Consider the following 57,671-nt stretch of genomic DNA (forward strand, 5'->3'; position numbering starts at 1 on the left):
CGTCCGCGGCGCCGACGGGGGCCTGGTCGGCGTCGAACTCCGTGCCCGTCTGCATGGGCTCCCGGTCGAGCAGGTCCAGGCCCATCAGGTCGGCGTCCGGGAGGCGCAGCACAATGCCGTCGTCGGCGTGCATCACCTGGGCGTCCATGCCGTACCGCTCGGAGAGCTTGGCGCCGAGCGCCAGCGCCCAGGGGGCGTGCACCTGGGCGCCGAAGGGGGAGTGCACGACGACCCGCCAGTCGCCGAGCTCGTCGCGGAAGCGCTCGACGACGATGGTGCGGTCGTCGGGGATGTGGCCGCAGGCCTCACGCTGTTCGTCCAGGTAGGACAGGACATTGTCGGCGGCCCAGGCGTCCAGGCCCGCCGCCAGGAGGCGCAGCCGGGCGTCCTCCTTGGTGAGCGAGCCGACCTCGCGCAGGAACGCGCCCACCGCGCGGCCCAGTTCGAGCGGGCGGCCCAGCTGGTCGCCCTTCCAGAAGGGGAGCCGGCCGGGGACGCCCGGCGCGGGGGAGACCAGGACACGGTCACGGGTGATGTCCTCGATGCGCCAGGAGCTGGTGCCGAGGGTGAAGACATCGCCCACGCGTGACTCGTAGACCATCTCCTCGTCGAGCTCGCCGACCCGGCCCCCGCCCTTCTTGGGGTCGGATCCGGCGAGGAACACCCCGAACAGACCGCGGTCGGGGATGGTGCCGCCGGAGGTGACGGCGAGGCGCTGGGCGCCGGGGCGGCCCGTGATCGTGCCGGCGACGCGGTCCCACACCACGCGCGGGCGCAGTTCGGCGAAGGCGTCCGAGGGGTAGCGCCCGGCGAGCATGTCGAGGACGGCAGTGAACGCGGACTCGGGCAGCGAGGCGAAGGGGGCGGCCCGGCGGGCCATTGCGAGGAGGTCGTCGAACTGCCAGGTGTCCATCGACGTCATGGCGACGAGCTGCTGGGCCAGCACGTCCAGGGGGTTGGCCGGGACGCGGAGCGACTCGATCGCGCCGGTGCGCATCCGCTCGGTGACCACGGCCGCCTGGACCAGGTCGCCGCGGTACTTCGGGAAGACCACGCCGGTCGAGACCGCGCCCACCTGGTGCCCCGCGCGGCCCACGCGCTGGAGGCCGGAGGCCACGGACGGCGGGGACTCCACCTGGACGACCAGGTCGACCGCGCCCATGTCGATGCCCAGTTCGAGGCTGGAGGTGGCCACAACGGCGGGGAGCCGGCCCGCCTTGAGGTCCTCCTCGACGAGGGAGCGCTGCTCCTTGGAGACCGAGCCGTGGTGGGCGCGGGCGATGACGGGCGGGGCGCCCTGGGCGGCCCCGGAGCCGCCCATCAGCTCGGCAGGGGCGTGGTGCTCGTCAAGAGGCTCGCCCGTGGCTCGCTCGTACGCGATCTCGTTCAGGCGGTTGCACAGGCGCTCCGCCAGGCGGCGGGAGTTGGCGAAGACGATGGTGGAGCGGTGGGACTGGACGAGGTCGGCGATGCGCTCCTCGACATGCGGCCAGATCGACGGGCGCTCCCCGCCCTCATTGCCGTCGGCCACCGGGGAGCCGCCCAGCTCGCCCAGGTCCTCGACCGGGACCACCACCGAGAGGTCGAACTCCTTGCCGGACTTCGGCTGAACGATCTCCACCTTGCGGCGCGGGGAGAGATAGCGGGCGACCTCGTCGACCGGCCGGACCGTGGCGGACAGGCCGATGCGGCGGGCGGGCCTGGGCAGGAGCTCGTCCAGACGCTCCAGGGAGAGCGCGAGATGGGCGCCGCGCTTGGTGCCCGCGACCGCGTGCACCTCGTCCAGGATCACCGTCTCGATGCCGGTCAGCGCCTCGCGGGTGGCCGAGGTCAGCATCAGGAACAGGGACTCGGGCGTGGTGATCAGAATGTCCGGGGGACGGGTGGCCAGGGCGCGGCGCTCGGCGGCGGGGGTGTCGCCGGAGCGGATGCCGACCTTGACCTCCGGCTCGGGCAGTCCCAGGCGGACGGACTCCTGCCGGATGCCGGTCAGTGGACTGCGGAGGTTGCGCTCGACGTCCACCGCCAGAGCCTTCAGCGGGGAGACGTACAGAACGCGGCAGCGCTTCTTGGGGTCGGCGGGCGGGGGTGTGGAGGCCAGCTGGTCCAGGGCGGCGAGGAACGCGGCCAGCGTCTTGCCGGACCCGGTGGGCGCCACCACCAGGACGTCCGAACCTTCGCCGATGGCCCGCCACGCGCCCGCCTGGGCCGCGGTGGGCGCGGAGAAGGCCCCCGTGAACCAGCCGCGGGTCGCGGGGGAGAAGCCGTCCAGAGCTCGGTGTGCGGAGCTGACCATGCGTCCATCCTGCACCCGGCTACTGACAATCACGCTGACCTGCGGGAACGTGATCCGCGGCGGGTGCGGTGAGAATGGGGGCATGGCGGGATCGAGCGAGCGGGCGAGGCACTGGCGGTACGCGGAGCTGCCCGGCGTCGACCTGCTGCGGGCCCGGTACGTCCGCAAGACGTTCGTCCGGCACACCCACGAGCACTTCGTGATCGCCGCCATCGCCGACGGCGTGGAGGTCTTCCACCATCGCGGCTCCGATCAGTACGCGGGGGCGGGAGCGCTCGCGCTGGTCAATCCCGACACTCCGCACACCGGGCGGGCCGGGGTGCCGGAGGGCTGGAGGTACGGGGCGGTGTATCCGTCGCCCGAGGTCGTGGCGGAGATCGCGGCCGAGACCACGGCGATCCGCGGCACACCCGGATTCGTCTCCCCGGTCCTCGACGACCCCTACGCGGTGTCCCTGGTCCATCAGGTGCTGCGCGCCGCCGACGAGGGCAACGCCCTGGCCGCCGACACACTGCTGCGGGTCGCCGTGACCCGGCTGCTGCGGCTGAACGGCGGGGCGCTGCCGCAGCGCGAGGTGCGCACCGCGGGAGCCGGGATCGCGGCACGCGCGCGTGGCGTGCTCCAGGAACGGATGGCCGAGCCGCCGACCCTGGAGAAGCTGGCCGGTGAACTGGGGACCAGCCCCTTCGCGCTGCTGCGCGCCTTCCGGGACGCCTATGGGATGCCGCCGCACACCTGGCTCACGGACGCCCGGGTACGGCAGGCGCGTCGGCTGCTGGACACGGGTGTGGCGCCCGCCGAGGCCGCCGTCGCCGTGGGCTTCGCCGACCAGCCGCATCTGAACCGGCACTTCACCCGGATCGTGGGCGTGCCCCCGGGCGCGTACCAGCGTGAGCGCAAGAACGTACAAGACCCGAAGGGGCGGCTGCTCCTACCGTCCGAGGCGTGGCAGACACAACACTCACAGACATACGCGACGGCAGAGGAAAGCCGGACGCCGCCGTCGTACGGGACGGGCTCGGGGTCGGAGTCGCCGTAGGGCTGTCCGGGTTCGCGTTCGGGGTGACCTCCGCCGGCAGCGGGCTCACGCTCTGGCAGACCTGTGCGCTCAGCCTTCTGGTGTTCACCGGCGCATCCCAGTTCGCGCTGGTCGGGGCGCTGGCGGCGGGCGGCGGGCCGATCGCGGCGGCCGCGGGGGCGTTCTTCCTCGGGATCCGCAACGCCTTCTACGGGCTGCGTCTGTCGCAGGTGCTCGCCCTCCCGCGCGCGGTGCGGCCCTTCGCCGCCCAATGGGTCATCGACGAGACGGCCGCCGTCGCGCTGGCGCAGCCCACGCGGCGCGCGGCGCGGATCGGTTTCGTGGTGACCGGGCTCAGCCTGTACGTGCTGTGGAACCTCACCACCCTGGCCGGGGCGCTCGGCGCCGAGGCCATCGGGGACACCGACGCGTGGGGCCTCGACGCGGCCGGGCCCGCCGTGTTCCTGGCGCTGCTCGCGCCGATGCTGACGAGCACGACCGAGCGCGCCGTCGCCGGGGCCGCGGTCGTGCTGGGGCTAGGGCTGCTGCCCGTCCTGCCGGCCGGTGTGCCGGTGCTGGTGGCCGCGCTCGCGGCACCTGCCGTGCTGTGGGCCCAGGGGCGGCGTGCGGCAGGGGAGGGGGACCGTTGAACATCTGGATCGCCGTCGCGCTGACCGTCCTTGGTTGTTACGCCGTCAAGCTCGCCGGGCTCCTGGTGCCCGCGGGGGTACTGGAGCGGCCTCTCGTCAGGCGGCTCGCCGCGCTGCTGCCCGTCGCGCTCCTCGCCGCCCTCACGGCCCAGCAGACCTTCGCCGACGGGCGGACGCTGGTGCTGGACGCGAGGGCGGCCGGGCTCGCTGCGGCGGCCGTGGCGTTGGTGCTGCGGGCACCGTTCCTGCTCGTGGTGGGGGCGGCCGTGGTGGTGACCGCGGGGGTGCGGGCGCTGGGCGGATGACCCGCAGAGGTCACCCGATGGCCCGACCGTACGCCCGCAGCGTGCGCAAGGCCTCGATCGTCACCATGGGACGGGCCTCCAGAACCGGGGCCGGGGCCCAGCGGCGCCAGCGGACCGGCCAGCCGCCGTCCTCCTGCTGCTCGGCGGCGAGGAAGTCAAGCGAGCGGGCCATCTCGTCGTCGGTGAACCACGCGCGTGCCAGCGAACGCGGAGTCTTCGCGTAGTCGTGCGGGAAGTGGTGCTCGGCCGGGGCGTAGCCGGGTGCCACCGGGTAGGCGTCGAGGTTGTCCGGGTCCAGGGCCGCGAGCCGGTGCTCGCGCACCAGACGGCCGAGCCGGTCCGCGGCCGCCTCCGCGCGCGGGCGGTCCGGCGCGGAGTCCAGGAAGGCGACGGCGGCCTCGATCTCGTACGGATGGGACTTCTCCAGGGACTCCACCGCCTGCCAGCAGAAGTCCGTCGCCCGGAACAGCCAGGCGTGCCACACCTCGTTGCGGTGCAGCACCCCCACCACCGGCCCGGTGGCCAGGAGCTCGCTCGGCGGGTCGTCCACGATCGGGATGAACGGCGCCGCCGGGTAGCCGCGCTGGCTGGGATGGATCGCCGGCAGGGCGCCCTCCGCGGTGGAGACCGAGGTCAGATAACGGCACACGCGCTCCACACGCTGTCCGCCGCAGCGTCCGACCGCGTCCAGCACATGCAGCGCGTGCGCGCTGTGCAGCGGCTGGCTGACCGGGCCGCGCAGATCGGGTTCCAGCGCGTGACCGTAACCGCCGTCGTCGTTGCGGTAGGCGTCCAGCGCGGTCTCCACCGGGTCGGCGGCGCCGTGCAGGAAGTGGTGCGCGAAGAGGCGTTGCTCCAGCACGCGCGCGGTGAGCCACACGAACTGCTCGGCGCGGAAGAGCGGGGAGTGCGCCGGGGGCGTCGGGGGGAGTGGGGAAGCTCCAGTTTCGGCCATGCGTCAGACCGTAGGCCGGAATGCGGTTTCGGCGAGGGGTCCCGGCTCGGGCCCACCCTCAGGGGCGGGATACTGATGTCATGAGGTTGACGGTCTTCTGGGAGCGGATGGCGGAGCACTTCGGTACGGCGGGATACGCCGAGACCTTCGCGCGCGATCACGTGATGTCGGAGCTCGGCGGACGCACCGTGCACGAGGCGCTGGACGCCGGCTGGGAGGCCAAGGACGTGTGGCGGATCGTCTGCCACGTCATGAACGTGCCACAGGAACAGCGCTGACAGGTCACGAAGATCGCAGGACGGCATCCGATTGTCGGTGGCGTGGGCCAGACTTGCTCCGTGGCACCCACTGACGACACCGGGCAGCTCGCCCCGCACACCTCTCCGTTCGGTACGACGCCGCCGACCAGGCCCCCGGCCGACGGCGCCGCCGCGCAGCCGAATGCGCGCATGCCGCGCTGGCTGCCGCGCGCCATGGTGCTCGCGCTCGCGCTCGTCGGTGCCTTCCAGCTCGGCAGCTGGGCCTTCCACCAGCTCACCGGGCTGCTGATCAACATCCTGATCGCCTTCTTCCTGGCCCTCGCCATCGAGCCCGCGGTCAGCTGGATGGCCGCCCGCGGAATGCGCCGGGGGCTGGCCACCGCACTGGTGTTCCTCGGCGTGATGGTGGTGTCCGCCGGCTTCGTCACCCTGCTCGGCTCGATGCTCGCAGGCCAGATCATCACGATGGTCGAGGGGTTCCCGGACTACCTCGACTCCGTGATCAACTGGATCAACACCCACTTCCAGACCGATCTGAAGCGGGTGGACATCCAGGAGGGCCTGCTGCGCTCCGACTGGTTGCGCAACTACGTGCAGAACAGCGCCACAGGCGTCCTCGATGTGTCCACCCAGGTCATCGGCGGTCTGTTCCAGCTGCTGACGATCACGCTGTTCTCGTTCTACTTCGCCGCGGACGGCCCGCGCCTGCGCCGCGCCCTGTGCTCCGTCCTGCCGCCCGCCAAGCAGGCCGAGGTGCTGCGCGCGTGGGAGATCGCGGTGAACAAGACCGGCGGCTATCTGTACTCACGCGGACTGATGGCGCTGATCTCCGGGATAGCGCACTACATCCTGCTGGAGTTCCTGGACGTGCCGTACGCGCCCGTGCTCGCCGTCTGGGTGGGCCTGGTCTCGCAGTTCATCCCCACCATCGGTACCTATCTCGCGGGCGCGCTGCCCATGCTGATCGCCTTCACGGTCGATCCCTGGTACGCGCTGTGGGTGCTGATCTTCGTCGTGGTCTACCAGCAGTTCGAGAACTATGTGCTCCAGCCCAAGCTGACCGCGAAGACCGTCGATGTGCACCCCGCGGTCGCCTTCGGTTCCGTCATCGCCGGCACCGCCCTTCTCGGCGCGGTGGGCGCGCTGATCGCGATCCCGGCGGTCGCCACACTCCAGGCCTTCCTGGGGGCGTACGTGAAGCGGTACGACGTCACCGACGACCCCCGGGTGCACGGGCACCGGGGGCGTGGGCCGGGGCCCGGGCTGCGCACGCGCGCGCGGGAGATATGGGCCCGGCGGCCCGCAGAGGCCGCCCCGGAGACCGAGAAGGGCTGAGCCCTCAGCGCAGGTCGAGCCGCATCAGGATGCGGGGGTGGCCGGCCAGCACCGAGGTGGTGTCAGCGGCGTGGACGAATCCGGCCCGCTCGAAGTTCTTGCGGAGACCGGCGTACGCCATCGTCAGATCGACCTTGGCGTCGCCGTTGTCGAGGGGGTACGCCTCGACGACCGGTGCGCCCTGGGAGCGGGCGAACTCCACCGCGCCCTCGATGAGGGCGTGCGAGATCCCCTGCTTGCGGTGGCCGGGGCGGACCCGGATGCACCACAGCGACCAGACCGGCAGATCGTCGACGTGCGGGATCTTGCGGTTGCGGGCGAAGGAGGTCTCCGCGCGCGGGGCCACGGCGGCCCAGCCGACCGGTTCGTCGCCGTCGTAGGCGATCACCCCGGGAGGTGGGTCGGCCCGGCACAGCTCGGCGACGTACTCGCCACGGGCCGGGCCGCGCAGCTCGTTGTTGAGCTTGGAAGGGATCCGGTAGCTCAGACACCAGCAGACGTTGGCTCCGGGCGACTTCGGGCCGAGCGCGGCCCTGACGTCCTCGAAGACCGACGCCGGGCGAACCTTGATGGTCATGACTGCACCATAGACGTCATGGAAACCGACCTGCTGTCCTGCCTGGAGACGGACGCCATCGGTGGCACCGACGCGATGAGCGAGGAGATCGCCGCCGCTCAGGAGCGGGTGGGGCGGGACATGGGCTGGTAGGGGCGGTCCGGTGGTTCCGCGATGCCGACGACAAGTCCGCCCAGAGGCCGGACGCGGGCCGTCCACCCCTGTGCGGTGAGGTCGTCGGTGAGGGTCCGGGCGTCGTGGAAGACCTTGACGACGCGGTACCGGCTGCCGTCCGCCAGCCTGCGCAGGACCGTGGGAACAGCCCCCTCCGCGACGCCCTCCTCGCCCGCTGTCGCGCCCGGGCCGTCATCGACGAAGACCGCCCTGCCGCCCGGCGTGAGCATGGCGGCGACGGTGTTCCAGAAGCCGGGCAGCCGTGCCGGTGGGACATGGGAGAGCCAGAAGGCGAAGAACACCGTGTCGTAGCGCCGCGCCGGCCGCCAGTGGAAGACATCGGCCTGGAGGAAGCGGACGTGGGGCAGCGGGGCTCGCGCGCGGGCGATGTCCAGCACCTCGGCGGCCACATCGACAGCCGTCACGGAACGCGCCCGGGTGGCGAGCAAGGGAGTCCACTGGCCCGTTCCGCAGGCCAGCTCCAGCACATCCCCGCCGATCGGGAGCTCGTCGACCAGGGCCGGCAATCGCCGCAGCTCCTCGTGCTCCGCATAGGGCCGGTCGTATTCGGCCGCCCCCGCGCGGTAGTAGGCGATCTGCTCGGCCAGAAGGGCATCGTCGTCATCGCTCATGGCGAGGAGGATCAGGCCTGCCCCTGCGGGAAGGTCAACTGTGGTGAACCGAGGATGTAGAGAGCGGCCGATCGGCTCCGTCCCAGGGGCATACGCGGCCGCCAGGGCCGTACCGAGCCTAGGAGGCCCGGCATGACGCTCCACCGGATGGACAACGTCCTCGTCGTCGTCGACGACCTTGAGGCCGCTATTGCGTTCTTCGTCGAACTCGGCATGGAGCTGGAGGGCAAGGGGCCGCTCGAAGGGCGCTGGGCGGAGCGGGTCATCGGGCTCGACGACGTCCGGCAGGACATCGCGATGCTGCGGATCCCGGACGGCCACGGGCGGGTGGAGCTGGCGAAGTTCCACCGGCCGAGGGCCATCAGGGCCGAGCCGACGGACGCGCCGGCGAACACCCTTGGCATTCGGCGCATCATGTTCGCCGTCGACGACATCGAGGACGTCGTTGCCCGTCTGCGGGCCCACGGCGGTGAGCTCGTCGGCGAGATCGTGCAGTACGAGGACAGCTACCGGCTGTGTTACGTCCGCGGCCCCGAGGGCATCGTCGTCGCACTGGCCGAGCAGCTCGGCTGAGGCCTGCGTGGTGCGCTTGACACGAAAATCGAACATCCATTCTTATGGAATCTCCGGCGGGGCTCTCGGCGGGTGGTTTGCCCTGGTTTTCATGGGGAAGTGCCCGAGTTATCCACAGGCCGGACGGGCGTCGGGGCGCATTGTCAGTGGCAGGCGTTAGCGTCTTTGACGTGAAGCGATCGACTCAAGCAAATCGGGTGGAACCCATGGCAGGTACCGACCGCGAGAAGGCCCTGGACGCCGCGCTCGCACAGATTGAACGGCAGTTCGGCAAGGGCGCGGTGATGCGCCTGGGCGAGCGGCCGAACGAGCCCATCGAGGTCATCCCCACCGGGTCGACCGCGCTCGACGTCGCCCTCGGCGTCGGCGGCCTGCCGCGCGGCCGCGTGGTGGAGGTGTACGGACCGGAGTCCTCCGGTAAGACCACGCTGACCCTGCACGCGGTGGCGAATGCCCAGAAGGCGGGCGGCCAGGTCGCGTTCGTGGACGCGGAGCACGCCCTCGACCCCGAGTACGCGAAGAAGCTCGGCGTCGACATCGACAACCTGATCCTGTCCCAGCCGGACAACGGCGAGCAGGCTCTGGAGATCGTGGACATGCTGGTCCGCTCCGGCGCCCTCGACCTCATCGTCATCGACTCCGTCGCCGCGCTCGTCCCGCGCGCGGAGATCGAGGGCGAGATGGGCGACAGCCACGTCGGTCTGCAGGCCCGTCTGATGAGCCAGGCGCTGCGGAAGATCACCAGCGCGCTCAACCAGTCGAAGACCACGGCGATCTTCATCAACCAGCTCCGCGAGAAGATCGGCGTGATGTTCGGCTCCCCGGAGACCACGACCGGTGGCCGGGCGCTGAAGTTCTACGCCTCGGTGCGGCTCGACATCCGTCGCATCGAGACCCTGAAGGACGGCACCGACGCGGTCGGCAACCGCACTCGCGTCAAGGTCGTCAAGAACAAGGTCGCGCCGCCCTTCAAGCAGGCCGAGTTCGACATCCTCTACGGCCAGGGCATCAGCCGCGAGGGCGGTCTGATCGACATGGGCGTGGAGCACGGCTTCGTCCGCAAGGCCGGCGCCTGGTACACGTACGAGGGCGACCAGCTCGGCCAGGGCAAGGAGAACGCGCGCAACTTCCTGAAGGACAACCCCGACCTGGCCAACGAGATCGAGAAGAAGATCAAGGAGAAGCTGGGCGTCGGCGTGCGTCCGGAGGAGCCGGCCGCCGAGCCGGGTGCGGACGCCGCGGGTGCCGCCGCCGCGGACGACGCCGCCAAGACGGTGCCTGCTCCGGCCGCGGCCAAGGCTGCCAAGACCAAGGCCGCCACCGCCAAGAGCTGACCCGTGACACGACGAACCGACTGGGCCGAGTACGCCGATCCGGAACCGCCGAAGGAGCGGGGCCGGAAGGGCGTCGGAGGTGCGGCAGGGGCAGGCGGCGACGAGCACGGCGATGACGCGTGGGGCGCCGAGGGGGCGTACGGCGACGGCGGCGGCCGGGGGATCGGCAGGCGGCGCGGTGACGATGGGGGCCAGGGCGGCGGATGGCCGTACGCCGATGATGGTGCCCGTGGGGGCGGCGGGTCGTACGGCGGCGGCGATGACCACGACGGCGGTTGGCCGTACGACGAAGACGGTGCCGCTGGCATGGACGGACCGTACGGCGGTGGGCGCCGGGTAAGTGGTGGCCCGGCGTCGGAGGTTGATGAGCTCGCCGGCGGTGCGCGTCGGAGGGCCGGCGGGGCTGGTGGCGCGGGCGGCGCCCGGGGGCGTCGTCGGCGCGGTCGCGAAGAGCCGTCCGGTGAGGACGGAGGCACCTCTGCCTCGTCGAGGGCCGAGAAGGGGGAGCCCCCGGGGGACCCGGTGGAGCGGGCACGGGCGATCTGCCTGCGCCTGCTCACCGGGACTCCGCGCACCCGCAAGCAACTCGCCGACGCCCTGCGCAAGCGGGAGATCCCGGACGAGGCCGCGGAGGAGGTGCTGTCGCGGTTCGAGGAGGTCGGACTGATCAACGACAGTGCGTTCGCGGACGCCTGGGTGGAGTCCCGGCACCACGGGCGGGGGCTGGCCCGGCGGGCGCTCGCCCAGGAGCTGCGGACCAAGGGCGTCGACTCCTCGCTGATCGACGCGGCCGTCGGTCAACTCGACTCCGAGCAGGAGGAGGCGACCGCGCGCGAACTCGTCGACCGCAAGCTCCGGTCCACCCGGGGCCTCGACCGCGACAAGCGGCTGCGCCGTCTCGCCGGGATGCTGGCCCGCAAGGGGTATCCCGAGGGGATGGCGTTGCGGGTGGTCCGGCAGGCGCTGGAGGCGGAGGGGGAGGAGACGGAGTTTCTGGAGGGCGAGGGGTACTGACGCGGGGCAACAGGAGCCTCGTGGAATGCGTGTGACGCAGCCTTACCCTTGCGTTCCCGGGAGGGTTGAGCGGGCTCTCGGTGGCTGTACGTCCTCGGGCCGCGCTTCCGGTCAACGCCGATGTCGTCGCGAACCGGTCCGGCATGTTCGACCCCGGCAAGCCCCGAGAGGTCGCCGACGACATGATCCGGGGCAGTCAGGATCGTCACGGTCAACGGCACGGACGGGGGCCGACCGTGCTCAAGGACGACAGGTTTGCGGCGACCGTCGCCAACTCGGCGGCGGACACCGGCGAACTGGCGGTGACGGACGCCATCGCCCTGCTGCGCGACTCGGACGCGGAGAAGATCGCCCACACCCCGGTCCGCCTGGTGACGAAGAGCAACGCGGACACGGCGCCGCTCTACTGCCCGCCGGGCGTCCTCTGACGCGCGCCCCGCCCGGGACCCGTGACCGGCAACCCCGCCGCCCGCCAGGCCTGGAACCCCCCGGTCAGATCCGTCGCCCGATGCAACCCCAGCCGATGCAGCGACTCGGCGGCCAAGCTGGACGCGTACCCCTCGTTGCAGAACAGCACCACCCGCAGGTCATGACTGCCGGCCTCGGGAACCCGATGGCTGCCCCGCGGATCCAGCCGCCACTCCAGCTCGTTGCGCTCGACCACCAGCGCGCCCGGGATCAGCCCGTCCCGCTCCCGCAGCGCCGCATACCGGATGTCCACCAGCAGCACCTCGCCGGACTGAGCGGCGTCGAAGGCCTCGTGGGGCTCGACGCGCACGTAGGTCGCACGGACCCGCTCCAGCAACTCATCGATCCCGACGGGCCGTTCGCCTCGGCCGCTACCGACGGGCTGCTCGCCCGCGCCGTTGCCGCCCGGCCGCTCAACCGAGCCGCTCCCGACCGCCCGCTCACCCAAGCCGCCGCCCACTACCGCTTCCCCCCGACCGCCGCCGCCCGCCCGCGCACCCAGCCCGCTCACTGCCAATCCTCCGGCCGCTCCACCTGCTCCAGTCGCAGAACCGCCCCGCTCCGGCTGTACCGGCGGATCCGGGGCAGCGGTGGGTAATAGGCGTGGACGGAGATCGCGTGCCGATCGGGGGAGTCGTTCAGGACCTCATGGACGTGATGGTGGCCGAAGGACCGGCCCTTGCCCGCAGGCAACCTGCGTTCTCGGTCCACGTCCTCGCTCAGCTCAAGGGTTTTCCAACCGTCGGTGGGCAGCCGCGCGGCAAGCGAGTTCTCCCGCAGCTCACCCGCCGCCGTCAGGAACGCGCCGACCGAGTCCGCGTGGTCGTGCCAGCCGGTGCCCGAGCCCGGCGGCCAGCCGATCAGCCAGGCCTCGCTTCCGGCGGGCCCTTCCAGACGCACCCAGGTGCGGCCCTCGGGGTCGAGCGGGAGCGAGGCGATCAGCTCGGCGTCGGCGGCGGTGCGCCGTACGAAATCGAGGAGGTCCGCCTGCGTCGGAGCGGTGGCGGTGACAGTGGCAGTGGCAGTGGCAGTGGAAACAGAAGCAGAACCAGCAGGGGAGACAGACACTTCGACCGTCCTGATGAGTGTTCGCGAGGAGCGCGCGAGGGCACAGGGGCCGCGCGCGGAAAGGGGGAGATCTGCGAATTCAGCAGGACCGGGTACACATGCAGCCCGCGTAGCGGACGAGGTCCACATGGACCTTCCGCCACAGGTGCACACAGGTGTCCGTCACGATCCGGAGTACACCATGGAGGTGCGGACCGGTCAACTCACCGTCAGCATGTGGACGGTGGGCCCGCGGAGCCTGACGGCACGAAACCCGCGGACCCGTGGGGGCCGCTCAGCGCGACCCCGCCGTAGCCTCCGCCCCCGACTCCACGGGACCGCCCAGCGTCGCCTCGGCGGCCGCGTAGAGGTCGGCGGGACGCACCCCGCCGAGCGCCGTGACGAGATGGCCGTCGGGCCTGACGAGCAGGACTGTGTGCGCGGCGGCGCCCGGATAGCTCTCGGCGACCAGCAGCTCCGCGGGATGCGGCAGCGCCGTCACGGCCGCCGCGAGCCGGGGCATGATCCCTGCGGTCACCCAGTGCTTGCGGTCCCACACACCCGTGCCCGGCGCGATCAGCAGCACCAGCAGCGCCCCTCGACCGAGCCGCTCCCGCAGCCGTACGAACGAGCCGTCCTCCGCGGTCACCCGTACATCCGCGACCGGCGCGCCCACCGGCGTGTCGACGGTCACCTCGCCCTCCAGATGCCGGGGCGCGAGCGGCGATTCGGCGTACGCCCCCGGCCCGCCCAGCGCCCCGCGCCCCAAGTGGCCCTCCGCGAGCAGCGCGTCATGGCCCCGGGCCGATCCCGGGACGTACGCGCGCAGGCCCCCGCCCCCGCGCAGCAGCGGCAGCGCCTGGTCGGCGGCGCGCAGCCGGGCGGCGACGACCGCCCGCCGCTCCGTCTGGTAGCTGTCGAGCAGCGCCTCGTGCGGCCCGTGATGCCAGGCGAGCGCCAGTTTCCAGGCGAGGTTGTCGGCGTCCCGGAGTCCCTCGTCGAGCCCCTGGGTGCCGAGCGCCCCGAGCAGATGCGCCGCGTCCCCGGCGAGAAACACCCGCCCGGCCCGCCAGCGCCGCGCCAGCCGGTGGTGCACCGTATGGACTCCGGTGTCGAGGAGCTCGTACGGCGGTGTCGAGCCGCCCGTCCAGCCCGCGAGGGTCTCCCGGACGCGGGCCACCAGCAGCTCCGGGGTGACCAGGTCCTTGCCGGGCGGGAGCAGCCAGTCAAGACGCCAGGCGCCGTCCGGCAGCGGGCGTCCGACCACCTCCCCGCCCGAGGGGCCCGACGTCCGCCACGGCGGCATCCGATGGAGCAACGCCTCGTCGGACCACGGAAGTTCCGCGCGCAGCGCGGCGACGGCGTATCGCTCCACCGCCGTACGGCCGGGGAAGCGGATGTCCTGGAGCTTGCGCACGGTGGAGCGCGGGCCGTCGCAGCCGACCAGGTAACTCCCACGCCACCAGGTGCCCTTGGGGCCGCGGGTGTGGGCGGTGACCCCGGAGGACTCCTGCTCGATGCCGTCGAGTCGGCTGTCCACGGCGATCTTCACCAGCCGCTCACCGGCCAGCGCCGCACGCAGGGCGCCGGTCAGGACGTGCTGGGCGATGTGCACGGGAGCGGCGGAGTCGTAGGAGGACCCCTCACGAGCCAAGCCGTAAGCGCCGTAAGAGGTCCCCTCGTGAACCGAGCCGTAAGGGGTCCCCTCGTGGCCCGCGCCGTCGAAGGACCCCTCCCCGGCCGCGTCCTCGAAAGACACCTCCCGCATCACCTGCTTGCGCCGCATCGACCGCCATCCGGCCCAGCGGCAGCCGGCCTCCGCGATCGGAAGTCCGGTCAGCCGCTCCATCAGCGCGGCGGTGTCCTCGCGCAGCACGAGGGTGCGCGCGAGGCGGGGTTCGTCCTTGCCTGGCCCCTCGTCGAGGACGACCGACGGCACCTCCTGACGGGCCAGTGCCAGGGCGAGCGTGAGCCCGACGGGCCCCGCTCCGACGATGATCACCGGGTCCACGGCGTGGCGCCCCCTGCCCGCAGCGGTGCCCCGAGGGACGTGTGTGAACAGGAGGTTGGAGCAGGGTGCACGATCACAGAACGTATGCAACCCATTGCCGGTGCTTGCGTCAAGTGACGGAAGGCAGTGGCGATCATGCCACTGCCTCCGTGTCGTTCACGCCATGCTTCGCGTGTCACTCAGGTCACTTGACCATGATGGGTCGGGTCACTTGACCGTGCGTCAGGTCATTTCTTGGGCGGATATGTGAAGCCACCGAAGCCGCCCGGCCCGCCACCCTCGCCGCCGGTCCCGAAGGAGCCGCCGACCGCCGCCGGGTTGAGCTCCTCCATGTCCTCGGCACCGAGCACCGCGCCGGTGGAGCGCTTGCTGCGCCGCAGCCTGCCCTCCAGCCAGCTGGCGAAGCTGGTCAGGATGAAGTTGACGATGATGTAGATGACCGCCACGACGATGAAGCTCGGGATGACATTGGCGTAGTTGGCCGCGAGCGTGCCGCGCGCGTTCAGCAGCTCGGTGAAGCCGAGCATCACGCCGCCCAGCGCGGTGTCCTTCACGATGACGACCAGCTGGCTGACGATGGCCGGGAGCATCGCCGTGACCGCCTGCGGCAGCAGGACGCTCGTCATCGTCTGGCCCTTGCGCAGACCGATCGCCTTGGCGGCCTCCGTCTGGCCCTTGGGCAGCGCGAGGATGCCGGCCTTGACGATCTCGGCGAGGACCGAGGCGTTGTACAGCACCAGGCCGGTGATGACCGCGTACATGGGCCGCTCGGCGCTGCTGACGTCCGTGGACCGGGCGAAGAACTCGTTCGCGAACAGCATCAGCAGCAGCACCGGGATGGCGCGGAAGAACTCCACCACGGCACCGGCCGGGATCCGCACCCAGCGGTGGTCGGACATCCGGGCGATGCCGAAGACCGCGCCCAGCGGCAGCGCGATGATCATGGCCAGCGCCGCGGCCTTCAGGGTGTCCGCGAGACCGGGCAGCAGATACGTCGTCCAGGCCTCGGACTCGGTGAAGAACGGCTCCCACAGGGCCCACTCCAGCTGGCCCTTGTCGTCCATCACCGTCCAGACCCACCAGCCCAGCAGGGCCAGCAGGACGAAGAAGACGATCGAGAAGATCACATTGCGCCGCTTGGCCTTGGGGCCGGGGGCGTCGTACAGAACCGAGGTCACCGCTTCACCGCCAGTCGCTTGCTCAGCCAGCCGAGGATCAGGCCGGTGGGCAGGGTCAGTACCACGAAACCGAAGGCGAAGATCGCGCCGATGAGCAGCGTCTGAGCCTCGTTCTCGATCATTTCCTTCATCAGGAGGGCCGCTTCCGCCACGCCGATCGTGGCCGCCACCGTGGTGTTCTTGGTGAGCGCGATCAGGACGTTGGCGAGCGGACCGATGACCGAGCGGAACGCCTGCGGCAGGACGATGAGGCTGAGCACCTGTCGGAAGCTCAGTCCGAGCGCGCGGGCCGCCTCGGCCTGGCCGACCGGCACGGTGTTGATGCCGGAGCGCAGCGCCTCGCAGACGAAGGCGGCGGTGTAGCCGACCAGACCGAGGATCGCGAGGCGGAAGCCCTGGGCCTCGAAGTCGTCGGGCGCGCCCATCGTCATCCCGAAGATGTCGGCGAGGCCGAGCGAGGTGAAGACGATGATGACGGTCAGGGGGATGTTCCGGACGATGTTCACGTAGGCGGTGCCGAAGCCGCGCATCAGAGGAACCGGGCTGACCCGCATCGCCGCCAGCAGGGTGCCCCAGACCAGGGAACCGATGGCCGAGAAGAAGGTGAGCTGCAGCGTCACCCAGAAGGCGCCGAGCAGGCTCGGGTCGTCATAGTCAGAAAGAAAGTCGAACACGATCTCCCGCGCTTCCGGGTGTGTGGCGTACGTGGTGTACGGGCGGTTGTGTCAGGCCGCCGCCGTACTGACGTGCCGCGCCGCCGCCGTGAGGTCGGGCCGACGGCGGCGGCGCGTGAGCGGAATCCGCGTTACTGAACGATGTTCCCGATCTTCGGGGCGGGCTCGTTCTTGTAGTCGGCCGGGCCGAAGTTGTCCGTGACGGCCTTCTCCCAGGCGCCGTCGCCGAACATCTTCTCCAGCGCGTCGTTGATCTTGTTCACGGTCTCGGTGTCGCCCTTCTTGACGCCGACGCCGTAGTTCTCGTTGCTCAGCTTCAGGCCGGCGAGCTTGAACTGGCCCTTGTACTGGTCCTGCGCGGCGAAGCCGGCGAGGATCGAGTCGTCGGTGGTCACGGCGTCGACGGCGCCGCTCTGCAGACCGGCGATGCACTCGGAGTACGTGCCGTACTCCTTCAGCTGGGCCTTCGGGGCGATCTCGTCCTTGACGTTCTGCGCCGAGGTCGAGCCGGTGACCGAGCAGAGCTTCTTGCCGTTGAGGTCCGTGGCCTCGGTGATGTCGGAGTCAGCCTTGACCAGCAGGTCCTGGTGGGCCAGCAGGTACGGGCCGGCGAAGTCGACCTTCTCCTTGCGCTCGTCGGTGATCGAGTAGGTGGCGGCGATGAAGTCGACGTCACCACGGGCGAGCGCGTTCTCGCGGTCGGCGCTCTTGGTCTCGATGAACTCGATCTGGTTCGGCTCGTAGCCGAGCTCCCCCGCCACGTACGTGGCGACGTCCACGTCGAAGCCGGAGAAGGAACCGTCGGGCTCCTTCAGGCCCAGACCGGGCTGGTCGTACTTGATGCCGACCTTGATCTTGTCGCCGCCCCCGGAGCCGGTGTCGGCGCTGTCGCTGCCGTTGTCGTCGCCACCACAGGCGGTCGCGGTGAGGGAGAGGACGAACGCAGCGGCCGCCGCGGCGGTGACCTTGCGGAGCTTCATGGTGAACATCCTTTGTCTGGTGAAGAGATGCGAGCCGTCAGTGCGGGTGACGCAGGGGCGTGCGAGGCGTCGGTGCGTCGTCAGTGATGCAGGATCTTGGACAGGAAGTCCTTGGCGCGGTCGCTGCGAGGGTTGCTGAAGAACTGGTCCGGCACAGCCTCTTCGACGATTCGCCCGTCCGCCATGAACACCACTCGATTGGCGGCCGAACGAGCGAAGCCCATCTCATGGGTCACGACGATCATGGTCATGCCGTCCCGGGCGAGCTGCTGCATGACCTCCAGCACCTCATTGATCATTTCCGGGTCGAGGGCCGAGGTCGGCTCGTCGAAGAGCATGACCTTGGGGTCCATCGCCAGGGCGCGTGCGATGGCCACGCGCTGTTGCTGGCCGCCGGAGAGCTGAGCGGGGTACTTGTCCGCCTGGTTGGCCACACCCACCCGGTCGAGCAGTTTGCGGGCCTTCTCCTCGGCCTTCTTCTTGTCGGTCTTGCGGACCTTGATCTGGCCCAGCATGACGTTTTCGAGCACGGTCTTGTGCGCGAAGAGATTGAACGACTGGAAGACCATGCCGACGTCGGCGCGCAGCCGGGCCAGCTCCTTGCCCTCGTCGGGCAGTGGTTTGCCGTCGATGACGATCGTCCCCGAGTCGATCGTCTCCAGGCGGTTGATGGCGCGGCACAGGGTGGACTTCCCGGACCCGGAGGGCCCGATGACCACGACGACCTCGCCGCGCGCGATCGTCAGGTCGATCTCCTGGAGCACGTGCAACGCGCCGAAATGCTTGTTGACACTCTTCAGGACGACCAGGTCGCCGGTCGCGGCCACATCTTCCTTGGCCACCGATACTTCGGTCATCGCTCTCAGGCTCCGTCCTCCTCGGTTTCGGAGGACACTAATAACCGTATCCGACCTGCGTCATTAGTCCTGAGGGGAATTTGAGCATCACGATCCGGTAGCAATCAGACACGTGTCGTAGCACTTGCGAGCTGGGCGCGTACCGGCTGGGTAACGACAAGCCCCGCACAACCGGAACCCACTTGACGGCGTCGGCATCCATCGGCGTGACTTCAGTGCGTGCACGCGCGCGTGCACGCATTGTGTGTACTTGGGTCACCCATACGGCCGATGAACAGGAGGGGGACGGGATGAGACTGCTCCTCGTCGAGGACGACAACCATGTCGCCGCCGCCCTGTCAGCGGTGTTGGCGCGACACGGCTTCGACGTCACGCATGCCCGCAGCGGCGAGGAGGCCCTGCAGGCGCTCGTCCCGGAGGGTCCCGGCTTCGGTGTCGTCCTGCTCGACCTGGGCCTGCCCGACCAGGACGGCTACGAGGTCTGCGGCAAGATCCGCAAGCGCACCAGCACCCCGGTGATCATGGTCACCGCCCGCTCCGACGTACGCTCCCGCATCCACGGGCTCAACCTCGGCGCCGACGACTATGTGGTCAAGCCGTACGACACCGGCGAGCTGCTCGCCCGGATCCATGCCGTCAGCCGGCGCTCTGTCCACGAGGACGACGCCGGGGCCGGCGGCGACACCGTGCTGCGGCTCGGCTCCGTGCACATCGAACTGCCCACCCGGCAGGTCAGCGTGGACGGCTCGGTCGTCCAGCTGACCCGCAAGGAGTTCGATCTGCTGGCCCTGCTCGCCCAGCGGCCCGGCGTGGTCTTCCGCCGGGAGCAGATCATCAGCGAGGTGTGGCGGACCAGCTGGGAGGGGACCGGACGCACCCTGGAGGTCCATGTGGCCTCCCTCAGGGCCAAGCTGCGGATGCCGGCCCTGATCGAGACCGTGCGTGGGGTCGGCTACCGGCTCGTCGCCCCGGCCGCCTAGCGGGTACGGGTGCGCACTCGACTCCTCCCGCTGCTCATCGTCCTGATGGCGGCCGTACTGCTGGCGCTCGGGGTGCCGCTCGCCGTCAGCCTGGCCGCCGCCCAGCAGCAGAAGGTGGTCGTCGACCGGATCGACGACACGGCGTACTTCGCGGCCATGGCCCGGTCCGTCATGGACACCCCCGAGGGACCGCGCGACGAGGGCCGCACCCTGAGCCGGGAGCTGGAGAGCTACTACGGCGTCTACGGCATCCGGGCGGGCGTCTTCCTGCCGGGCGACACGCCGCTGGCCAACGCGCCGCAGACCTGGTTCCTGCCCGAGTCGGGCGAGGTGCGCGACGCCTTCGAGGAGGCCCTGCTCAGCCGGCGCAGCCACGATCCGCAGCAGGTGTGGCCCTGGCAGCGGAACCGTCTCGTCGTCGCCTCACCGGTCGTCCGGGACGGCGATGTCGTCGCGGTCGTCGTCACCGACTCGCCCACCGGGGAGATGCGCTCGCGGATCCTGTACGGCTGGATGGTCATCGCCGCCGGTGAGGTCGCCGCGATGCTGCTCGCCGTCGGCGCCGCGCTGCGGCTCACCGGCTGGGTGCTCCGTCCCGTACGTGTCCTGGACGCCACCACCCACGCCATCGCGAGCGGCGCCCTGAAGTCCCGGGTCGCGGCGGCCGGGGGACCACCGGAACTCAGACGCCTGGCCCGGTCGTTCAACGAGATGGCGGACAACGTGGAGGACGTGCTGGAGCAGCAGCGCGCCTTCGTCGCCGACGCCTCCCACCAGCTGCGCAACCCGCTCTCCGCGTTGCTGCTGCGCATCGAACTGCTCGCCCTCGAACTGCCGGAGGGCAACGAGGAGATCGCCTCGGTCCAGGCCGAGGGCAAGCGTCTGGCCGAGGTCCTGGACGACCTGCTGGACCTGGCGCTCGCCGAGCACACCGCGGCCGATCTGCGGCTCACCGACATCGGGGCGCTGACCGCCGAGCGGGTCGCCGCCTGGTCGCCGACGGCCGAGGCGAAGGGCGTCGAGCTGACCGGGGACTGCCCGGCCACGACCGCGTGGGTCGACCCGGTGGCGCTGTCGTCCGCGCTGGACGCGGTGATCGACAACGCGGTGAAGTTCACCCCGGAGGGCGAGCGGGTCGAGGTGGCGGTCGCGTCCAACGGCGGCACCGCGACCGTCGTGGTCGCCGACCAGGGGCCCGGCCTCACCGACGAGGAACTGGCCCGCGTCGGCGACCGCTTCTGGCGCAGCGGCCGCCATCAGAACGTCAAGGGGTCCGGCCTCGGCCTGTCCATCTCCCGGGCGCTGCTCTCGGCGGGCGGCGGGTCGATCGCGTACGCGCATCAGGAGCCGCACGGTCTGCGGGTGACGGTGCGGGTGCCCAGGAGCGGGCCTACGGCTTGACCGAGCGGTAGTAGCGCCGGGCGCCCTCGTGCAGCGGGAGGGGGTCGGTGTAGATCGCGGTGCGGACGTCGACCAGTTGGGCGGAGTGGACGTGGGCGCCGATGCCGTCACGGCTGTCGAGCACGGTCCGGGTCAGCCACTCGGTGAGCCGGGGGTCGAGGTCCTTGCGGGTCACGAGCAGGTTGGACACGGCCATCGTGGCGACCGTGGAGCCGTTCTGGATGGTCTTGTAGGCCGATTCCGGCATGTTGGTGGCCCGGTAGTAGCGGGTGGCGCCGCCCTGGGCGTGCACCTTGGCGACCAGATCCGTGTTGATCGGCACGAACCGGAAGGTGGAGGTCTCGGCGATCTCCCGCAGCCCGCGCGTGGGCAGTCCGCCCGACCAGAAGAACGCGTCGAGGTCCCGCCCCAGGAGCTTCGGGCCGGTGTCGATGCCGTCCGAGCGGGGCGTGATGTCCTTCTCCGGGTCGATACCGGCCGCCTCCAGGACCCGGTTGGCGATCAGCCGTACACCTGAGTCGGGCAGCCCTATGGCCACCCGCTTGCCCCGCAGATCCGCGACCGACTCGATGTCGGAGTCCGGCGGGACGACGAGCTGCACATAGTCGTCGTACAGCCGCGCGACCCCGCGCAGCCGGTCGGAGCCGGGCCTGCCGGACAGCTCGTACGTCTCCACCGCGTCGGCCGCTGCGATGGTGAAGTCGGCCTGGCCGGTCGCCACCCGCTGGACGTTCTGCTGCGATCCGGCGCTGGTCAGCAGCTCCACGTCGAGATCCGGCATGTCCTTGGCGAGCTCGGCGCGCAGCCGTTCGCCGTACTCGTGGTAGACGCCGGCCCGGGTGCCCGTGCTGAAGGTGATCGTTCCGCTCGGTGGCTCCTCGCCCAGCGGCAGCAGCCACCACAGCAGCAGCCCGAGCGCGACAAAGCCGGCCACCGCCCCCTGGAGGGCACGGCGCCTGTCGACAGGCGGGAAGAGCGTGGGCATGCGGGCGATACTGCCAGGCGCTTCGCCTCCCTGACCAGGGGCGGCGCCTCTCGCCCGCCCCTACAGGTCGGCCACCGGAGCCTCCGCTTCCTCGTACGGCCGGGATTCCTCCCGCTTCTGGGCCGCCGTCCGCCGACCCAGCCACCACATCGCCACCGGCTCCGTGAACCGTGCCGTGAGCGGGCCGACGATGACCAGGATGAGGACGTAGGCCGTGGCCAGGGGGCCCAGGGACGCCGGTTCTATGCCCGCGCTGACCGCGAGGCCCGCGATGACGATCGAGAACTCGCCGCGGGCCACGAGGGCGCCGCCCGCGCGCCAGCGGCCCTTCACGGAGATGCCGGCCCGTCGCGCCGCCCAGTAGCCGGTCGCGATCTTCGTGGCCGCTGTGACGACTGCCAGGGCGAGCGCGGGCAGCAGGACCGGCGGGATGCTCGCCGGGTTGGTGTGCAGTCCGAAGAAGACGAAGAACACCGCGGCGAACAGGTCCCTAAGAGGGCTGAGCAGGGTGTGCGCACCCTCCGCCACCTCCCCGGACAGGGCGATGCCCACCAGGAACGCCCCCACCGCCGCGGACACCTGGAGCTGCTGCGCGACGCCCGCGACCAGGATGGTCAGGCCCAGCACCACCAGCAGCAGCTTCTCCGGGTCGTCGCTGGAGACGAAACGGGAGATGACACGGCCGTAGCGGACCGCGACGAACAGGACGAGGCCCGCAGCGCCCAGCGCGACGGCCAGGGTGACGCTGCCCGCCAGCAGGCCCGCCCCGGCGACCAGCGCGGTGACGATGGGCAGGTACACCGCCATCGCCAGGTCCTCCAGGACCAGGACGCTGAGGATGACCGGGGTCTCGCGGTTGCCCACCCGGCCCAGGTCGCCCAGCACCTTCGCGATGACACCGGAGGACGAGATCCAGGTGACGCCGGCCAGGACGACGGCCGCCACCGGACCCCAGCCGAGCAGCAGCGCCGTCGCCGCGCCCGGGAGGGCGTTGAGCGCGCCGTCGACGAGGCCTGCGGGGTAGTGGGCCTTGAGGTTGGTGACCAGATCGCCGGCCGTGTACTCGAGGCCCAGCATCAGCAGGAGCAGGATGACGCCGATCTCCGCGCCCGCCGCGATGAACTCCTCACTCGCCCCGAGCGGCAGCAGCCCGCCCTCGCCGAAGGCGAGACCGGCGAGCAGATACAGCGGGATCGGGGAGAGCCGGAAGCGGGCGGCGGCCCGGCCGAGCAGACCGAGGCCCAGGATGATCGAACCGAACTCGATCAGCAGGATGCCGGAGTGCACCGGTTCACTCCCGCCCGAGTATCGACGCGGCGGCGTCCACGCCTTCGCGGGTGCCGATGACGATCAGGGTGTCACCGCCCACCAGCCGGAAGTCCGGAGCCGGGGACGGGATGGCCTCGGCCCGGCGCAGCACCGCCACCACGGAGGCACCCGTCTCGGTGCGCATCCGGGTGTCGCCCAGCAGCCGTCCGTTCCAGCGCGAGGTCGCGGCCACCTCGATCCGCTCCGCGACCAGGCCCAGGTCGGTGGTGTAGAGCAGGCTGGCACTGTGATGGGACGGCTTCAGCGCGTCGATCAGCGAGTCCGCCTCCGGTCCTGTCAGCCGCAGGGACTGCAGGCAGGAGTCGGGATCGTCGGCCCGGTACACATTCACCGTGCGGCCCCCGTCGCGGTGTGCCACCACGGACAGATGGCGGTGTTCCCGTGTCACGAGGTCGTACTGGACCCCGATACCGGGCAGCGGCGTCGCCCTCAGACGTGGAGCTGACACGTTTCTTCCCCTCGCTCTTGGTGATCGTTCCAACGGCTCGGTCGGCATGCTGCCAGCCCCCCGTACGGTGGCGATATGGGTGTCAGCACGGATATACGCGATCGGACTCGAACATCGACGCTGGTGACGGCGGTGCCCCGGAGAGCCGGAAGGAGTCGGAACGCGCCCGTGTCCCTGTTCTGGCGGATCTTCTCGCTCAACGCCGTCGGCCTGGTCGTGGCCGCCGCCCTGCTGCTGGGCCCGGTCACCGTCTCCACGCCGATCCTGCCCGCCGAGGCGCTGGTCGTGGTCGCGGGCCTCGCGCTGCTGCTGGCCGCCAACGCTGTCGTGCTGCAGCTCGGCCTCGCCCCACTGCACCGGCTCGGCCGGGCCATGGCCGCCGCCGACCTGCTGCGCCCCGGAGCCCGAGCGGTGGTCGCGGGACCGGCGGAGACGGCCGAGCTGATCACGACGTACAACACGATGCTCGACCGGCTCCAGAGCGAGCGGGCCGCCGGGGCCGCTCGGGCGCTGTCCGCGCAGGAGCGGGAACGGCAGCGGATCGCACGGGAGTTGCACGACGAGGTCGGCCAGACGCTGACCGCCGTGCTGCTCCAGCTCAAGCGGGTCGCCGACCGGGCGCCCGAGGAGCTGCGCGAGGAGGTGGGCCAGGCGCAGGAGGCCACCCGGGCCGGTCTCGACGAGATCCGGCGAATCGCCCGCCGATTGCGCCCGGGCGTCCTGGAGGAACTCGGCCTGGCCAGCGCCCTGCGCTCACTAGCCGCCGAGTTCACCACACACGGCCTGACCGTACGCCACCACATCCCCGCCGAACTTCCCCCGCTCACCGAGGAGTTGGAACTCGTGCTCTACCGGGTCGCCCAGGAGGGCCTGACCAACACCGCCCGGCACGCGGGCGCCGACCGCGCGGAGATCAGGCTCGAGACCCTCTCCCACGGCGTCGAACTCGTCGTAGGCGACAACGGCAAGGGGCTCGGGGCGGCGCCGGACGGGTCGGGGATCCGCGGGATGCGGGAGCGGGCGCTGCTGGTGGGGGCGGAGCTCTCCGTCGGCCCCGGTCAGGAGATACGGCTGCGGGTGGGCGGTCGCTGATGGCCGCGCCGATCCGGGTGCTCCTCGCCGACGACCACACCCTGGTCCGCCGGGGCGTCCGGCTCATCCTCGACGGTGAGCCGGATCTGGAGGTCGTCGCCGAGGCCGCCGACGGTGCCGAGGCGGTCGCGCTGGCCCGGTCCCACGAGGTCGATCTGGCCGTGCTGGACATCGCCATGCCGCGGATGACCGGCCTCCAGGCGGCCCGGGAGCTCTCCCGGCGACTGCCGGACCTCAGGATCCTGATCCTCACCATGTACGACAACGAGCAGTACTTCTTCGAGGCGCTGAAGGCGGGCGCGGGCGGATATGTGCTCAAGTCCGTCGCCGACCGCGATCTGGTCGAGGCGTGCCGGGCGGCCGTACGCGATGAGCCGTTCATCTATCCAGGTGCCGAACGGGCCCTGGTCCGCTCGTACTTGGAGCGGCTGCACGGTGGTGACCGGCTGCCGGAGCGGCCCGTGACCGAGCGCGAGGAGGAGATACTCAAGCTGGTCGCCGAGGGATACACCTCGAAGGAGATCGGTGAGTTGCTCTTCATCAGCGCGAAGACCGTCGAGCGGCATCGGGCCAATCTGCTGCAGAAGCTGGGGGTGCGGGGCCGGCTGGAGCTGACGCGGTACGCGATACGGGCCGGACTCATCGAGCCTTGAGACGCAGGTATGGACTAAGGCCGAGCGCAGCGCCATCATGACGCTGCCATGACAAATTTGATGCGCTTCCTCAGAGCCGCACTGGTCGCCGTACTCCTCCTGGTGCCGCTGACGTCCCTCCCTGCCCAGGCGGCGCCGGACGACTGGACGGGTCCGCTGAGCACCCGGGGTCGCTGGATCGTCGACGCGGACGGCGACCGCTTCAAGCTGCGCTCGGGCAACTGGCACGGCGCCAGCGGCACGTGGAGCGGCTCCGGCAGCGCCGACGAGGACGCCAACCACCACGCGGGCGAGAACTCCGGGCGCATCCCGCTCGGCCTGGACCGCGCCCCCATGGCCGAGATCATCGCCGGCTTCGAGGAGATCGGGATCAACAGCATCCGGCTGCCCTTCTCCAACGAGATGATCCACGACACCCGCCCGGTCACGGACGACGCCGTGGCGGCCAACCCGTCCCTGCGCGGAAAGACCCCGCTCCAGGTGTACGACGTCGTGGTCCGCGAACTCACCGCCGCCGGACTCGCCGTCATCCTCAACAACCACACCAACACCACCCGTTGGTGCTGCGGAGTCGACGGCAACGAACGCTGGAACACCAGCCAGTCCGCCCAGACCTGGGAGAACGACTGGCTGTTCATGGCCCGCCGCTACCAGGACAACAAGCGGGTCGTCGGCGCCGACCTCTACAACGAGGTCCGCCGCAACATCTGGGACGACCCCAACTGGGGTCTGGGCGACGACCACGACTGGTTCGCGGCCTCGCAACGGGTCGCCGACCGGCTGCTGCTGGAAGCCAACCCGGACCTTCTGATCATCGTCGAGGGCATCAACTGGACCGGCATCCCCGTGGACGGCTTCGCCCATGAACGCCCCACCCTGGAGCCGGTACGCCGCCTCTCGCACACCCTCGTCGACTCCGGCAAGCTCGTGTACTCCGCCCACTTCTACGACTACACGGGCCCCAACCACAGCGGGGCGACCGGGACGGGGGAGACGAGCGATCCCCGCTATCGGGATCTGAGCCCGAGCGAACTGATCACTGTGCTCAACCGCCAGGCCTTCTACGTCAGTTCGGAACAGGACCAGCATTTCACCGCCCCCGTCTGGATCAGCGAGTTCGGCGTCGGGGGCCGCGACGAGACCGGCGCCAAGCCGCGCGCCTGGTTCGAGAACTTCGTGGACCATCTCATCCGTACCGACGCGGACTTCGCGTACTGGCCGCTCGTCGGCTGGCACGAGGACCGCAAGGGCAACGGCTGGGCGCTGCTGCACTGGGACGCGGCCGGCAACCGCATGGGCGTCCACGACGGTGACGATTGGCGCGCGGCCGCCTGGGCCCGGCTGATCGGGGCGCAGGGCCGGACCGGTCCGGTGGCACCCGTGGCCGACTGGTCGATGCTCAGCCCCGACCACGGTGACTTCATCGCCTCCCGGCGGATGCGGGCCCTGCCCGACTGGAACCCCGGCGCCCGCAAGGCCGTCTGCCCGGACGGACAGCGCCTGCTGGGCCTCAGCCACACCGGGAACCGGGGTCTGTGTTCGGATGTCGGCTTCTCGGTGGGCTCGGGCGCCCACGAGGTGGTCGTCGACGAGCGGCACGTCCGGCAGGACTGGGCCTCCGGCTACACCAAACTCCAGTGCCCCGACGGCTCCTTGCTCACCGGCTACAGCGTCCGCGGCTCGGCGGTCTCGGCGGCGCTGTGCACGGCGGGCCCGGTCGGCGGCACGAGTGGCCGTACGGTCTGGTTCGACCGGGGCGACAACCGGGGGCCGTCGCCCAAGGGCGGGGACTTCGCGTCCGGCCACTACAAGGGGCAGTGCGCCGCGGACGAGTACGCGGCGGGGATCGCGTACACGGGGCGGGTGGGGTCGGGGCGGACTCCGGATGCGCTGTACTGCCGTAAGTGATCAGTACGCGCGCGTGAGGATCTCGGGGAGTTCTTGGTCACCGGGTCCGCGTGCGCGCCCGCCGCGATCGAGGGCAGCAGGGCGCGGTCGGACATGGACCTGGCGAGGGCGGCACAGGCGGCGCGGGCTCAGGGCCGGCGGACGGTACCGAGCACCATGTACGGGGCGGTGCCGGTCTCGGCGGGCGGCGTCTCGGTCGTCGGCGCGGGGAAACCGGCGCCGGTGAGCAGGGCGCCGTACGCCGACTCGGGACGGAAGTAACAGACCGTCGTGACGGAGCCGCCGTCCAACTGCCGCAGCACCGTGGGCACGGGCGCCCCCTCGGCGTAGGACGCGCCCGGGTCGCCGTACCGGAGGGTGGAGAACTGCTCTCCTACGGCGCCCGGGTTGAGGTCGGCGACGACATACGGTGCTCCCGGCCGAAGTACCCGGTGGATCTCGGCGGTCAGTGCGGCGAGGCGCCGGTCGTCGGGGTCGGTGCAGTAGACCAGACAGCACACGGCCGCGTCGACGCTGCCGTCCGGGAGCCAGTCCAGGCGACGGCCGTCGAAGAGGCGGTAGTCGACGCGCGGGTGGGGGCGGTCGGCGCGGGCGATGTCCAGCATGTGCGCCGAGGGGTCGACCCCCTGCACCGCCCATCCCCGCGACTCGGCCAGTTCGAGAGCCAGCGCACCGGTGCCGCATCCGATGTCCAGCACCATCGCGCCAGGATCCGGGGCGGCGCCGAGGCGGTCCAGTACCGCGGGAAAGATCAATTGCCGGGCCAGCCGCATGTCACGTCGGCGCCCCGGTGGGCGCCCTTACCCCTCAAACATGGTTGTCCTAGGCCGCGTTACGCCACACCTTCACGTCCACGGTGGCGTACGTCGTCCCGGACGAGCCCCGATAGGTCACCTGCCCCACGTGCCCCGTCCCGCTGATGACGCACATCTGCTGGCCGACGGCGAGGTCCTTGACCCAGATGTAGCTCTTGTAGCCGGTCGCCGCCTTGCACACGTCCAGGCCCCCCTGGCGTCCGGCGGGCAGCAGGGCGAGGGAGCTGCCGGAGTCGGTGCCGGGGGCGAGAACCGCGCCCGAGGAGTAGACGGCGTACGTCAGATCCTCGTCGGCGCTCCCGGTGTCCGCCCTGGCCCGCACCGGGGTGTCCGCCAGAAACAGGTCCTGGCTCTTGGTCAGCTGGATTCCCGTGTACGACGCCGGGGCGTGGGCCGTCGGCGACGCGGGCTTGCTGGCCGCGGCTGTAGGGGGAGCCGAGGTCGGGGGTCGCGTGGGTGTCGCGGGGCCCGAAGGGCTGGGCGGCGGAGCGGACTTGGTGGGCTTCTTCGAGGCCGAGGCCGAGGCCGACGCCGAAGGGGAACCGGACGCGGACGGCGATGCCTTGGCCGACCGCGACGCGGCCACTTCCTGCGCCTGGTCGTCGCTGCCCTTGTCGCCTTCGCCCGGAATGAACATCAGCGCCGCGCCCGCCCCGGCGGCGACGAGCACCACGGCGGCCGCCGACAACAACCAGCCCCGGCCCTTGCGGCCGGTGCCACCCGAGGCCACCGAGGTGGTCTGCGCGGCCGCGGGGCCCTGCGGCTGCTGCCAGGTCGGCGAAGCGTACGGACCGGGTGCGGCGCCTGACCCCATCACGAAGGGACCGGGCAGCGCGGCATGGGACGGGGAGTCGGCGGCGTGGGACGCGGGGGGCTCCGAGGCGGCGGGATCGGTGGGGCCGTAGGGGGTGGAACTGGCGGGGCCGTAGGCATCGGCACCTGTGGCACCGTAGGCGGCGGAACTGGCGGGACCGAAAGCGCCGGCACCCATGGGCCCATAACCTCCGGGACCGCTGGGCCCGTAAGGACCGGCACCCTCTGCCCCAAAGCCGTTCGAACCAGCCGCCCCGAATCCACCCGAACCGGCCGGTCCGAAACCGCCGGGAGTCCGCGTGCCCTGCGTCACCCCCGCCCGAGCCTGGTCCGCGCCCTCGATCCGAGCGGCGATGCCTGCCGCCAGCTCACCCGGCAGCCACGCGCCGGAGGCGAACCGTGCCTCGTCACCGCGCTGGGCCTGGATGGCCTGGACGGAGCGTATGACCTCCTCGACGGTGGGCCGCTCGGCGGCGGGCTTGCGCAGACACCGCGCCACCAACTCCCGTATCTCTTCCGGCACCCGGCTGAGATCGGGCTCCTCGTGCACCACCCGGTAGAGCACCGCGTGCGGATCCCCCACCCCGAAGGCGGCGACGCCTGTCGCAGCGAACACGGCCGTCTGCCCCAGCGCGAACACATCGGCCGAGGGACCGGCCTCCGCGCCGAGCGCCTGCTCCGGCGCCATGTAGGCGACCGTGCCGAGGGCCATCCCGCTCTGCGTCACCGACGTGGCGTCCGCCGCCCGCGCGACACCGAAGTCGATGACCCGGGGCCCGTCCGCGGCGAGCAGCACGTTCGACGGCTTGAGATCCCGGTGCACGATGCCCTCGCGGTGCACCGCCTGCAGCGCCTCCGCGACCCCGGCGATTAGCCGCAGCACGGTGTCGACGGGCAGCGCCCCGTGGTCGGTCACCGCGTCGGCGAGGGACGGCCCCGGGACGTACGCGGTCGCACACCACGGCATGGCGCCCTCGGTGTCGCTGTCCACGACCGGCGCCGTATAGAGCCCGTGCACCCGGCTCGCCGCGGCCACCTCGGCCCGGAACCGCTTGCGGAACTCGGCGTTCTCGGCCAGCTCCGGCCGGATCACCTTGACCGCGACGGCCCGTCCGCCCGGCGTGTGCGAGAGAAAGACCCGCCCCATGCCACCCGACCCGAGCCGGGCCACCAGCCGATAGCCGCCGATGACCGACGGATCACCGTCCTCCAGCGGCTCGAAACCACCCTCATCGGCCCCACCGTTGCTCAACACGCCCCGCTCCACCCCGTGGACTGCTCTGTGGTGCCCCATTGCATCACGGGCCCCACGGGCCCCGCCCCCAGGACGCAAGAGCCGGGCCGGGCTTCTCCGGGGACCGCCTACCCTTATGGGCATGAGCAGCATCGACCGGAGCCACGCCGTGGACGTCAAGCGAACGTATGAGGTGCGCACCTACGGGTGCCAGATGAACGTCCACGACTCCGAGCGATTGTCCGGGCTGCTGGAAGAGGCCGGTTACGTCCGTGCCCCCGAGGGCGCCGACGGCGACGCCGACGTCGTCGTCTTCAACACCTGCGCCGTCCGCGAGAACGCCGACAACCGGCTCTACGGCAACCTCGGCCGCCTCGCCCCCATGAAGACGAAGCGCCCCGGTATGCAGATCGCGGTCGGCGGCTGCCTCGCGCAGAAGGACCGCGACACCATCGTGAAGAAGGCGCCCTGGGTGGACGTCGTCTTCGGCACGCACAACATCGGCAAGCTGCCCGTCCTGCTGGAACGTGCGCGCGTGCAGGAAGAGGCGCAGGTCGAGATCGCCGAGTCGCTGGAGGCGTTCCCGTCGACGCTGCCGACCCGGCGCGAGAGCGCCTACGCGGCCTGGGTGTCGATCTCCGTCGGCTGCAACAACACCTGCACCTTCTGCATCGTCCCGGCCCTGCGCGGCAAGGAGAAGGACCGCCGGACCGGCGACATCCTCGCCGAGATCGAGGCCCTGGTCGCCGAGGGCGTCTCCGAGATCACGCTGCTCGGCCAGAACGTCAACGCGTACGGCAGCGACATCGGCGACCGCGAGGCCTTCAGCAAGCTGCTGCGGGCCTGCGGAAAGATCGAGGGCCTGGAGCGCGTCCGCTTCACCTCCCCGCACCCGCGCGACTTCACCGACGACGTCATCGCCGCCATGGCCGAGACGCCGAACGTGATGCCGCAGCTCCATATGCCCATGCAGTCCGGCTCGGACACGGTCCTCAAGGCCATGCGCCGCTCCTACCGGCAGGAGCGTTACCTCGGGATCATCGAGAAGGTGCGCGCCGCCATCCCGCACGCGGCCATCACCACCGACATCATCGTGGGCTTCCCGGGCGAGACCGAGGAGGACTTCGAGCAGACGATGCACGCGGTCCGCGAGGCCCGTTTCGCGCAGGCGTTCACCTTCCAGTACTCCAAGCGCCCCGGCACCCCGGCCGCGACCATGGAGAACCAGATCCCCAAGGAGGTCGTCCAGGCGCGCTACGAGCGTCTCGTCGCCCTCCAGGAGGAGATCTCCTGGGAGGAGAACAAGAAGCAGGTCGGCCGCACCCTGGAGCTGATGGTCGCCGAGGGCGAGGGCCGCAAGGACGGCGCCACCCACCGCCTCTCCGGCCGCGCCGCCGACAACCGCCTGGTCCACTTCACCAAGCCGGCCCAGGAGGTCCGCCCCGGCGACGTGGTCACGGTCGAGATCACCTACGCCGCCCCCCACCACCTCCTGGCCGAGGGCGAAGTCCTCTCCGTCCGCCCCACGCGCGCGGGCGACGCCTGGGAGAAGCGCAACGCCACGGAGTCGGCCAAGCCGGCGGGCGTGCTGCTGGGCCTGCCGAAGATCGGCGTCCCCGAGCCGCTGCCGGCGGTCACCGGGGGCTGCGCGGTCGACTGACCTCCGAGGTCGTACGGGGGTTCGCCGACTGACCTTCGCGGTCGTACGGGGTTACGCTGCCGATCATGCTTGTCGCCGCCGCCGTTTGTCCCTGTCCGCCCGTGCTCGTGCCCGAGCTCGCCGCGGGTGCCGCGCCCGAACTGGATGCCGCGCGTGCCGCGTGTGCGGACGCGCTCGGCGTGCTCGCCGCCGCGCGGCCCGATCGGCTGGTGGTCGTCGGGCCTGCCGGGGAGGAAGGGCGCGACGCATACCCGGAGGGGGCGCGGGGTTCGTTCCGGGGCTTCGGGGTCGATGTCGATGTACGGCTGGGGAAGGCCGCGGAGTCCGCGCGGGAACTGCCGACTTCGTTGGCGGTGGCGGCCTGGCTGCTGGAGCGGGTCGGGTGGGCCGATGCCCCGATCGAAGGACTCGGGGTGGGGGAACCTCTGGCCGCCGAGCGGTGTATTGAAGTCGGAAGGGAAATCGCCGCGAGCCCCGACCGTGTGGCGATGCTGGTGATGGGCGACGCCAGCGCCTGCCGCACGCTCAAGGCACCCGGCTATCTCGACGAGCGCGCCGAGCCCTTCGACGCGGCCGTCGCGCGGGCGCTGGGCGCGGCGGACCTGGCCGCGCTCAAGGCGCTGGACACCGAGCTGGCGTATGAGCTGAAGGCGTCGGGGCGGGCGCCCTGGCAGGTGCTCGCGGGCGCCGCGGAGGACGCCGGGCTGTCCGGCGCGCTGCTGTACGACAGTGCGCCGTACGGCGTGGGGTATCTCGTCGCCACCTGGTCATAGGGCCGCCCCTGGTCGTAGCGCCCCCCTGGTCGTAGCGCCGCCCTGGAACAACGGCGGACGGCCGGGAGCGTCTGCTCCGCGGCCGTCCGCCGAGGTGCCGTGTTCAGGCGTGTTCAGGAAGCCGGAGGCGGGGTGCTCGGAGGTGGGGCGCTCGGCGGCGGGGTGCCGCCGCCCGTGCCCGTGCCGCCGCCCGCGTTGCCGCCTGTGCCCTCGTCCTTGTGCGCGAGTCGGTCCATGGCGTCCTTGGCCTTGCCCGTGCCCCTGTGGATCTTGTCGCTGTACTTGCCCTTGGTCTTCTCGTCGGCGACCTTGGCGGCCTTGTCCAGACCGTGCTGGATCTTGCCCCCGTGCTGCTGGGCGAGGTCGGACACCTTGCCCTTGGCCGGGCTGAGCTTGGCCTTCAAATTGTCCAGGAGACCCATCGTTCACCTTCCCACGCGGGATCGTCAGGTGCGGGCGCCCTCGCCGGCCTCTCGGTCTGCCGCCTCGTCGGTGGACTGCTGCTTGGGGATCTCGACGCCCTCGGTATCGACGGCCTCCGTCGCCGTCGCCTCCTCCGGGGCCTCGCCCTCCGCCGGCTCCTTCGCCTCCGCCGCCTGCTCCGCCTCGGCCGGGGCCGTCACGGTGTCGGCGGCCTGAGCCTCGGGGGTCGACGTCTCCTCCGCAGTCTTCGACCTCCGGAGAAGCCGTGCCAAAACGCCCATATCAACTCCATACGTTACTCGTGCGGGCGAAATCCCGCGTCGTTCGGTGCGTCCGTTTGCGTCGCGCGGATCGCCGCCTCTCGGGGACCGGCGGCGCGAACCTCGCAACTGGGAACGACGTCGGACGGGCGCCGTCACGTAACTCGTTCGAGACCACCCTGTGAGGTTTGCGAGACTGGGGCAGTGAGCAGCACACCCTCCGCCCCCCGCGTCATCGCCGTCGTCGGCCCCACTGCGGCCGGAAAGTCCGATCTGGGAGTCTTCCTGGCCCGACAGCTCGGCGGCGAGGTCGTCAACGCCGACTCCATGCAGCTCTACCGAGGGATGGACATCGGCACCGCCAAGCTGACGCCCGAGGAGCGGGCCGGCGTCCCCCACCATCTGCTGGACATCTGGGACGTCACCGTCACCGCGTCGGTCGCCGAGTACCAGCGGCTCGCCCGCGCGCGGATCGACGCGCTGCTCCTCGAAGGGCGCTGGCCGATCCTGGTCGGCGGCTCCGGCCTTTACGTCCGTGGCGCCGTCGACAACCTCGAGTTCCCCGGCACCGACCCCGAGGTCCGCGCCCGCCTGGAGGAGGAGCTCACCCTGCGCGGCTCGGGCGCGCTGCACGCCCGTCTGGCCGCCGCCGACCCGGACGCCGCGCACGCGATCCTGCCCAGCAACGGCCGCCGAATCGTCCGCGCCCTGGAAGTGATCGAGATCACCGGCCAGCCCTTCACCGCCAACCTCCCGGGCCACGACTCGGTCTACGACACCGTCCAGATCGGCGTCGACGTGGCCCGCCCCGAACTCGACGAGCGCATCACCCGCCGCGTCGACCGCATGTGGGACGCCGGGCTCGTCGACGAGGTGCGCGCACTGGAGGCGCAGGGGTTGCGCGAGGGGCGTACGGCCTCGCGCGCACTCGGGTATCAGCAGGTGCTCGCGGCGCTCTCCGGGGAGTGCACCATGGAGGAGGCCCGCGCCGAGACCGTACGAGCCACCAAACGCTTCGCGCGCCGGCAGGATTCATGGTTCAGGCGCGACCCGCGGGTGCACTGGCTCAGTGGGGCTGCGGCGGATCTCACAGAACTTCCGCACCTCGCACTGGCGTTGGTCGAACGACCGGTTACAGCCTGATCACGTCATGGCATCGGGACGCTCCGGCCGTCATCGCGGCCTCCGGCGCCGTGCCATCATCGAGCTTCGATCGACCAAGTGGAGTCCGAGTTGGGAGGGCGCGTGGCGATGGAGGCCGGCCCTCGCGACACCGCACAAGGTACCGAACCCGTCACCGGTGACCGGGACGGATCGGAGCAGGACGGCGACCGTCTGAGCCCGGACGGTCCCGACGAGACCCAGGGTGGCGTGACCGCCGACGGCCCCGAGCCGGAGGAGATGTTCACCAGCGGCCCCGAGGTCGAGGTCGAACTGCGCCCGCAGCGCAAGCTGCGCATCTGGCAGCTCGCCCCCATCGTGTCCCTGGCCGCGGTCGGCTCTCTGATGTTCGCCTTCCCGCTGGCCTTCGACTTCGGCGACAGCGGCGCGGTGATCGCCATGCTGGGCCTGTTGATCTGCTCGTGCGCGGCGGGCTGGGGCATGATGGCGGCGCGCCGCGTGGGTTACACGTGGCCCGGACTGCCACAGCGGGGCTCGGGCCGACGGCCGGACTGGCGGGTCGTGCTGGCGTACGTGCTGGTGGTGGCCGTGGTCATCGTGCTGGCGGTGTGGCGCGTGGCAAGGCTGCGCTGAGCCGACGGCTCCGCTTTGGGCACTGTCGGTGCGGCACCGTACGATCGAGGAATGAGCGCCACGATCGCCTTCCTCAAGGGTCACGGGACCGAGAACGACTTCGTGATCGTCCCGGACCCCGAGAACGCCATCGACCTGCCCCCCTCTGCCGTCGCCGCCCTGTGCGACCGTCGCGCGGGCATCGGCGGTGACGGCCTGCTGCACGTCGTGCGGTCCGCCGCGCACCCCGAGGCGAAGGACATGGCGGCCGAGGCCGAGTGGTTCATGGACTACCGCAACGGCGACGGCTCGATCGCGGAGATGTGCGGCAACGGCGTCCGCGTCTTCGCCCGCTACCTCCAGCGCGCCGGACACGTCACCGAGGGGGACCTCGTGGTCGCCACGCGCGGGGGCGTGAAGCGCGTGCACCTCTCCAAGGGCGGTGACGTCACCGTCGGCATGGGCAAGGCGCGCCTCCTCGAAGGGGACGTCACGGTGAGCGTCGGCGAGCGCAGCTGGCCCGCGCGGAACGTGAACATGGGCAACCCGCACGCCGTGGCCTTCGTGGGCGACCTCGCGCACGCCGGTGATCTGTACTCGCCGCCGCCGTTCAGCCCGGCGTCGGCCTACCCGGACGGGGTCAATGTCGAGTTCGTCGTCGACCGCGGCCCCCGGCATGTCGCCCTGCGCGTGCACGAGCGCGGCGCCGGTGAGACCCGCTCCTGTGGCACGGGCGCGTGCGCGGTCGCCGTGGCCACGGCACGCCGGGACGGCGCCGACCCGGCCATCACCGGTACTCCGGCGACGTACACCGTCGATGTGCCCGGCGGCACCCTGGTGATCACCGAACGGCCCGACGGCGAGATCGAGATGACCGGACCCGCGGTGATCGTCGCCGAGGGCGGGATCGACGCCGACTGGCTGGAGACGCTTGCCCGTTGAGCCGGGCAACGACTTGGTATCGGTGTGCCGGGTGCCCGGCACACTGAGGCGACGATTTCTCGGCCGCCAGGTCGAGGATCGAATCCCCGGTCGGCCGCAGGTCGCGCGGTTCGAAACCGTAAACCTGCGAACCTTCGCTCGAATGGGTGATCCGTTTCACGCTCGGCGAGAGGCGGTCAGCCGCGCGTGATGGGCTCGGTAGCATCAAGCACCGGCCCGGACGGGGGATCGTTTGCCAGTCCCCTGAGCCGTGTCCGCCATGGGGCACCCCGTCCGCCGGTCCACGCAGCCGGAGGTGCCCATGAGTGCGGAGGCCACGAACCCCGCGACGCCAGGTCCGGTGACCGCCGGGCCCGCCGCGCGCTGGCGGGCACGGATCGACCTGCGGCGCCTCGGCCGTGCCGCGCTGCTCGGTCCGGCCGCCCGTGACCGGCTGCCCGACGCCATCGGCCATGTCGCCGAGGCCCACCGCGCCCACCACCCCGACGCCGACCTCGAACCCCTGCGCCGCGCCTATGTGCTGGCCGAGTCCTCGCACCGCGGCCAGATGCGCAAGAGCGGCGAGCCGTACATCACGCATCCGCTCGCGGTGACCCTGATCCTCGCCGAACTCGGCGCCGAGACCACGACGTTGACTGCCTCACTGCTCCACGACACCGTCGAGGACACCGAGGTGACGCTCGATCAGGTCGGTGAGCAGTTCGGCGCAGAGGTGCGCTATCTCGTCGACGGCGTAACGAAGTTGGAGAAGGTCGACTACGGCGCCGCCGCCGAGCCCGAGACCTTCCGCAAGATGCTCGTCGCCACCGGCAACGACGTCCGCGTGATGTCGATCAAACTCGCCGACCGGCTGCACAACATGCGCACCCTCGGCGTGATGCGCCCCGAGAAACAGGCGCGCATCGCCAAGGTGACCCGCGACGTCCTCATCCCGCTCGCCGAACGCCTCGGCGTCCAGGCGCTCAAGACCGAGCTGGAGGACCTGGTCTTCGCGATTCTGCACCCCGAGGAGTACGAGCACACACGGGAGTTGATCGTCGACAACGCCTCCCGCGCGGACGATCCGCTCGCCGAGGTCGCCGACGAGATGCGCACGGTCCTGCGCGACGCCGACATCCAGGCCGAAGTCCTCATCCGGCCACGGCACTTCGTCTCGGTGCACCGGGTGGCCCGTAAACGCGGCCGACTGCGCGGCGCCGACTTCGGGCGGCTGCTGGTGCTGGTGGGCGAGGACGCGGACTGTTACGGCGTCCTCGGCGAACTGCACACCTGTATGACGCCGGTGGTCTCGGAGTTCAAGGACTTCATCGCCGTACCGAAGTTCAACCTGTACCAGTCGCTGCATACGGCGGTGGCCCGCGAGGACGGCCAGGGCGTCGAAGTCCTCATCCGCACCCACCAGATGCACAAGGTGGCGGAGGCCGGGGTGATCGCGCTCGGCAACCCCTACGCGCCCTCCTCCGACGAGCCCGTCGACGGTGAGCGCGCCGACCCGACCCGACCCGGCTGGCTCTCCCGCCTGCTGGACTGGCAGGAGGGGGCGCCCGACCCCGACACCTTCTGGTCCACCCTCCGCGAGGACCTCGCCCAGGACCGCGAGATCACCGTCTTCCGCCCCGACGGCGGCACGCTCGGCCTGCCCGAGGGCGCGACCTGCGTGGACGCGGCCTACGCCCAGTACGGCGAGGACGCGCACGCCTGCATCGGCGCCCGTGTGAACGGCCGTCTGGCGACCCTGAGTACGGTCCTGCGGGACGGCGACACCGTCCAGCTCCTCATGGGCCAGGACCCGGCGTCCGAGCCGTCCAGGGAGTGGCTGGAGCACGCCCACACCGCCGCGGCCCGTATCGCCATCCAGCGCTGGCTGGCCGCCCACCCCTCGCACGAGGACACGGCCCGTCCCGAGGACGCGGCCACGACCCCCCGCCCCACGACGGAGGCCCTCTCCACGGAGGGCTCCCCGACCGCCCGCCCGGTAGTCGACGTCGTAGCCGACCAGCCGGGGGCGACGGTACGCCTGGCCGGGTGCTGCACCCCGGTACCGCCCGACGAGATCACGGGCTTCTCGGTACGCGGGGGAGCCGTCACCGTGCACCGGGTCGAGTGCTCGGCGGTGTCCCGCATGAAGAGCGCGGGCCGCGCGGAGGTGGGCGTCCGCTGGGGTGACACGACGGAGTGCCGGGTGACCCTGGTAGCCGAATCGTTCGTCCGCCCGCACCTCTTGGCGGACTTGACGGAGGCGATGGCCCTGGAGGGCGCAGAGATCGTCTCGGCAACGGTCGAACCCCCCACACAGCAACGGGTCCGCCACACATACACACTCCAACTCCCGGACGCGGCACACCTTCCGGCGCTGATGCGGGCGATGCGGAACGTGGCGGGCGTGTACGACGTGAGCAGGGCGCAGACGCAGCCGGGAGTGTCGTAGGGGCGTAGGGAAGCCGGTGTAGCTGCGGGCAGTCGTGCCGTGGGCGGCACCCGCTGCCGAAGAGAACCCCCGCCGCGCAGGAGACCGTCCCGCCGCGCAGCGAACCCGTTCGAGTGGGCCAATCGCGAGTCGCCGCCACCCGACCCACCCCCACTGGTAGCCGTGGTCCATGCCGCACACCCCCCGCAAGGCCACCGCCCTCCTCGCCTCGGCCGTAACCGTCTGCCTCCTCGCCGCCAGTGCGCCGGCCGAACCGCTCGGCCTCGGCGACCGGCTCTTCCCCCACCTCGGCAACCCCGGCTACGACGTGGCGTCGTACGACCTCTCCTTCACCTATCCCGGCACCAACAGCAAGCCCCTCCAGTCGGTCACCACCATCGACGCCTGGACGACGGCCACCCTCGACCGCGTCAACCTCGACTTCGCCCACGGCGACATCGAGTCGGTGGAGCTGGACGGCGAACCGGCCGCCTTCACGACCGCCGGCGAGGACCTCGTGGTCACCCCGGACGAGCCTCTGCACACCGGCAGCTGGATGCGGATCACCGTGCGGCACACCAGCGATCCCATGCCGGCCAAGAACCGCGACGGCGGCTGGGTCCGCACCGCGGACGGCCTCGCGATGGCGAACCAGGCCGACGCCGCGCACTTGGTGTTCCCCGGCAACGACCACCCGTCCGACAAGGCGATGTTCACGATCAGGGTGACCGCTCCGAACGGCTACACGGCGGTCGCCAACGGCCTCCCCACCGACGTGGACCGCTCCCGCGCCGCGACGACCTGGACGTACCGCACCCAGCACCCCATGGCCACCGAGCTCGCCCAGGTCTCCATCGGCCGCTCCACCGTCCTGCGCCGCACCGGCCCGCACGGCCTGCCCGTCCGCGACGTGGTCCCCACCAAGGACCGCGAGCGCCTCGAACCGTGGCTGAAGAAGACACCGGACCAGATCTCCTGGATGGAGGAGAAGGTCGGCCGCTACCCCTTCGAGACGTACGGCGTGCTCATGGCGGACGTGAACACCGGCTTCGAACTGGAGACACAGACCCTCTCCCTCTTCGAGAAGGACCTGTTCACCGAGCCCGCCTACCCCGCCTGGTACGTAGAGTCGATCATGGTGCACGAGCTGGCCCACCAGTGGTTCGGCGACAGCGTCAGCCCCCGCACCTGGTCCGACCTGTGGCTCAACGAAGGACATGCCACCTGGTACGAGGCCCTGTACGCGGAGGAGAAGGCCGACCGCCCCCTGGCGGCACGGATGAAGGCCGCGTACGGCTTCTCCGACCGCTGGCGCGCCGCCGGCGGCCCCCCGGCCGCACCCAAGGCGCCCGACCCGGGTCACAAGATCAGCATCTTCCGCCCGAATGTCTACGACGGCGCCGCACTCATCCTCTACGCGCTGCGCCAGGAGATCGGCCGCCCGGCCTTCGAGCGCCTGCAACGCGCCTGGGTCGCCGAACACCAGGACGGCGTCGCCACCACCGACGACTTCGTCCGGCTCGCGTCGGAGATCTCCGCACGCCCCGACCTGAGCGACTTCCTCCAGCCCTGGCTGTACGGCGAGAAGACCCCGCCCATGCCCGGCCACCCGGACTGGAAGCAGGTCGCGCCCATGAAGGCCCCGGCCGCGAAATAAGCCGATGACGAGACGCCCCGTACCGTGCGACCATCCTCAGGTCGGCGCGTTACGGGGCCGGGGCCGGGAATCGCAGGCGATTCCGCGGGAATCTCCCGGGGCACTCGTACGTTGTGCACAATGACGGCCGTACAGGATTCCTCAACGACGTAAGGACCCAATGACCTCCTCTTCTTCCCCTTCCCAGGACACGCAGCGCCTCGCGCATACCAACCCCGAAGGTCTTCGGGCCGATGCCCTGATGGAAGAGGACGTCGCCTGGAGCCACGAGATCGACGGAGAGCGGGACGGCGACCAGTTCGACCGCTCCGAGCGCGCGGCTCTGCGCCGCGTGGCGGGCCTCTCCACCGAACTCGAGGACGTCACCGAGGTCGAGTACCGCCAGCTCCGCCTGGAGCGCGTGGTGCTCGTCGGTGTCTGGACCACCGGGACCGTGCAGGATGCGGACAACTCCCTCGCGGAGCTCGCCGCCCTCGCGGAGACGGCGGGCGCACTCGTGCTCGACGGTGTGATCCAGCGCCGCGACAAGCCCGACGCGGCCACCTTCATCGGTTCCGGCAAGGCCCTCGAGCTGCGCGACATCGTCCTCGAGTCCGGCGCGGACACCGTCATCTGTGACGGCGAGCTCAGCCCGGGCCAGCTCATCGCCCTCGAAGACGTCGTCAAGGTCAAGGTCATCGACCGTACGGCCCTGATCCTCGACATCTTCGCCCAGCACGCCAAGTCCCGAGAGGGCAAGGCGCAGGTCGCGCTCGCGCAGATGCAGTACATGCTGCCGCGACTGCGAGGCTGGGGTCAGTCGCTGTCCCGTCAGATGGGCGGCGGCAAGGGCGGCGGCCTCGCCACCCGTGGTCCCGGTGAGACCAAGATCGAGACGGACCGGCGTCGGATCCGCGAGAAGATGGCGAAGATGCGCCGGGAGATCGCGGACATGAAGACCGGCCGTGAGATCAAGCGCCAGGAGCGCAAGCGCCACAAGGTGCCCTCGGTCGCCATCGCGGGCTACACCAACGCCGGTAAGTCCTCCCTGCTCAACCGCCTCACGGGCGCGGGCGTCCTGGTCGAGAACGCCCTGTTCGCGACCCTGGACCCGACCGTCCGCCGGGCCGAGACCCCGAGCGGCCGGCTGTACACGCTGGCCGACACCGTCGGCTTCGTCCGGCACCTGCCGCACCACCTGGTCGAGGCGTTCCGCTCCACGATGGAGGAGGTCGGCGAGTCCGACCTGATCCTGCACGTGGTCGACGGTTCACACCCGAACCCGGAGGAGCAGCTCGCCGCCGTACGCGAGGTGATCAGGGACGTCGGCGCCACCGACGTACCCGAGATCGTCGTGATCAACAAGGCCGACGCGGCCGATCCGCTGACGCTCCAGCGTCTGATGCGGATCGAGAAGCGCTCCATCGCCGTCTCGGCCCGCACCGGCCGGGGCATCACCGAACTGCTCGCGCTCATCGACAACGAGCTGCCGAGGCCGTCGGTCGAGATCGAGGCGTTGGTGCCGTACACCCTCGGCAAGCTGGTCGCCCGCGCGCATGACGAGGGCGAGGTGATCTCCGAGGAGCACACCCCGGAGGGCACCCTGCTCAAGGTGCGGGTGCACGAGGAACTGGCGGCGGAGCTCACGCCGTACATCCCCACTCCCGCGGTCTGATCCACGACGAAGGCCCGCCCCCGTAGCGCACGGGGGCGGGCCTTCGTCATGCCGGCGTCGTCACTGACCGCCGTAGGTCTTGCTCATGTTCTCGTAGAGCGCCTCGGCGTTCGCGCCGAGCTGCGGCCCGGCCAGCCAGGTGTTGTCCTCGGGGCCGATGGAGGTGTTCGACACCAGCTTGGTCTCGCCGTCCACCACCCGGAACCAGCCGCCGCCGGAGGAGCCGCCGGTCATCGTGCAGCCGATGCGGTACATGGTCGGCAGGCTCGGGCTCAGCGAGAACCGGCCCGGCTGGTCGAGGCACTTGAACATCTTCAGACCGTTGTACGGCGGCGCAGCCGGGTAGCCCCAGGCGCCCATGGTGCCGGACTCGGTCGCGGACGGCGCCGAGAAGTCCACGTCCAGCGCGGCCCCGACGGTCTCCTCAAGGGACTTCGCGCCCTGCTCCGGCTTCACATGCAGCACCGAGTAGTCGTACGCCGCACCCGCACCGCCGGTGGACGAGCCGCCCTGGATCCACTCGTTCGAGGTGGAGGCCCAGTCCGCCCACCAGTTGCCGTAGGGGGCGATCTCCGTGGAGTTCGCGTTGCCCAGCTCCGCCTCGGACTTGCCCAGGTCGTTGTAGGCCGGGACGAAGACGATGTTGCGGTACCAGCCGCCCTCCCCGCCCGCGTGCACACAGTGCCCTGCCGTCCACACCAGGTTGGACTTGCCCGGGTGATTGACGTCCTTGACCACCGTGCCGGAGCAGACCGCGGGACCGTCGGGCGAGTCGAAGAAGACCTTGCCGACCGGGGCGGCGTTCTCGTGGTACGGCGTCTTCTCCGCCTTCGCCTCCACAGGCGCCGGCTCCGGATCGCTGACGCCCTGGTCGGCGGAGGCGTCCTTCGTCGAGACCGTCTTGTCGGCCTCCTTCGCGGACTGCATCCGGTCCGGCTTCCACAGGCCCTCGATCACCGGGTTGACGAAGTCCTTGGCCTCACTGAGCCACTTGTCCTTGTCCCAGTCCTGCCAGCCGCCGTCGGCCCAGGCATCGACGTCGATGCCGTGTTCCTTCAGCTTGTCGGCGATGCCCTGAGAAACCTCGGCCTTGCCCTGATCGGCGGCCTGCGAGGTGCTGGGCTTGTCACTCGCCTTGTCGTCGCCGGAACCGCTGCACGCGGTCGCGGTCAGCGCCACAGCCGCGAGAAGCGCGGTGGCGGCGAGGCGGGTACGTGTGGAACGCATGGTGCGGTGACCCCCGTAGAACTGCTCTGACTGATTCGGACGTGCCCCTGGCACGCGACTCCCCACTATGCCCGGGGAGTTGAGGGCGAACGGCGATGGGACCGTGAAGGTTTCCCGGTCCCACCGCCACCGAAGCTCACTGTCCGGCGAACTTCCCGCTGACCTCGTCGAACACGCCCTTGGCCTCGTCGCCGAGCCGCGGCCCGGCCAGCCAGCCCGACTCCACAGGGCCGATGGAGGTGTTGGAGACGAGCGCGGGCTTACCGTCCGAGCCCGTCGCGACCCAGCCACCGCCCGACGAACCACCGGTCATCGTGCAGCCGATGCGGTACATCGTGGGATCCGCCTTGCTCAGCGACAGCCGCCCCGGCTTGTCCTGGCACTGGTACAGCTTCTGCCCGTCGAACGGCGCCGCCGCCGGGTATCCGGTCGCGGTGATGCTGTCCACCTCCGGTACAGCCGGAGCGTTGAAGTCCACCGGCAGAGCCGAACCGACCATCTCCTCCAGCGACTTGGCGCCGCTGCCCTCCTCCGGCGTCACATGAATGACAGCGAAGTCGTACGACGCACCGTCCCCGCCGGTCGCACCGCCCTGCTCGATCCACTGGTCCGAGGTCTGCACCCAGTCACCCCACCAGACCCCGTACGGAGCGATCTGCTCCCGGCTGGCGCTCTCCAACTCCGCGGTCTCCATGGCGTCGTTGTTGTACGACGGCACGAACGCGATGTTCCGGTACCAGCCGCCGTCCTTGCCCGCGTGCACGCAGTGTCCGGCCGTCCACACCAGGTTGGACTTACCGGGGTTGGCCGGGTCCGCTACGACCGTCGCCGAACACACCATCGTGCCCTCGGGGGAGTCGAAGAACACCTTCCCGGCCGTCGGCGCGCTGTCGTGATACGTGGCCGGTACGGCCTGTGCGTCCACCGGAGTCGGCGTCGGGTCGGTCACGCCCTGGTCACCGGAGAGATCACCCTCGTCGACCCCCTCGTCCGGCTGCTCGGCCTCGCGCATCCGGTCCGGGTCCCACAGGTCCTCGATGATCGGGTTGACGAAGTCCTCGGCCTCGCGCAGCCAGTCGTCCTTGTTCCAGTTCTTCCAGGCGCCGTCCTTCCACTTGTCGATGTCGATCCCGTGCTCCTTGAGCCGGTCCTTGATGTCGTCCGGGATCGAGATCTTGTCGTCACCAGCGGCGGCGGTCGCGGAGGGCCCGCCGCCGGCGTCGGCGTCGCCCGAGTCGCAGGCGGTGGCGGTGAGCGCGAGGACCGCGGCGAGGGCGACGGCTGCGGGCAGGGGGGAGGTTCCGCGCCGCGCGCCCCTCCCTCGCCGAGTGGTGAACGACGGCCGTATCGATCGCATGATCTGACTCCCCCTGAGGTGAACGAACTTGGCAGCACTGCCGCACTCCCGCGCCGCTCGACGCGGCGACCGGGAACGGCAACACACACTATGCGCTCGCTGTGGGGGACTTCCGACGGAACGGCAACGGTTCCGTCACGGCAAGGATCTTGAGGCAACCCGTAACCGCGTGAGCGATGCGGGGTTGGTAGCGGTGGGGGTTCTGCTGTCTGTGCGCGGCCCCCTGTGCCCAATTCCCCGGAGCTTCGAGCGAAGCCTCGCGGGGGTGCGTATGTCGGGACGGGCGAGGACACCAGTGACCTGCTCGCCCCTGGACGGCGGGAGGACGGGGAACGGTGGCTGTGACCGAGTCTGCGCGCGGGGGGTTGTGTCAGGAAGAGGGGGCGGGGGAGGTGGGTGCGCCTGGGGCGGGGGCGCGCGCTTTGGGGACGCGTGAATTGGGGGGCCGTGGGGGAGGGACGGCGGGGGCTGAGGTGCCTGCGCTGGGGGTGTGTGAGGAAAGGGCTGCAGATGTGGGTGCGCCTGGGCCGGGGATGCCTGAATCGGGGGCCCGTGGGGAAGGCGTGAGCGAGATCGGGGCGCCGGTGCCAGGGGCGCGTGAGCCAGGCGGGCGGAGGCTCGTGGGGCGTGAGGGCGAGGGGGAGCGCTCCTCGTGGCACGAGGGGATTCTGCGGCGGCAGTCGGCGCGCGAGTCGGCGGCACGCACCTACGCGCGTGCCCTGCCGATCGTGCCGGTACGGGCGCGCGGGATGACCATTGAGGGCGCGGACGGACGCCGTTACCTGGACTGCCTCTCCGGCGCCGGAACCCTGGCCCTCGGCCACAACCACCCCGTCGTCCTGGAGGCCATCCGCAAGGTCCTCGACTCCGGCGCACCCCTGCACGTCCTCGACCTCGCCACCCCCGTCAAGGACGCCTTCACCACCGAACTGTTCCGCACACTTCCACCGGGACTCGCCGACCACGCACGCGTGCAGTTCTGTGGCCCCGCCGGAACCGACGCAGTCGAGGCCGCCTTCAAGCTCGTCCGGACCGCCACCGGCCGCAGCGGGATGCTCGCCTTCACCGGCGCCTACCACGGCATGACCGCCGGCGCCCTCGAAGCCTCCGGCAACGCCTTCGACGTACGCGTCGCCCGCCTGCCCTACCCGCAGAACTACCGCTGCCCGTTCGGCGTCAGCGGCGAACACGGTGCCGAACTCGCCGCCCGCTGGACCGAGTCCCTCCTCGACGACCCCAAGTCGGGCGTACCGCACCCCGCCGGGATGATCCTCGAACCCGTGCAGGGCGAAGGTGGAGTGATCCCCGCCTCCGACACCTGGCTGCGCCGCATGCGGCAGCTCACGAGGGACCGGTCCATCCCGCTGATCGTCGACGAGGTCCAGACCGGAGTCGGACGCACCGGCGCCTTCTGGGCCGTGGAGCACAGCGGCGTCACCCCCGATGTGATGGTGCTCTCCAAAGCCATCGGCGGCAGCCTTCCCCTGGCCGTCGTCGTCTACCACGAAGACCTCGACGTCTGGGAACCCGGCGCCCACGCGGGCACCTTCCGCGGCAACCAACTCGCCATGGCCGCGGGCACGGCCACCCTCGCCTACGTCCGCGAGAACGGCCTCTCCGCACGCGCCAATCACCTGGGCGCCCGCATGCTGGCCGAACTCCGCGGATCGATGGGCGAGTTCGCCTGCATCGGAGATGTCCGGGGGAGGGGCTTGATGATCGGCGTGGAGGTGGTGGACCCGACGGAGAGGCCGACGCCGAAACAGCACCCCGAGCCGAGCCAGGATCCGATGCGACCGGATGCCGCCCGCGATCCTCGCCCTCCAGCCCCCGAACTCGCCGCCGCAGTCCAACGGGAGTGCCTCGGGCGAGGCCTGATCGTCGAACTCGGCGGCCGCCACAACAGTGTTGTACGGCTCCTCCCGCCGCTCACGATCAGCGACGAGCAGGCGGCCGCGGTGCTGGACCGCCTGACCGACGCCGTGCACACGGTCGCCCGCGATCACGCGGAAACCCGGCCTCTCCACTGACGGCTTCCTCTCCAACAGAACCACCTCCCTAGGAACAGAGCAGAAGTTGAACACCACCCGCGCATCCGACGAGCACACCCCGAGGGCCGCGGCAGCCCCCACCGACGCCCGCCTCTCCCACCCGGAGCCACCCGCGCCCCCGGCCGTGTCGGTCCCCCGCCAACAGGGAGCCAGCCCGGAGCTGGACCGGGCGACGACCGCCGAATCGCCGCGAGAAGAGGCCGCTGCCCCCTCACCGGAACGGACTCCAGCACAGGGAGACATCCCCGACGCCGAACGGTCGCCGCGTCCTGCTCCGGCACAGGCAGACACCCCCCACGCCGAACGATCACGCCGCCCAGCCACCGACCTCCTGGAGCACCCCGACCCCCACACCGCGGCCCAGGCCGCCGCCATGGAGAACCTGCTCCGCTGCTGGGTAAGGGAGACCGGCCTCCCCGCTCCTTCCGACGGGACCCTTCGCATCCCCCTCCCCACCAGCGGCACGGCCCTCGTCGTACCGGTCCACTATTGGTCCCCAACGGGCTGGCACCGCTTCGGCCTCCCGCATCTGGCGGGCACCCCCGAGCAGTCCCCGCCCGCCGATGCGGTCACGGTCGCGGCACTGCTTGCCCGGGAGACTCCGCAGGGAGTCGGCCCAGCCGGCCCACCAAGGGCTGCCCCCTCCACGGCACCGCCCGACGCCCCGCCGAGCCCCGGCCCCGCCTTCGCCGATCGCACGGACCTCGTCGCCCGAGTCGCCGACTCGGTCCGCCGCACTGCCCTGTTCATCAGCGACCGCAGGGACCGGCCGGCCGACGGCCCCGACCTCTTCCTCAGCGCGGAGCAGGCACTCGTCCTCGGGCACCCGCTGCACCCCGCCCCGAAGAGCCGCGAAGGCCTCTCCGACTCCGAACTTCAGCTGTACTCACCCGAATTGCGCGGCTCCTTTCCTCTCCACTGGATCGCCGTAGCTCCTTCCGTACTCGCCACCGACTCGGCCTGGACCGAGCGTGGACGCCCTGTCTCCGCACCCCGGCTCACGACCAGGCTCGCCGGGCCCGGCCTGACGCTGCCAGACACCTACGCGGCCCTGCCCCTGCACCCTTGGCAACTGCGCGAAATCCGTAACCGCCCCGAGGCCGCCGCCCTGTTCGACAGCGGACTGCTCCGGGACCTCGGCCCCCACGGCGGCCCGTGGCATCCCACCTCCTCCGTACGAACCGTCCACCGTTCCGGCGCTCCCGCCATGCTCAAACTCTCGCTGGGCCTGCGCATCACCAACTCCCGTCGTGAGAACCTCCGCAAGGAACTGCATCGCGGTGTCGAGGTCCACCGCCTTCTGCGTGCCGGCCTGTCCAGGCAGTGGCAGACCGCGCAGCCGGGCTTCGACATCGTGCGCGACCCGGCCTGGCTCGCCGTCGACGGGCCGCAGGGTGAGCCGGTGCCCGGTCTCGACGTGATGATCAGGCACAACCCGTTCCACCCCGCCGCCGATGTCTCCTGCGTCGCCGGGCTTGTCTCGCCCCGCCCGCACCCCGAGCCGACTACCACCCTCGGCGGCCACCGGCCGACCTGGCGGTCCCGTCTGGGCCAGGTCGTCACCCGCCTCGCCGCGCGGACCGGCCGCCCCCTTGGCGCCGTGTCCGCCGAGTGGTTCCTGCGCTACCTCGCGCATGTGGTCCGCCCTGTGCTCTGGCTGGACGCGGAGGCGGGCATCGCCCTGGAGGCGCACCAGCAGAACACCTTGCTCCTGCTGGACCCGGACGGCTGGCCCACCGGCGGCCGCTACCGCGACAACCAGGGCTACTACTTCCGTGAGTCCCGTCGGGCGGAACTCGACGCCCGGCTGCCCGGTATCGGCAAGCACAGCGACACCTTCGTCTCCGACGAGGTGACCGACGAGCGCTTCGCCTACTACCTCGCCATCAACAACGTGCTCGGCCTCATCGGCGCGTTCGGCTCCCAGGGTCTCGCCGATGAACGGCTGCTGCTCGCCGCCTTCCGTCGATTCCTCGGCGACATGGCCTCCGGTCCCGCGCGGCTGCGCACCTCGTTGCCGGCCCGTCTGCTCGACTCACCCACCCTGCGCTGCAAGGCCAACCTCCTGACCCGGCTGCACGGCCTGGACGAACTCGTCGGCCCGGTCGATACGCAGTCCGTGTACGTCACCATCGCCAACCCCCTTCATTCCTGAGCTACGCCGTCGAACCACCTGAACTGTCCACCCTGCTGAAGCCGACTCCCCGATCACCTCAACTCCCTGCATTTCTGAGGAACATGACCCATCCCGCCTCCTGAGAGGAGCGTCGCCGTGCCTCCCAACGACGCGAGCACCGACGCCGGTATCGACCCCGCCGCCTCCGTCGGCACCGACACGGCACCCGGTGCCAGCCCCGGCGGGGACAACGAGGACACGCTGGACCTGCGCCTGCCCGACGAACTCCTCGCTCTGTTCGCGGCGACGGAGGAGGCCGAGGGCGATGCCGCCGGTGACGGTGCCGAAGGCTCAGTCCAGCCCGCCTGGTCCGCCTCCGTCGTGCCGAACGTTGACGATCTCCTCGACCGCGTCGTCGACTGGGGGCCGATCACTACGGCTGTCGGCGTGCTCCAGCTCGTCCCCGTGCGCGTCGAACGCGATCTTCCGCTCATCAGCCGCTGGATGAACGACCCCGCCGTCGCCGCCTTCTGGGAGCTGGCCGGGCCCCAGAGCGTGACCGAGGAACACTTGCGGTCCCAGTTCCTCGGAGACGGGCGCAGTGTGCCGTGCCTGGGCGTACTGGACGGCACGCGGATGAGTTACTGGGAGATCTACCGGGCGGACCTCGACCCGCTGGCCCGCCGCTATCCCGCCCGTCCTCATGACACCGGAATCCACCTCCTCATCGGTGATGTCGCCGACCGTGGGCGAGGCCTCGGCACCACACTTCTCCGAGCCGTCGCCGACCGTGCGCTCGACAGGCGGCCCGCCTGTGCGCGCGTCATCGCGGAACCCGACATTCGCAACACCCCTTCCGTCGCTGCTTTCCTGAGCGCCGGTTTCCGGTTCTCCGCCGAGGTCGATCTGCCCGCCAAGCGGGCCGCCCTCATGGTCCGGGACCGGGCCTTGCGCGATCTGCTGTAACGCCACGCTGCGGTGTCGTCACTTTTGGTACACCGCCCGGGCGGCTGGGGTTCCCACTCGCGGGCGACCGATTTCAAGCCGCGCCGAAGTCGGCGGAGGAAACCCGTCGGTGGCGCCGAAATACGAGCGTCACCACCTGACCCGCCCGACTCGCTGCACACCCCACTCACCCGACCCCCACCCCCACACCCCACTCACCCGACCCCCACCCGACACGCCCCCGACCCGAGGACCCCCGGTCTTGATCCAGACCCCCACCCCCACACCCCACTCACCTGACCCCCACCCGACACGCCCCCGACCCGAGGACCCCCGGTCTTGATCCAGACCCCCGCCACCGCCGTGATCACCCGTTTGTCAGTGCCGGGCCGTAGGGTGGTCGCGCTATGACGAAGCCCTCACTCCCCGAACTCCTGCATGCTGCCGTCACTGCCGTCGGCGGTTCGGAGCGCCCCGGCCAGGTGACCATGGCCGAATCCGTCGCGGAGGCGATCGACGACAGTTCCCACCTCCTTGTCCAGGCCGGCACCGGCACCGGAAAGTCGCTGGGCTATCTGGTTCCCGCGCTCGCGCACGGGGAGCGCGTCGTTGTCGCGACGGCCACCCTGGCCCTGCAGCGCCAGCTGGTGGAGCGGGATCTGCCGCGCACGGTCGATGCCCTGCACCCGCTGCTGCGCCGCCGTCCGGAGTTCGCGATGCTCAAGGGCAGGTCGAACTACTTGTGTCTGCACCGCCTCCATGAGGGCGTTCCGCAGGACGAGGAGGAGGGCCTCTTCGACCAGTTCGAGGCGGCCGCGCCCACCAGCAAGCTGGGCCAGGACCTGCTGCGGCTGCGCGACTGGTCCGACGAGACCGAGACAGGGGACCGCGACGACCTCACGCCCGGCGTCTCCGACCGCGCCTGGGCCCAGGTGTCCGTCTCGTCGCGCGAGTGTCTGGGCGCCACCAAGTGTGCCTATGGCGCCGAATGCTTCGCGGAGATGGCCCGCGAGCGCGCCAAGCTCGCCGAGGTCGTCGTCACCAACCACGCGCTGCTCGCGATCGACGCCATCGAGGGCGCCCCGGTGCTCCCGCAGCACGAGGTGCTGATCGTCGACGAGGCGCACGAACTGGTCTCCCGGGTCACCGGCGTCGCCACCGGCGAGCTCACTCCGGGGCAGGTCAACCGTGCCGTGCGCCGCGCCGCCAAGCTCGTCAACGAGAAGGCCGCCGACCAGCTCCAGACCGCCGCCGAGGGCTTCGAGCGGCTGATGGAGCTGGCGCTGCCGGGCCGTCTGGAGGAGATCCCTGAGGATCTCGGCTACGCGCTGATGGCTCTGCGCGACGCCTGCCGCACGGTGATCTCGGCGATCGGCGCGACCCGCGACAAGTCCGTCCAGGACGAGGACGCGGTCCGCAAGCAGGCGCTGGCCTCGGTGGAGACCGTTCACGACGTGGCGGAGCGGATCACGAACGGCTCGGAGTGGGATGTCGTCTGGTACGAGCGCCATGACCGCTTCGGCGCCTCCCTCCGGGTCGCCCCCATGTCGGTCTCCGGGTTGCTGCGCGAGAAGCTCTTCGCCGACCGCTCGGTCGTCCTGACCTCGGCGACCTTGAAGCTGGGCGGCGACTTCAACGGCGTCGGCGCCTCTCTGGGCCTTGCCCCCGAGGGCACGGAAGGTGAGGAACTCCCGCAGTGGAAGGGCGTCGATGTCGGCTCGCCCTTCCACTACCCCAAGCAGGGCATCCTGTACGTAGCCAAGCATCTGTCGCGGCCCGCGCGGGACGGCGACCGGGCGGACATGCTGGATGAGTTGACGGAGCTGATCCAGGCGGCCGGCGGCCGCACCCTCGGCCTCTTCTCCTCGATGCGGGCCGCCCAGCTCGCGGCCGAGGAACTGCGCTCCCGCATCCCCGAGTTCCCGATCCTTCTCCAGGGTGAGGAGACCCTCGGTGAGCTCATCAAGAACTTCGCGGCCGATCCGAAGACCTGCCTCTTCGGCACGCTCTCGCTCTGGCAGGGCGTCGACGTCCCGGGCCCCAGCTGTCAGCTCGTCGTCATGGACAAGATCCCGTTCCCGCGTCCCGACGACCCGCTGATGAGCGCCCGCCAGAAGGCGGTCGAGGACGCGGGCGGCAACGGCTTCATGGCGGTGGCCGCGACCCACGCGGCGCTGCTCATGGCCCAGGGCGCCGGTCGCCTCGTACGGGCGTCGGGGGACCGCGGTGTGGTCGCCGTACTGGATCAGCGGCTGGCCACGGCGCGGTACGGGAGCTATCTGAAGGCGTCGCTGCCCGACTTTTGGTACACCACGGACCGTAACCAGGTCCGAAGGTCGCTGGCCGCGATCGACGCGGCAGCGCAGGCGGCGGAAGTGCAGGACGGAGCCGAGTGAGGGGTGGGTAGCCTGTCCCGCAGCCGGGACAGGCTACCCACCCCTGTGTAACCGAGCGTCATCCGGGGGCGGAAAAGAGAACAGGGCCCCGGAACCGGCGCAGGGGTCCCGGGGCCCGGTCAGATCGGCGAGATCTGCCGCGCGGTGCTTACACGCGCCGCAGCACCGCCACCACCTTGCCGAGGATGGTCGCGTCGTCGCCGGGGATCGGCTCGTACGCGGAGTTGTGCGGGAGCAGCCAGACGTGGCCGTCCTCGCGCTTGAAGCGCTTGACGGTGGCCTCGCCGTCGAGCATCGCGGCGACGATGTCGCCGTTCTCGGCGACGGGCTGGCGCCGGACCGTGACCCAGTCGCCGTCACAGATCGCGGCCTCGATCATCGAGTCACCGACGACCTTCAGGACGAACAGTTCACCGTCTCCGACCAGTTGCCGGGGGAGAGGGAAGACGTCCTCGACGGACTCCTCCGCGAGGATCGGACCACCGGCGGCGATCCGGCCGACCAGCGGGACGTACGACGCGGCAGGCTTGCCGGCGGTGTCCGTGGGCTGCACGGAGGCGGCCTGGTCGGAACCGCGCACCTCGTATGCGCGCGGGCGGTGCGGGTCGCGCCGCAGGAAGCCCTTGCGCTCCAGTGCCATGAGCTGGTGTGCGACCGAGGAAGTGCTGGAAAGGCCGACGGCCTGGCCGATCTCGCGCATCGACGGCGGGTAGCCGCGCCGCTGCACGGAGTCCCTGATGACCTCGATGACCCGGCGTTGCCGGTCGGTGAGTCCGGAGCTGTCCGCCCGGATGCCTGGAGGTCGGCCCGGCAGGGAGCGCTTGTGTCCCTCGGGGTTCGCGGCTTCGTTCATCGCATGCACCGGCTCGAGTCGGCCCTGGGGTCGGTCCTGGGCAGTGATGGTGGCACTGTCTGCGGTGGTGGTCACGTCGGCCCCTCTCGATGGTCTCCCTGCTGGACAACGGTAGTTGCTTTCGAAAGGTTGCGCCAAACACACGTTCGAGTGAAAAATCGCGATTCACCTGCCGCGATCATGTGTCTGGGTGTATGGCTAACGCGGTGCCTGGCGGACAAAAGGGCCCATTGCTGTGCTCTTCACCGTCGGGCGACGACCTCGTGGGTTGTTGCCCCAGTCTGCCATCCGGCGCCCGGCCGACCGGGACCTGGTCCCCCATCTCTGCGGGAGCCCCACGACGCCTCCCTGTGGCGCTCACGGTATCTCCGCATGTGCCTTAACGGTACGGCCGTGCACCCTCGTGTTGCCGCAGGGCTGCGGCCGAGCGGTGCGGCCCAGTGAGGTCAGTTCGCACGGGTGCGACACGCGCGCGTGGCGTGTATGTATGAGCCAATCCCCACATCTAGTGGTTGGATTGCAGTAGCAGCCCAGAAGTTGTGGTCCCCCCGGTCTTCGGGCCCTCGGGCATCGCCTATGCTTGGGGCTGCTTCGAGGGGCCCGTGAGGCCCAACGAGGCTATTGAGTCTGCTGTGAGGAGGGTTGGGAGTTCATGCACTGCCCCTTCTGCAGGCACCCCGACAGCCGTGTGGTCGACAGCCGTACGACCGACGACGGCACGTCGATCCGCAGGCGCCGCCAGTGCCCTGACTGCTCCCGTCGTTTCACGACCGTGGAGACGTGCTCGCTCATGGTGGTGAAGCGGTCCGGAGTCACCGAGCCATTCAGCCGTACCAAGGTCATCAATGGCGTGCGCAAGGCATGTCAGGGACGGCCTGTCACCGAGGACGCACTCGCCCAGCTCGGCCAGCGGGTCGAGGAGGCGGTGCGGGCCACCGGGAGCGCCGAGCTGACCACCCACGACGTGGGGCTGGCCATACTCGGCCCGTTGCAGGAGCTCGACCTCGTCGCCTATCTGCGATTCGCCTCCGTCTACCGGGCGTTCGACTCGCTCGAGGACTTCGAGGCCGCGATCACGGAACTCAGGCAGACGGAACGCCCCGCTGCGGACGACGACGACCGCGACGACGCGGGAGCGGGGAGCCAGGAAGACGAGCGCGGGCCCGGAGGGACTGCACAGGTCCCCGTGCCCGCCAACGCCGCCGACTGACCGACGGACCGGATCCGGAGACCCAGGACTCCGGGTCCGGCCGCGCGGCGGCGACCGAAGACCTGTTGCGGGCGGCAGCGAGAGATGCCCGCAACACCAGACAGAACACCGTGCCACGGGAACATCGGGGCACTTCAGGGCGTTTTAGCCCGTACCAGGGAGGCGGCATGACAGAGACGGCGAGCGGTCCGGCACGAGGTTCCCGAGCGAAGGGCACCAAGGCGACCAAGGGGCTGCGTATCGAGCGCATCCACACCACCCCCGGCGTGCACCCGTACGACGAGGTCCAGTGGGAGCGCCGTGACGTCGTCATGACCAACTGGCGCGACGGCTCGGTCAATTTCGAGCAGCGTGGCGTCGAGTTCCCCGACTTCTGGTCGGTGAACGCGGTCAACATCGTCACCAGCAAGTACTTCCGCGGTGCCGTCGGCACCCCGCAGCGCGAGGTGAGCCTCAGGCAGCTCATCGACCGCATCGTGAAGACGTACCGGAAGGCCGGTGAGGACTACAAGTACTTCTCCTCGCCCGCCGACGCCGAGATCTTCGAGCACGAGCTGGCCTACGCCCTCCTGCACCAGATCTTCAGCTTCAACAGCCCCGTCTGGTTCAACGTCGGCACGCCCCAGCCCCAGCAGGTCTCCGCCTGCTTCATCCTGTCCGTCGACGACTCCATGGAGTCGATCCTCGACTGGTACAAGGAAGAGGGCATGATCTTCAAGGGCGGCTCCGGCGCCGGCCTGAACCTCTCCCGTATCCGCTCCTCCAAGGAACTGCTGTCCTCCGGCGGCAACGCCTCGGGGCCGGTCTCCTTCATGCGCGGCGCCGACGCCTCGGCCGGCACCATCAAGTCCGGCGGTGCCACCCGCCGCGCCGCCAAGATGGTCATCCTCGACGTCGACCACCCCGACATCGAGGACTTCATCGAGACCAAGGTGAAGGAAGAGGAGAAGATCCGCGCCTTGCGCGACGCGGGCTTCGACATGGACCTGGGCGGCGACGACATCACGTCCGTCCAGTACCAGAACGCCAACAACTCCGTCCGCGTGAACGACGAGTTCATGAAGGCGGTCGAGCAGGGCGGCAAGTTCGGCCTCCGCGCGCGGATGACCGGCGAGGTCATCGAAGAGGTCGACGCCAAGTCCCTGTTCCGCAAGATGGCCGAGGCCGCCTGGGCGTGCGCCGACCCGGGCATCCAGTACGACGACACCATCAACCACTGGCACACCTGCCCGGAGTCCGGCCGTATCAACGGCTCGAACCCCTGCAGCGAGTACATGCACCTGGACAACACGTCCTGCAACCTCGCCTCGCTGAACCTGATGAAGTTCCTCAAGGACGACAGCAAGGGCAACCAGTCCTTCGACGTCGAGCGCTTCGCCAAGGTCGTCGAGCTCGTCATCACCGCGATGGACATCTCCATCTGCTTCGCGGACTTCCCGACCCAGAAGATCGGCGAGAACACGCGCGCGTTCCGCCAGCTCGGCATCGGCTACGCCAACCTCGGCGCCCTGCTGATGGCGACCGGCCACGCCTACGACTCCAACGGCGGCCGCGCCCTCGCCGGTGCCATCACCTCCCTGATGACCGGCACCTCGTACAAGCGCTCCGCCGAGCTCGCCGCGGTCGTCGGCCCGTACGACGGCTACGCCCGCAACGCGCAGCCGCACCTGCGGGTCATGAAGCAGCACTCCGACGAGAACACCAAGGCCGTCCGCATGGACGACCTGGACACGCCGATCTGGGCCGCCGCCACGGAGGCCTGGCAGGACGTGCTGCGTCTCGGTGAGAAGAACGGTTTCCGTAACTCTCAGGCGTCCGTCATCGCCCCGACCGGCACCATCGGTCTGGCGATGTCCTGCGACACCACCGGTCTTGAGCCCGACCTCGCGCTGGTCAAGTTCAAGAAGCTGGTCGGCGGCGGCTCGATGCAGATCGTCAACGGCACCGTCCCGCAGGCCCTGCGCCGCCTGGGCTACCAGGAGGAGCAGATCGAGGCGATCGTCGCCCACATCGCCGACCACGGCAATGTGATCGACGCTCCGGGCCTGAGGCACGAGCACTACGAGGTGTTCGACTGCGCCATGGGCGAGCGTTCCATCTCCGCGATGGGCCACGTCCGCATGATGGCCGCGATCCAGCCCTGGATCTCCGGCGCGCTCTCCAAGACGGTCAACCTGCCGGAGACGGCGACCGTCGAGGACGTCGAAGAGGTCTACTTCGAGGCTTGGAAGATGGGCGTCAAGGCGCTCGCCATCTACCGCGACAACTGCAAGGTCGGCCAGCCGCTCTCCGCGAAGACCAAGGAGAAGGAGAAGGCCGAGGTCACGGAGAAGGCCGAGGCGACCATCCGCGAGACGGTCGAGAAGGTCGTCGAGTACCGCCCGGTCCGCAAGCGCCTCCCTAAGGGCCGCCCCGGCATCACCACGTCCTTCACGGTCGGCGGCGCCGAGGGGTACATGACCGCCAACTCCTACCCGGACGACGGTCTCGGCGAGGTCTTCCTGAAGATGTCGAAGCAGGGCTCGACCCTCGCGGGCATGATGGACGCCTTCTCCATCGCGGTCTCCGTCGGCCTCCAGTACGGCGTGCCGCTGGAGACGTACGTCTCGAAGTTCACCAACATGCGCTTCGAGCCGGCCGGTATGACGGACGACCCCGACGTGCGGATGGCGCAGTCGATCGTCGACTACATCTTCCGCCGCCTGGCGCTGGACTTCCTGCCCTTCGAGACGCGCTCCGCGCTCGGCATCCACTCCGCCGAGGAGCGTCAGCGCCACCTGGAGACCGGTTCGTACGAGCCGTCCGACGACGAGGTCGACGTCGAGGGCCTGGCCCAGTCGGCGCCGCGCGCCCAGGAGCTGAAGGCCGTGGCGATGCCCAAGGCCGAGGTCGAGGCGGCCAAGCCCGCCCCGCAGCAGGCCCACACCAGCGCCGAGCTGGTGGAGATGCAGCTGGGCATCCAGGCCGACGCCCCGCTGTGCTTCTCCTGCGGTACGAAGATGCAGCGGGCCGGTTCCTGCTACATCTGCGAGGGCTGCGGCTCGACCAGCGGCTGCAGCTGATCGCTAGTCCTTGACGAGGTGGGGCGCCGACCGTCGGTCGGCGCCCCACCTTCGTCGTTGTCCGTGCTCAGGGCCGGTGCGTCTTGCCCATGGTGCGGGTGAAGGTCGCGGGGTCGTCCTCGAAGCCGTGGATACCGGGGTGGAAGTCCCAGGTGCCGTCCTCCTGGCGGGCGAACTCCGCGACCACGGCCGCCGTAGCGCCCAGGACGCTGCCGAAGTCGTCCGTGGCCAGGTCGGTGTAGCCCTCGCGGATGCGCAGGCCCGGGTTGGTCACGCTGACGAAGGTTCGTTGCGCGGAGCGCTGTTGGATGACGACGCCGACCACCACGCGCGCGTACCGGCTGTCGAGCCGGTTGAGTTCCACCGTCATGACTTCGTCCCAGCCGAAGCCCTTGCCGTCGTGGCTGTCGCGGTTGAGATAGATGGTGCCGTCGGGGGACCGGCTGTCGAAGTGCACGACGAAGGCCGGATCACCGTAGGGGTCGCTTGCCAGATACGTCCCGGCGACGAGATCCAGGTCGGTGGGCGGCTGCCCCGCCGGACTCGGGTCCCACTTGAGCGCGATCTCGACCTTCCGGATCCCCTTGTTGAGGCCGTTCACCAGACTCCCCTTCCCCGTTCGCCATGCGCGTGCGGCCTGAACTGCCCGACAGACAGGGCCGATTGTCCATCCTGCCACGCGCGTGCGTGCCCTCGTGGAAGAGCTCTCGCAGCGAGGGCGACCGGTGCCACGCTCCGTGGCCTTACGATGGCGCGGTGCTGGTCAAGTGGATTCGCTGCACCGTGGTGGACCGCCGCGGTTTTGAGCGGGGGCAGCGAAAGTGGGCGGGGCTTCTGGGGGAGCCGGGGTTTCGGGGGCAGGGCGGTGGTTGGAGCAGGGGCCGGCCGGGGGTGGCGCACATCTTCGCCTTCTGGGAGAGCCGCGCCTTCTACGACTCCTTCATGGCGCGCTCCCACGACCGGCTGGCG

Annotated in this window: 52 protein-coding genes (2 of these 52 only partly in view); 29 read left to right on the top strand and 23 right to left on the bottom strand. The window is 70.7% G+C overall.

The annotated features are described in order from the left end of the window. Positions 1–2,296, bottom strand: the start of a protein-coding gene (locus OHT76_RS31260) for an ATP-dependent helicase (protein ID WP_328874183.1). 2,552 nt of this gene lie to the left of the window's left edge; 2,296 of the gene's 4,848 nt are visible here — the first part of the coding sequence; its start codon is at positions 2,294–2,296; its stop codon lies off the left edge, out of view. Between the two features lie 82 nt (positions 2,297–2,378). On the opposite strand from OHT76_RS31260, the gene OHT76_RS31265 reads away from it, so the two are divergent. Genes OHT76_RS31265 through OHT76_RS31275 form a run of 3 tightly spaced genes read left to right on the top strand, consistent with a single transcriptional unit; the run spans position 2,379 to position 4,269 of the window. Then, complete coding sequence (locus tag OHT76_RS31265) at positions 2,379–3,335, top strand: AraC family transcriptional regulator (protein WP_328874184.1); 957 nt, start codon at positions 2,379–2,381, stop codon at positions 3,333–3,335. Continuing rightward, positions 3,242–3,964, top strand: coding sequence for an AzlC family ABC transporter permease (locus OHT76_RS31270; protein ID WP_328874185.1), 723 nt, complete (start codon positions 3,242–3,244; stop codon positions 3,962–3,964). The genes OHT76_RS31265 and OHT76_RS31270 overlap by 94 nt, the downstream gene beginning before the upstream one ends. After that, a complete protein-coding gene (locus OHT76_RS31275; protein ID WP_328874186.1) occupies positions 3,961–4,269 on the top strand; it encodes an AzlD domain-containing protein in 309 nt (102 codons plus the stop codon). The genes OHT76_RS31270 and OHT76_RS31275 overlap by 4 nt, the downstream gene beginning before the upstream one ends. 10 nt (positions 4,270–4,279) lie before the next feature. Here the strand turns inward: OHT76_RS31275 and OHT76_RS31280 are convergent, their stop codons facing one another. Beyond that, positions 4,280–5,224 carry a hypothetical protein gene (locus tag OHT76_RS31280; protein WP_328874187.1) on the bottom strand — a complete coding sequence of 315 codons (945 nt, stop codon included), beginning with the start codon at positions 5,222–5,224 and terminating at the stop codon, positions 4,280–4,282. 80 nt (positions 5,225–5,304) lie between these two features. Here OHT76_RS31280 and OHT76_RS31285 point away from each other — a divergent pair, with 80 nt between their 5' ends. Next, on the top strand, positions 5,305–5,502 hold the full coding sequence (locus OHT76_RS31285) for a DUF3046 domain-containing protein (RefSeq protein WP_328874188.1): 198 nt from the start codon (positions 5,305–5,307) through the stop codon (positions 5,500–5,502). A gap of 60 nt (positions 5,503–5,562) precedes the next feature. Next, positions 5,563–6,819: an AI-2E family transporter gene (locus OHT76_RS31290; RefSeq protein ID WP_328874189.1), complete on the top strand. Its 1,257-nt coding sequence runs from the start codon at positions 5,563–5,565 to the stop codon at positions 6,817–6,819. A 4-nt stretch (positions 6,820–6,823) separates the two neighbouring features. On the opposite strand, the gene OHT76_RS31295 is transcribed toward OHT76_RS31290, so the two are convergent. After that, positions 6,824–7,396, bottom strand: a complete 573-nt coding sequence (locus OHT76_RS31295) for a GNAT family N-acetyltransferase (RefSeq protein WP_328874190.1) — start codon at positions 7,394–7,396, stop codon at positions 6,824–6,826. A 98-nt stretch (positions 7,397–7,494) separates the two neighbouring features. Next, positions 7,495–8,181 (bottom strand): class I SAM-dependent methyltransferase, encoded by a 687-nt coding sequence (locus OHT76_RS31300; RefSeq protein ID WP_328874191.1) that lies wholly within the window; start codon positions 8,179–8,181, stop codon positions 7,495–7,497. Positions 8,182–8,313: 132 nt separating this feature from the next. Between OHT76_RS31300 and OHT76_RS31305 the strand changes: the two genes are divergently transcribed. The 4 genes from OHT76_RS31305 (at position 8,314) to OHT76_RS31320 (ending at position 11,530) form a co-directional block, all read left to right on the top strand. After that, complete coding sequence (locus OHT76_RS31305; RefSeq protein ID WP_328874192.1) at positions 8,314–8,754, top strand: VOC family protein; 441 nt, start codon at positions 8,314–8,316, stop codon at positions 8,752–8,754. Between the two features lie 206 nt (positions 8,755–8,960). Continuing rightward, the gene (gene recA, locus OHT76_RS31310) at positions 8,961–10,088 is read left to right on the top strand and encodes a recombinase RecA (protein ID WP_328874193.1); all 1,128 of its coding nucleotides are present in this window, start codon (positions 8,961–8,963) and stop codon (positions 10,086–10,088) included. A 3-nt stretch (positions 10,089–10,091) separates the two neighbouring features. After that, the gene (recX, locus tag OHT76_RS31315) at positions 10,092–11,102 is read left to right on the top strand and encodes a recombination regulator RecX (protein ID WP_328874194.1); all 1,011 of its coding nucleotides are present in this window, start codon (positions 10,092–10,094) and stop codon (positions 11,100–11,102) included. An 80-nt stretch (positions 11,103–11,182) separates the two neighbouring features. After that, positions 11,183–11,530, top strand: coding sequence for a hypothetical protein (locus tag OHT76_RS31320; protein ID WP_328874195.1), 348 nt, complete (start codon positions 11,183–11,185; stop codon positions 11,528–11,530). Here OHT76_RS31320 and OHT76_RS31325 read toward each other — a convergent pair. From OHT76_RS31325 to OHT76_RS31355, 8 genes are all read right to left on the bottom strand, one after another. Next, complete coding sequence (locus OHT76_RS31325; RefSeq protein ID WP_328876670.1) at positions 11,506–11,916, bottom strand: rhodanese-like domain-containing protein; 411 nt, start codon at positions 11,914–11,916, stop codon at positions 11,506–11,508. The two genes, OHT76_RS31320 and OHT76_RS31325, sit on opposite strands and share 25 nt — an antisense overlap. Before the next feature lie 161 nt (positions 11,917–12,077). Then, on the bottom strand, positions 12,078–12,638 hold the full coding sequence (locus OHT76_RS31330) for a cysteine dioxygenase (RefSeq protein WP_328874196.1): 561 nt from the start codon (positions 12,636–12,638) through the stop codon (positions 12,078–12,080). A gap of 79 nt (positions 12,639–12,717) precedes the next feature. Next, entirely contained in the window at positions 12,718–12,804 is an 87-nt protein-coding gene (locus tag OHT76_RS44185; protein ID WP_351985706.1) for a putative leader peptide, read from the bottom strand. 108 nt (positions 12,805–12,912) lie between these two features. Next, the gene (locus OHT76_RS31335; protein ID WP_328874197.1) at positions 12,913–14,628 is read right to left on the bottom strand and encodes an FAD-dependent monooxygenase; all 1,716 of its coding nucleotides are present in this window, start codon (positions 14,626–14,628) and stop codon (positions 12,913–12,915) included. 227 nt (positions 14,629–14,855) lie between these two features. Then, positions 14,856–15,806, bottom strand: coding sequence for an amino acid ABC transporter permease (locus OHT76_RS31340; RefSeq protein ID WP_328874198.1), 951 nt, complete (start codon positions 15,804–15,806; stop codon positions 14,856–14,858). Next, positions 15,803–16,480 carry an amino acid ABC transporter permease gene (locus OHT76_RS31345; RefSeq protein WP_328874199.1) on the bottom strand — a complete coding sequence of 226 codons (678 nt, stop codon included), beginning with the start codon at positions 16,478–16,480 and terminating at the stop codon, positions 15,803–15,805. The genes OHT76_RS31340 and OHT76_RS31345 overlap by 4 nt, the downstream gene beginning before the upstream one ends. A 131-nt stretch (positions 16,481–16,611) precedes the next feature. Beyond that, positions 16,612–17,460, bottom strand: coding sequence for a glutamate ABC transporter substrate-binding protein (locus OHT76_RS31350; RefSeq protein WP_328874200.1), 849 nt, complete (start codon positions 17,458–17,460; stop codon positions 16,612–16,614). 80 nt (positions 17,461–17,540) lie between these two features. Continuing rightward, entirely contained in the window at positions 17,541–18,317 is a 777-nt protein-coding gene (locus OHT76_RS31355) for an amino acid ABC transporter ATP-binding protein (protein WP_328874201.1), read from the bottom strand. Positions 18,318–18,607: 290 nt separating this feature from the next. Here OHT76_RS31355 and OHT76_RS31360 point away from each other — a divergent pair, with 290 nt between their 5' ends. Continuing rightward, positions 18,608–19,297: a response regulator transcription factor gene (locus OHT76_RS31360; protein WP_328874202.1), complete on the top strand. Its 690-nt coding sequence runs from the start codon at positions 18,608–18,610 to the stop codon at positions 19,295–19,297. A gap of 9 nt (positions 19,298–19,306) precedes the next feature. Next, positions 19,307–20,698 (top strand): sensor histidine kinase, encoded by a 1,392-nt coding sequence (locus OHT76_RS31365; RefSeq protein WP_328874203.1) that lies wholly within the window; start codon positions 19,307–19,309, stop codon positions 20,696–20,698. Here OHT76_RS31365 and OHT76_RS31370 read toward each other — a convergent pair. Genes OHT76_RS31370 through OHT76_RS31380 form a run of 3 tightly spaced genes read right to left on the bottom strand, consistent with a single transcriptional unit; the run spans position 20,688 to position 23,460 of the window. After that, complete coding sequence (locus OHT76_RS31370; protein ID WP_328874204.1) at positions 20,688–21,683, bottom strand: TAXI family TRAP transporter solute-binding subunit; 996 nt, start codon at positions 21,681–21,683, stop codon at positions 20,688–20,690. The genes OHT76_RS31365 and OHT76_RS31370 overlap by 11 nt on opposite strands. A gap of 60 nt (positions 21,684–21,743) precedes the next feature. Next, positions 21,744–22,970 (bottom strand): cation:proton antiporter, encoded by a 1,227-nt coding sequence (locus tag OHT76_RS31375; protein WP_328874205.1) that lies wholly within the window; start codon positions 22,968–22,970, stop codon positions 21,744–21,746. A 4-nt stretch (positions 22,971–22,974) separates the two neighbouring features. After that, a complete protein-coding gene (locus OHT76_RS31380; RefSeq protein WP_328874206.1) occupies positions 22,975–23,460 on the bottom strand; it encodes a TrkA C-terminal domain-containing protein in 486 nt (161 codons plus the stop codon). Between the two features lie 168 nt (positions 23,461–23,628). Here OHT76_RS31380 and OHT76_RS31385 point away from each other — a divergent pair, with 168 nt between their 5' ends. The 3 genes from OHT76_RS31385 to OHT76_RS31395 are packed head-to-tail and all read left to right on the top strand — an operon-like array spanning position 23,629 to position 27,113. Continuing rightward, the gene (locus OHT76_RS31385; protein ID WP_328874207.1) at positions 23,629–24,552 is read left to right on the top strand and encodes a sensor histidine kinase; all 924 of its coding nucleotides are present in this window, start codon (positions 23,629–23,631) and stop codon (positions 24,550–24,552) included. Beyond that, positions 24,552–25,205: a response regulator transcription factor gene (locus OHT76_RS31390; protein ID WP_328874208.1), complete on the top strand. Its 654-nt coding sequence runs from the start codon at positions 24,552–24,554 to the stop codon at positions 25,203–25,205. The genes OHT76_RS31385 and OHT76_RS31390 overlap by 1 nt, the downstream gene beginning before the upstream one ends. Positions 25,206–25,265: 60 nt before the next feature. Continuing rightward, positions 25,266–27,113, top strand: coding sequence for a glycoside hydrolase family 5 protein (locus tag OHT76_RS31395; protein ID WP_328874209.1), 1,848 nt, complete (start codon positions 25,266–25,268; stop codon positions 27,111–27,113). Positions 27,114–27,241: 128 nt separating this feature from the next. On the opposite strand, the gene OHT76_RS31400 is transcribed toward OHT76_RS31395, so the two are convergent. After that, positions 27,242–27,886, bottom strand: coding sequence for a class I SAM-dependent methyltransferase (locus tag OHT76_RS31400; RefSeq protein ID WP_328874210.1), 645 nt, complete (start codon positions 27,884–27,886; stop codon positions 27,242–27,244). 49 nt (positions 27,887–27,935) lie between these two features. Beyond that, on the bottom strand, positions 27,936–29,996 hold the full coding sequence (locus OHT76_RS31405) for a serine/threonine-protein kinase (protein WP_328874211.1): 2,061 nt from the start codon (positions 29,994–29,996) through the stop codon (positions 27,936–27,938). Positions 29,997–30,117: 121 nt separating this feature from the next. Between OHT76_RS31405 and miaB the strand changes: the two genes are divergently transcribed. Both miaB and OHT76_RS31415 read left to right on the top strand, forming a co-directional pair. Further along, positions 30,118–31,635: a tRNA (N6-isopentenyl adenosine(37)-C2)-methylthiotransferase MiaB gene (gene miaB, locus OHT76_RS31410; RefSeq protein WP_328874212.1), complete on the top strand. Its 1,518-nt coding sequence runs from the start codon at positions 30,118–30,120 to the stop codon at positions 31,633–31,635. Between the two features lie 65 nt (positions 31,636–31,700). Further along, entirely contained in the window at positions 31,701–32,408 is a 708-nt protein-coding gene (locus OHT76_RS31415) for a class III extradiol dioxygenase subunit B-like domain-containing protein (RefSeq protein ID WP_328874213.1), read from the top strand. A 113-nt stretch (positions 32,409–32,521) separates the two neighbouring features. On the opposite strand, the gene OHT76_RS31420 is transcribed toward OHT76_RS31415, so the two are convergent. After that, a complete protein-coding gene (locus tag OHT76_RS31420) occupies positions 32,522–32,830 on the bottom strand; it encodes an antitoxin (RefSeq protein ID WP_328874214.1) in 309 nt (102 codons plus the stop codon). Positions 32,831–32,854: 24 nt separating this feature from the next. Continuing rightward, complete coding sequence (locus OHT76_RS31425) at positions 32,855–33,112, bottom strand: hypothetical protein (protein WP_328874215.1); 258 nt, start codon at positions 33,110–33,112, stop codon at positions 32,855–32,857. Between the two features lie 183 nt (positions 33,113–33,295). Here OHT76_RS31425 and miaA point away from each other — a divergent pair, with 183 nt between their 5' ends. From miaA to hflX, 6 genes are all read left to right on the top strand, one after another. After that, on the top strand, positions 33,296–34,234 hold the full coding sequence (miaA, locus tag OHT76_RS31430) for a tRNA (adenosine(37)-N6)-dimethylallyltransferase MiaA (RefSeq protein ID WP_328874216.1): 939 nt from the start codon (positions 33,296–33,298) through the stop codon (positions 34,232–34,234). 108 nt (positions 34,235–34,342) lie between these two features. After that, complete coding sequence (locus OHT76_RS31435; protein WP_328874217.1) at positions 34,343–34,846, top strand: hypothetical protein; 504 nt, start codon at positions 34,343–34,345, stop codon at positions 34,844–34,846. Positions 34,847–34,897: 51 nt separating this feature from the next. Then, positions 34,898–35,767, top strand: coding sequence for a diaminopimelate epimerase (gene dapF, locus OHT76_RS31440; RefSeq protein ID WP_328874218.1), 870 nt, complete (start codon positions 34,898–34,900; stop codon positions 35,765–35,767). 301 nt (positions 35,768–36,068) lie between these two features. Beyond that, positions 36,069–38,195 (top strand): RelA/SpoT family protein, encoded by a 2,127-nt coding sequence (locus tag OHT76_RS31445; protein ID WP_328874219.1) that lies wholly within the window; start codon positions 36,069–36,071, stop codon positions 38,193–38,195. 169 nt (positions 38,196–38,364) lie between these two features. Then, positions 38,365–39,831, top strand: a complete 1,467-nt coding sequence (locus OHT76_RS31450; RefSeq protein ID WP_328874220.1) for a M1 family metallopeptidase — start codon at positions 38,365–38,367, stop codon at positions 39,829–39,831. Positions 39,832–39,991: 160 nt separating this feature from the next. Continuing rightward, complete coding sequence (gene hflX / locus OHT76_RS31455; protein WP_328874221.1) at positions 39,992–41,485, top strand: GTPase HflX; 1,494 nt, start codon at positions 39,992–39,994, stop codon at positions 41,483–41,485. 60 nt (positions 41,486–41,545) lie between these two features. Here hflX and OHT76_RS31460 read toward each other — a convergent pair whose 3' ends face one another. Both OHT76_RS31460 and OHT76_RS31465 read right to left on the bottom strand, forming a co-directional pair. Then, positions 41,546–42,712, bottom strand: coding sequence for a trypsin-like serine peptidase (locus OHT76_RS31460; RefSeq protein WP_328874222.1), 1,167 nt, complete (start codon positions 42,710–42,712; stop codon positions 41,546–41,548). A gap of 136 nt (positions 42,713–42,848) precedes the next feature. Then, positions 42,849–44,069, bottom strand: a complete 1,221-nt coding sequence (locus OHT76_RS31465) for a trypsin-like serine peptidase (protein WP_328874223.1) — start codon at positions 44,067–44,069, stop codon at positions 42,849–42,851. 533 nt (positions 44,070–44,602) lie between these two features. Here OHT76_RS31465 and OHT76_RS31470 point away from each other — a divergent pair. The 4 genes from OHT76_RS31470 (at position 44,603) to OHT76_RS31485 (ending at position 51,577) form a co-directional block, all read left to right on the top strand. After that, positions 44,603–46,099, top strand: a complete 1,497-nt coding sequence (locus OHT76_RS31470; protein ID WP_328874224.1) for a diaminobutyrate--2-oxoglutarate transaminase family protein — start codon at positions 44,603–44,605, stop codon at positions 46,097–46,099. 262 nt (positions 46,100–46,361) lie between these two features. Next, the gene (locus OHT76_RS31475; protein ID WP_443049936.1) at positions 46,362–48,275 is read left to right on the top strand and encodes an IucA/IucC family protein; all 1,914 of its coding nucleotides are present in this window, start codon (positions 46,362–46,364) and stop codon (positions 48,273–48,275) included. 117 nt (positions 48,276–48,392) lie between these two features. Continuing rightward, positions 48,393–49,202: a GNAT family N-acetyltransferase gene (locus OHT76_RS31480; protein ID WP_328874225.1), complete on the top strand. Its 810-nt coding sequence runs from the start codon at positions 48,393–48,395 to the stop codon at positions 49,200–49,202. A gap of 386 nt (positions 49,203–49,588) precedes the next feature. Beyond that, a complete protein-coding gene (locus OHT76_RS31485; protein WP_328874226.1) occupies positions 49,589–51,577 on the top strand; it encodes an ATP-dependent DNA helicase in 1,989 nt (662 codons plus the stop codon). Positions 51,578–51,725: 148 nt separating this feature from the next. On the opposite strand, the gene lexA is transcribed toward OHT76_RS31485, so the two are convergent. After that, on the bottom strand, positions 51,726–52,505 hold the full coding sequence (gene lexA / locus OHT76_RS31490) for a transcriptional repressor LexA (RefSeq protein WP_015657416.1): 780 nt from the start codon (positions 52,503–52,505) through the stop codon (positions 51,726–51,728). 577 nt (positions 52,506–53,082) lie between these two features. On the opposite strand from lexA, the gene nrdR reads away from it, so the two are divergent. Both nrdR and OHT76_RS31500 read left to right on the top strand, forming a co-directional pair. Beyond that, positions 53,083–53,640 (top strand): transcriptional regulator NrdR, encoded by a 558-nt coding sequence (gene nrdR, locus OHT76_RS31495; protein WP_328874227.1) that lies wholly within the window; start codon positions 53,083–53,085, stop codon positions 53,638–53,640. Positions 53,641–53,807: 167 nt separating this feature from the next. Then, positions 53,808–56,702, top strand: coding sequence for a vitamin B12-dependent ribonucleotide reductase (locus tag OHT76_RS31500; protein ID WP_328874228.1), 2,895 nt, complete (start codon positions 53,808–53,810; stop codon positions 56,700–56,702). A 67-nt stretch (positions 56,703–56,769) separates the two neighbouring features. On the opposite strand, the gene OHT76_RS31505 is transcribed toward OHT76_RS31500, so the two are convergent. Next, entirely contained in the window at positions 56,770–57,303 is a 534-nt protein-coding gene (locus OHT76_RS31505; RefSeq protein ID WP_328874229.1) for a TerD family protein, read from the bottom strand. 155 nt (positions 57,304–57,458) lie between these two features. Between OHT76_RS31505 and OHT76_RS31510 the strand changes: the two genes are divergently transcribed. After that, positions 57,459–57,671: the 5' end (the start) of a YdbC family protein gene (locus tag OHT76_RS31510; RefSeq protein ID WP_328874230.1), read on the top strand. It continues 393 nt past the right edge of the window; only the first 213 of its 606 coding nucleotides appear in the window; the start codon lies at positions 57,459–57,461; its stop codon lies beyond the right edge, outside the window.

This window comes from Streptomyces sp. NBC_00287, assembly GCF_036173105.1.
Taxonomy (GTDB): Bacteria; Actinomycetota; Actinomycetes; order Streptomycetales; family Streptomycetaceae; genus Streptomyces.

Bases quoted from the DNA above. Each gene is read 5' to 3' on its own strand.
- OHT76_RS31265 (WP_328874184.1), top strand. From the start codon at position 2,379: ATGGCGGGATCGAGCGAGCGGGCGAGGCACTGGCGGTACGCGGAGCTG.
- OHT76_RS31280 (WP_328874187.1), bottom strand. From the start codon at position 5,224: ATGGCCGAAACTGGAGCTTCCCCACTCCCCCCGACGCCCCCGGCGCAC.
- OHT76_RS31285 (WP_328874188.1), top strand. From the start codon at position 5,305: ATGAGGTTGACGGTCTTCTGGGAGCGGATGGCGGAGCACTTCGGTACG.
- OHT76_RS31295 (WP_328874190.1), bottom strand. From the start codon at position 7,396: ATGACCATCAAGGTTCGCCCGGCGTCGGTCTTCGAGGACGTCAGGGCC.
- OHT76_RS31300 (WP_328874191.1), bottom strand. From the start codon at position 8,181: ATGAGCGATGACGACGATGCCCTTCTGGCCGAGCAGATCGCCTACTAC.
- OHT76_RS31305 (WP_328874192.1), top strand. From the start codon at position 8,314: ATGACGCTCCACCGGATGGACAACGTCCTCGTCGTCGTCGACGACCTT.
- recA (WP_328874193.1), top strand. From the start codon at position 8,961: ATGGCAGGTACCGACCGCGAGAAGGCCCTGGACGCCGCGCTCGCACAG.
- OHT76_RS31350 (WP_328874200.1), bottom strand. From the start codon at position 17,460: ATGAAGCTCCGCAAGGTCACCGCCGCGGCGGCCGCTGCGTTCGTCCTC.
- OHT76_RS31355 (WP_328874201.1), bottom strand. From the start codon at position 18,317: ATGACCGAAGTATCGGTGGCCAAGGAAGATGTGGCCGCGACCGGCGAC.
- OHT76_RS31360 (WP_328874202.1), top strand. From the start codon at position 18,608: ATGAGACTGCTCCTCGTCGAGGACGACAACCATGTCGCCGCCGCCCTG.
- OHT76_RS31370 (WP_328874204.1), bottom strand. From the start codon at position 21,683: ATGCCCACGCTCTTCCCGCCTGTCGACAGGCGCCGTGCCCTCCAGGGG.
- OHT76_RS31390 (WP_328874208.1), top strand. From the start codon at position 24,552: ATGGCCGCGCCGATCCGGGTGCTCCTCGCCGACGACCACACCCTGGTC.
- OHT76_RS31395 (WP_328874209.1), top strand. From the start codon at position 25,266: ATGCGCTTCCTCAGAGCCGCACTGGTCGCCGTACTCCTCCTGGTGCCG.
- OHT76_RS31400 (WP_328874210.1), bottom strand. From the start codon at position 27,886: ATGCGGCTGGCCCGGCAATTGATCTTTCCCGCGGTACTGGACCGCCTC.
- miaB (WP_328874212.1), top strand. From the start codon at position 30,118: ATGAGCAGCATCGACCGGAGCCACGCCGTGGACGTCAAGCGAACGTAT.
- OHT76_RS31415 (WP_328874213.1), top strand. From the start codon at position 31,701: ATGCTTGTCGCCGCCGCCGTTTGTCCCTGTCCGCCCGTGCTCGTGCCC.
- OHT76_RS31420 (WP_328874214.1), bottom strand. From the start codon at position 32,830: ATGGGTCTCCTGGACAATTTGAAGGCCAAGCTCAGCCCGGCCAAGGGC.
- OHT76_RS31425 (WP_328874215.1), bottom strand. From the start codon at position 33,112: ATGGGCGTTTTGGCACGGCTTCTCCGGAGGTCGAAGACTGCGGAGGAG.
- OHT76_RS31435 (WP_328874217.1), top strand. From the start codon at position 34,343: ATGGAGGCCGGCCCTCGCGACACCGCACAAGGTACCGAACCCGTCACC.
- dapF (WP_328874218.1), top strand. From the start codon at position 34,898: ATGAGCGCCACGATCGCCTTCCTCAAGGGTCACGGGACCGAGAACGAC.
- OHT76_RS31445 (WP_328874219.1), top strand. From the start codon at position 36,069: ATGAGTGCGGAGGCCACGAACCCCGCGACGCCAGGTCCGGTGACCGCC.
- OHT76_RS31450 (WP_328874220.1), top strand. From the start codon at position 38,365: ATGCCGCACACCCCCCGCAAGGCCACCGCCCTCCTCGCCTCGGCCGTA.
- hflX (WP_328874221.1), top strand. From the start codon at position 39,992: ATGACCTCCTCTTCTTCCCCTTCCCAGGACACGCAGCGCCTCGCGCAT.
- OHT76_RS31460 (WP_328874222.1), bottom strand. From the start codon at position 42,712: ATGCGTTCCACACGTACCCGCCTCGCCGCCACCGCGCTTCTCGCGGCT.
- OHT76_RS31465 (WP_328874223.1), bottom strand. From the start codon at position 44,069: ATGCGATCGATACGGCCGTCGTTCACCACTCGGCGAGGGAGGGGCGCG.
- OHT76_RS31470 (WP_328874224.1), top strand. From the start codon at position 44,603: ATGCCTGAATCGGGGGCCCGTGGGGAAGGCGTGAGCGAGATCGGGGCG.
- OHT76_RS31485 (WP_328874226.1), top strand. From the start codon at position 49,589: ATGACGAAGCCCTCACTCCCCGAACTCCTGCATGCTGCCGTCACTGCC.
- nrdR (WP_328874227.1), top strand. From the start codon at position 53,083: ATGCACTGCCCCTTCTGCAGGCACCCCGACAGCCGTGTGGTCGACAGC.
- OHT76_RS31500 (WP_328874228.1), top strand. From the start codon at position 53,808: ATGACAGAGACGGCGAGCGGTCCGGCACGAGGTTCCCGAGCGAAGGGC.